Annotated in this window: 49 protein-coding genes and 1 riboswitch (2 of these 50 cut by a window edge); of the genes, 29 read left to right on the plus strand and 20 right to left on the minus strand. The window is 63.2% G+C overall.

Annotated elements, in window-relative coordinates; genetic code table 11:
* Window positions 1-1,682, plus strand: the 3' portion of a protein-coding gene (locus tag NKH19_RS02260) for an ABC transporter permease (protein ID WP_352981641.1). The gene continues 301 nt to the left of window position 1, outside the view; the window shows 1,682 of its 1,983 coding nt (coding positions 302-1,983); its start codon lies beyond the left edge, outside the window; the stop codon is at window positions 1,680-1,682.
* 15 nt (window positions 1,683-1,697) lie between these two features.
* Here the strand turns inward: NKH19_RS02260 and NKH19_RS02265 are convergent, their stop codons facing one another.
* Window positions 1,698-3,056, minus strand: coding sequence for a trimethylamine monooxygenase (locus tag NKH19_RS02265; protein WP_352867117.1), 1,359 nt, complete (start codon window positions 3,054-3,056; stop codon window positions 1,698-1,700).
* A gap of 339 nt (window positions 3,057-3,395) precedes the next feature.
* On the opposite strand from NKH19_RS02265, the gene NKH19_RS02270 reads away from it, so the two are divergent.
* Window positions 3,396-4,112, plus strand: a complete 717-nt coding sequence (locus NKH19_RS02270) for a helix-turn-helix domain-containing protein (RefSeq protein ID WP_352968183.1) — start codon at window positions 3,396-3,398, stop codon at window positions 4,110-4,112.
* Here the strand turns inward: NKH19_RS02270 and NKH19_RS02275 are convergent.
* From NKH19_RS02275 to NKH19_RS02290, 4 genes are read right to left on the minus strand one after another with little or no spacing between them, the layout of a single operon-like run.
* Window positions 4,109-5,149: a heme-dependent oxidative N-demethylase family protein gene (locus NKH19_RS02275; RefSeq protein WP_352981642.1), complete on the minus strand. Its 1,041-nt coding sequence runs from the start codon at window positions 5,147-5,149 to the stop codon at window positions 4,109-4,111. The two genes, NKH19_RS02270 and NKH19_RS02275, sit on opposite strands and share 4 nt — an antisense overlap.
* A 9-nt stretch (window positions 5,150-5,158) precedes the next feature.
* Window positions 5,159-6,124, minus strand: coding sequence for a PDR/VanB family oxidoreductase (locus NKH19_RS02280; protein WP_352867124.1), 966 nt, complete (start codon window positions 6,122-6,124; stop codon window positions 5,159-5,161).
* Window positions 6,121-6,717, minus strand: a complete 597-nt coding sequence (locus NKH19_RS02285) for a dimethylamine monooxygenase subunit DmmA family protein (protein ID WP_352867127.1) — start codon at window positions 6,715-6,717, stop codon at window positions 6,121-6,123. Before NKH19_RS02285 ends, NKH19_RS02280 begins: the two co-directional genes overlap by 4 nt.
* Before the next feature lie 41 nt (window positions 6,718-6,758).
* On the minus strand, window positions 6,759-7,892 hold the full coding sequence (locus tag NKH19_RS02290; protein ID WP_352981643.1) for an aminomethyl transferase family protein: 1,134 nt from the start codon (window positions 7,890-7,892) through the stop codon (window positions 6,759-6,761).
* 287 nt (window positions 7,893-8,179) lie between these two features.
* On the opposite strand from NKH19_RS02290, the gene NKH19_RS02295 reads away from it, so the two are divergent.
* From NKH19_RS02295 to NKH19_RS02370, 16 genes are all read left to right on the plus strand, one after another.
* Window positions 8,180-8,467, plus strand: a complete 288-nt coding sequence (locus tag NKH19_RS02295; RefSeq protein WP_352867133.1) for a hypothetical protein — start codon at window positions 8,180-8,182, stop codon at window positions 8,465-8,467.
* A gap of 12 nt (window positions 8,468-8,479) precedes the next feature.
* On the plus strand, window positions 8,480-8,857 hold the full coding sequence (locus tag NKH19_RS02300) for a hypothetical protein (RefSeq protein ID WP_352981644.1): 378 nt from the start codon (window positions 8,480-8,482) through the stop codon (window positions 8,855-8,857).
* A 32-nt stretch (window positions 8,858-8,889) separates the two neighbouring features.
* Window positions 8,890-9,051: a hypothetical protein gene (locus NKH19_RS02305; protein WP_352981645.1), complete on the plus strand. Its 162-nt coding sequence runs from the start codon at window positions 8,890-8,892 to the stop codon at window positions 9,049-9,051.
* Between the two features lie 14 nt (window positions 9,052-9,065).
* Window positions 9,066-10,460, plus strand: a complete 1,395-nt coding sequence (locus tag NKH19_RS02310; protein WP_352968181.1) for an APC family permease — start codon at window positions 9,066-9,068, stop codon at window positions 10,458-10,460.
* A gap of 45 nt (window positions 10,461-10,505) precedes the next feature.
* Window positions 10,506-11,195 (plus strand): hypothetical protein, encoded by a 690-nt coding sequence (locus NKH19_RS02315; protein WP_352981648.1) that lies wholly within the window; start codon window positions 10,506-10,508, stop codon window positions 11,193-11,195.
* Complete coding sequence (locus NKH19_RS02320) at window positions 11,192-11,515, plus strand: hypothetical protein (protein WP_352981649.1); 324 nt, start codon at window positions 11,192-11,194, stop codon at window positions 11,513-11,515. Before NKH19_RS02315 ends, NKH19_RS02320 begins: the two co-directional genes overlap by 4 nt.
* An 85-nt stretch (window positions 11,516-11,600) precedes the next feature.
* Window positions 11,601-12,497, plus strand: a complete 897-nt coding sequence (locus NKH19_RS02325) for a class II glutamine amidotransferase (protein WP_352867143.1) — start codon at window positions 11,601-11,603, stop codon at window positions 12,495-12,497.
* A gap of 4 nt (window positions 12,498-12,501) precedes the next feature.
* Window positions 12,502-13,227, plus strand: coding sequence for a GltB/FmdC/FwdC-like GXGXG domain-containing protein (locus tag NKH19_RS02330; protein ID WP_352867145.1), 726 nt, complete (start codon window positions 12,502-12,504; stop codon window positions 13,225-13,227).
* 6 nt (window positions 13,228-13,233) lie between these two features.
* Window positions 13,234-14,562 carry an FMN-binding glutamate synthase family protein gene (locus NKH19_RS02335; protein ID WP_352875503.1) on the plus strand — a complete coding sequence of 443 codons (1,329 nt, stop codon included), beginning with the start codon at window positions 13,234-13,236 and terminating at the stop codon, window positions 14,560-14,562.
* 63 nt (window positions 14,563-14,625) lie between these two features.
* The gene (gene glnT, locus NKH19_RS02340; protein ID WP_352867149.1) at window positions 14,626-15,933 is read left to right on the plus strand and encodes a type III glutamate--ammonia ligase; all 1,308 of its coding nucleotides are present in this window, start codon (window positions 14,626-14,628) and stop codon (window positions 15,931-15,933) included.
* 36 nt (window positions 15,934-15,969) lie between these two features.
* Window positions 15,970-17,223 (plus strand): sarcosine oxidase subunit beta family protein, encoded by a 1,254-nt coding sequence (locus NKH19_RS02345; RefSeq protein ID WP_352867150.1) that lies wholly within the window; start codon window positions 15,970-15,972, stop codon window positions 17,221-17,223.
* Window positions 17,224-17,239: 16 nt separating this feature from the next.
* On the plus strand, window positions 17,240-17,515 hold the full coding sequence (locus NKH19_RS02350; protein WP_352867152.1) for a sarcosine oxidase subunit delta: 276 nt from the start codon (window positions 17,240-17,242) through the stop codon (window positions 17,513-17,515).
* A 196-nt stretch (window positions 17,516-17,711) separates the two neighbouring features.
* Entirely contained in the window at window positions 17,712-20,693 is a 2,982-nt protein-coding gene (locus NKH19_RS02355) for a sarcosine oxidase subunit alpha (protein ID WP_352981650.1), read from the plus strand.
* Window positions 20,686-21,312, plus strand: coding sequence for a sarcosine oxidase subunit gamma (locus tag NKH19_RS02360; RefSeq protein WP_352981651.1), 627 nt, complete (start codon window positions 20,686-20,688; stop codon window positions 21,310-21,312). The genes NKH19_RS02355 and NKH19_RS02360 overlap by 8 nt, the downstream gene beginning before the upstream one ends.
* A 339-nt stretch (window positions 21,313-21,651) precedes the next feature.
* Window positions 21,652-24,021 carry a trimethylamine N-oxide demethylase gene (locus tag NKH19_RS02365; protein ID WP_352981652.1) on the plus strand — a complete coding sequence of 790 codons (2,370 nt, stop codon included), beginning with the start codon at window positions 21,652-21,654 and terminating at the stop codon, window positions 24,019-24,021.
* A 255-nt stretch (window positions 24,022-24,276) separates the two neighbouring features.
* Window positions 24,277-25,986 carry a trimethylamine N-oxide permease gene (locus NKH19_RS02370; RefSeq protein WP_352981653.1) on the plus strand — a complete coding sequence of 570 codons (1,710 nt, stop codon included), beginning with the start codon at window positions 24,277-24,279 and terminating at the stop codon, window positions 25,984-25,986.
* An 80-nt stretch (window positions 25,987-26,066) separates the two neighbouring features.
* Here the strand turns inward: NKH19_RS02370 and NKH19_RS02375 are convergent, their stop codons facing one another.
* The 4 genes from NKH19_RS02375 to NKH19_RS02390 all read right to left on the minus strand — a co-directional run bounded on the left by NKH19_RS02375 (window position 26,067) and on the right by NKH19_RS02390 (window position 33,035).
* On the minus strand, window positions 26,067-29,207 hold the full coding sequence (locus tag NKH19_RS02375) for an efflux RND transporter permease subunit (RefSeq protein WP_352875514.1): 3,141 nt from the start codon (window positions 29,205-29,207) through the stop codon (window positions 26,067-26,069).
* Window positions 29,208-29,400: 193 nt separating this feature from the next.
* On the minus strand, window positions 29,401-30,549 hold the full coding sequence (locus NKH19_RS02380; protein WP_352875516.1) for an efflux RND transporter periplasmic adaptor subunit: 1,149 nt from the start codon (window positions 30,547-30,549) through the stop codon (window positions 29,401-29,403).
* 51 nt (window positions 30,550-30,600) lie between these two features.
* Window positions 30,601-31,206 carry a TetR/AcrR family transcriptional regulator gene (locus NKH19_RS02385; RefSeq protein ID WP_352981654.1) on the minus strand — a complete coding sequence of 202 codons (606 nt, stop codon included), beginning with the start codon at window positions 31,204-31,206 and terminating at the stop codon, window positions 30,601-30,603.
* Between the two features lie 188 nt (window positions 31,207-31,394).
* Window positions 31,395-33,035 carry an acyl-CoA synthetase gene (locus tag NKH19_RS02390; RefSeq protein WP_352981655.1) on the minus strand — a complete coding sequence of 547 codons (1,641 nt, stop codon included), beginning with the start codon at window positions 33,033-33,035 and terminating at the stop codon, window positions 31,395-31,397.
* 190 nt (window positions 33,036-33,225) lie between these two features.
* On the opposite strand from NKH19_RS02390, the gene NKH19_RS02395 reads away from it, so the two are divergent.
* From NKH19_RS02395 to NKH19_RS02410, 4 genes are all read left to right on the plus strand, one after another.
* On the plus strand, window positions 33,226-34,191 hold the full coding sequence (locus NKH19_RS02395; protein ID WP_352981656.1) for a sugar-binding transcriptional regulator: 966 nt from the start codon (window positions 33,226-33,228) through the stop codon (window positions 34,189-34,191).
* Window positions 34,192-34,281: 90 nt separating this feature from the next.
* Window positions 34,282-36,336, plus strand: coding sequence for a bifunctional aldolase/short-chain dehydrogenase (locus tag NKH19_RS02400; protein WP_352981657.1), 2,055 nt, complete (start codon window positions 34,282-34,284; stop codon window positions 36,334-36,336).
* Window positions 36,337-36,459: 123 nt separating this feature from the next.
* Window positions 36,460-36,720, plus strand: coding sequence for a type II toxin-antitoxin system ParD family antitoxin (locus tag NKH19_RS02405; RefSeq protein ID WP_502910873.1), 261 nt, complete (start codon window positions 36,460-36,462; stop codon window positions 36,718-36,720).
* Window positions 36,713-37,000: a type II toxin-antitoxin system RelE/ParE family toxin gene (locus NKH19_RS02410; protein WP_352867175.1), complete on the plus strand. Its 288-nt coding sequence runs from the start codon at window positions 36,713-36,715 to the stop codon at window positions 36,998-37,000. Before NKH19_RS02405 ends, NKH19_RS02410 begins: the two co-directional genes overlap by 8 nt.
* A 70-nt stretch (window positions 37,001-37,070) precedes the next feature.
* Here NKH19_RS02410 and NKH19_RS02415 read toward each other — a convergent pair whose 3' ends face one another.
* The 3 genes from NKH19_RS02415 to NKH19_RS02425 form a co-directional block, all read right to left on the minus strand.
* The gene (locus tag NKH19_RS02415) at window positions 37,071-38,123 is read right to left on the minus strand and encodes a substrate-binding domain-containing protein (protein WP_352867177.1); all 1,053 of its coding nucleotides are present in this window, start codon (window positions 38,121-38,123) and stop codon (window positions 37,071-37,073) included.
* Window positions 38,124-38,173: 50 nt separating this feature from the next.
* Window positions 38,174-39,169, minus strand: a complete 996-nt coding sequence (locus NKH19_RS02420; protein WP_352867179.1) for an ABC transporter permease — start codon at window positions 39,167-39,169, stop codon at window positions 38,174-38,176.
* Between the two features lie 80 nt (window positions 39,170-39,249).
* A complete protein-coding gene (locus NKH19_RS02425) occupies window positions 39,250-40,761 on the minus strand; it encodes a sugar ABC transporter ATP-binding protein (RefSeq protein ID WP_352867181.1) in 1,512 nt (503 codons plus the stop codon).
* A 135-nt stretch (window positions 40,762-40,896) separates the two neighbouring features.
* Here NKH19_RS02425 and mtnK point away from each other — a divergent pair, with 135 nt between their 5' ends.
* Window positions 40,897-42,171, plus strand: a complete 1,275-nt coding sequence (gene mtnK / locus NKH19_RS02430; protein ID WP_352867183.1) for an S-methyl-5-thioribose kinase — start codon at window positions 40,897-40,899, stop codon at window positions 42,169-42,171.
* Window positions 42,168-43,262, plus strand: coding sequence for an S-methyl-5-thioribose-1-phosphate isomerase (gene mtnA / locus NKH19_RS02435; protein ID WP_352867184.1), 1,095 nt, complete (start codon window positions 42,168-42,170; stop codon window positions 43,260-43,262). Before mtnK ends, mtnA begins: the two co-directional genes overlap by 4 nt.
* Before the next feature lie 18 nt (window positions 43,263-43,280).
* Here mtnA and NKH19_RS02440 read toward each other — a convergent pair whose 3' ends face one another.
* A complete protein-coding gene (locus NKH19_RS02440) occupies window positions 43,281-43,820 on the minus strand; it encodes an Lrp/AsnC family transcriptional regulator (protein WP_352981658.1) in 540 nt (179 codons plus the stop codon).
* A 48-nt stretch (window positions 43,821-43,868) separates the two neighbouring features.
* On the opposite strand from NKH19_RS02440, the gene NKH19_RS02445 reads away from it, so the two are divergent.
* The 3 genes from NKH19_RS02445 to fba all read left to right on the plus strand — a co-directional run bounded on the left by NKH19_RS02445 (window position 43,869) and on the right by fba (window position 47,088).
* Window positions 43,869-45,044, plus strand: coding sequence for an MFS transporter (locus NKH19_RS02445; protein WP_352981659.1), 1,176 nt, complete (start codon window positions 43,869-43,871; stop codon window positions 45,042-45,044).
* A 66-nt stretch (window positions 45,045-45,110) separates the two neighbouring features.
* Window positions 45,111-45,310, plus strand: a riboswitch (FMN riboswitch).
* 76 nt (window positions 45,311-45,386) lie between these two features.
* Entirely contained in the window at window positions 45,387-45,860 is a 474-nt protein-coding gene (locus NKH19_RS02450; protein WP_352981660.1) for a 6,7-dimethyl-8-ribityllumazine synthase, read from the plus strand.
* Window positions 45,861-46,023: 163 nt separating this feature from the next.
* The gene (fba, locus tag NKH19_RS02455; protein ID WP_352631487.1) at window positions 46,024-47,088 is read left to right on the plus strand and encodes a class II fructose-bisphosphate aldolase; all 1,065 of its coding nucleotides are present in this window, start codon (window positions 46,024-46,026) and stop codon (window positions 47,086-47,088) included.
* Between the two features lie 124 nt (window positions 47,089-47,212).
* On the opposite strand, the gene NKH19_RS02460 is transcribed toward fba, so the two are convergent.
* The 7 genes from NKH19_RS02460 to ftsZ form a co-directional block, all read right to left on the minus strand.
* On the minus strand, window positions 47,213-48,535 hold the full coding sequence (locus NKH19_RS02460; RefSeq protein ID WP_352981661.1) for an amylo-alpha-1,6-glucosidase: 1,323 nt from the start codon (window positions 48,533-48,535) through the stop codon (window positions 47,213-47,215).
* A gap of 21 nt (window positions 48,536-48,556) precedes the next feature.
* Window positions 48,557-49,597, minus strand: a complete 1,041-nt coding sequence (locus tag NKH19_RS02465) for an ABC transporter ATP-binding protein (protein WP_352981662.1) — start codon at window positions 49,595-49,597, stop codon at window positions 48,557-48,559.
* Window positions 49,598-49,618: 21 nt separating this feature from the next.
* The gene (locus tag NKH19_RS02470) at window positions 49,619-50,464 is read right to left on the minus strand and encodes a carbohydrate ABC transporter permease (RefSeq protein ID WP_352875543.1); all 846 of its coding nucleotides are present in this window, start codon (window positions 50,462-50,464) and stop codon (window positions 49,619-49,621) included.
* On the minus strand, window positions 50,461-51,306 hold the full coding sequence (locus tag NKH19_RS02475; RefSeq protein WP_352981663.1) for a carbohydrate ABC transporter permease: 846 nt from the start codon (window positions 51,304-51,306) through the stop codon (window positions 50,461-50,463). Before NKH19_RS02475 ends, NKH19_RS02470 begins: the two co-directional genes overlap by 4 nt.
* Before the next feature lie 108 nt (window positions 51,307-51,414).
* Entirely contained in the window at window positions 51,415-52,683 is a 1,269-nt protein-coding gene (locus NKH19_RS02480; RefSeq protein WP_352981664.1) for an ABC transporter substrate-binding protein, read from the minus strand.
* A 39-nt stretch (window positions 52,684-52,722) separates the two neighbouring features.
* The gene (locus NKH19_RS02485; RefSeq protein ID WP_352981665.1) at window positions 52,723-53,766 is read right to left on the minus strand and encodes a LacI family DNA-binding transcriptional regulator; all 1,044 of its coding nucleotides are present in this window, start codon (window positions 53,764-53,766) and stop codon (window positions 52,723-52,725) included.
* 310 nt (window positions 53,767-54,076) lie between these two features.
* The gene (gene ftsZ, locus NKH19_RS02490; RefSeq protein ID WP_352981666.1) at window positions 54,077-55,114 is read right to left on the minus strand and encodes a cell division protein FtsZ; all 1,038 of its coding nucleotides are present in this window, start codon (window positions 55,112-55,114) and stop codon (window positions 54,077-54,079) included.
* Between the two features lie 463 nt (window positions 55,115-55,577).
* On the opposite strand from ftsZ, the gene NKH19_RS02495 reads away from it, so the two are divergent.
* Together NKH19_RS02495 and NKH19_RS02500 are read left to right on the plus strand one after the other, a co-directional pair.
* A complete protein-coding gene (locus tag NKH19_RS02495) occupies window positions 55,578-56,276 on the plus strand; it encodes a GntR family transcriptional regulator (protein ID WP_352981667.1) in 699 nt (232 codons plus the stop codon).
* A gap of 220 nt (window positions 56,277-56,496) precedes the next feature.
* A protein-coding gene (locus tag NKH19_RS02500) for a glutamine synthetase family protein (protein WP_352981668.1) crosses the window boundary here: on the plus strand, window positions 56,497-57,671 show its 5' portion. 181 nt of this gene lie beyond the right edge of the window; 1,175 of the gene's 1,356 nt are visible here — the first part of the coding sequence; its start codon is at window positions 56,497-56,499; the stop codon falls past the right edge of the window.

Genomic DNA, 57,671 nt, shown 5'->3' on the forward strand with positions numbered 1-57,671 from the left:
ATGCCTATGTCCTGCCGCGCCTGTCCTGGGTCGGGGTCTGCGCTGCCGCTTTCCTCGCTGGACATGCCGTTGGCGGCCGGAAACTCAGCCTGCTGGTTGGTGGCTGCTTCCTCTACATCGCGCTGTTCGGCCAATGGACCAGCGCCATGCTGACGCTGGCGCTGATCTCCATCGCCGTGCCGTTCTGCATCGTCACCGGGCTGTTCGCCGGCATCTGGGCGTGGCGCAAGCCATGGGCGGAAAGGCTCATCGTCTCCCCGGCGCTCGACCTGATGCAGACGATCCCGACCTTCGCCTACCTGATCCCAATGCTGCTGCTGTTCGGCAACAGCCCGGTCTCGGCGATGATCGCCACCGCAATCTTCGCAACGCCGCCGATGGTGCGGGCGACGATGCTGGGCCTGTCGCGGGTGCCGTCGGAGATCGACGATTTCAGCGAAATGGCCGGCTGCACGGCGCGGCAGAAACTGTGGCGGGTGCTGCTGCCGTCGGCGCGACCGACACTGATGGTCGGCGTCAACCAGGTGATCATGCTGGCGCTGAATATGGTGATCATCGCCTCGATGATCGGCGCCGGTGGCCTCGGCTACGACGTGCTTCTGGCACTGCGCGCGCTGAAGGTCGGCGAAGCGATGGAAGCCGGTCTCGCCATCGTCGCGCTCGCCGTCGCGCTCGACCGGCTGAGTCAGGCCATCGCGCACAAGCAGGCCAAGGGTCATGTCCATCAGGAGATGGGCCCGAGCCTCTGGCGGCGCTACCCCAATCTGACGCTGGCCATCGCCATCCTTGTCGTGACAACGCTGCTCGGCCTGTTCGTGCCGGCCTTCGCGGCGGTGCCGAAGGCGATCACCTTCACCACCGCGCCGCTGTGGAAGGCGGCCGTGAACTGGATAACGATCAATTTCTTCGATGCGATCGAGGCGTTTCGCGTGGCACTGATCCTCAACGTGCTGAACCCGCTGCGCGCCTTTTGCGAAGGCTTTCCGTGGCTGGGTGCCGTCTTCCTGCTCGGCCTCGCCGGCTACCAGCTCTCCGGCCTGCGTCTAGCCGCCCTGGTCGCCGCGCTGACCGCCTTCTGCGCCATCACCGGCCTTTGGGAAAAAACCATGGCGACCGTCTATCTCTGCGGCATCTCAGCCTTCATCGCTTGCCTGATCGGCATCCCCATCGGGCTGATGGCCTCGCGTAGCGACCGCTTCGAAAAGATCGTCACCCCGGTCATCGACACGCTGCAGGTGCTGCCGTCCTTCTGCTTCATCATTCCGGTGGTGATGCTGTTCCGGGTCGGCGACGTCACGGCGATGATCGCAACGATAGCCTTCGCCGTGGTGCCGGCGATCCGCTACACCAATCACGGCATCAGGCAGGTGCCGCCGGCGCTGATCGAGGCCGCCAAGGTTTCCGGCTGCACGCCGCGCCAGACCTTCTTTCGCGTGCAACTGCCGCTCGCGCTTCCGGAAATCATGCTCGGCGTCAACCAGACGATCCTGATGGCGCTGGCGATGATCATCATCTGCGCGATGGTCGGCACGCGCGATCTCGGCCAGGAGGTGTTCATCGCGCTGTCCAAGGCCGATTCCGGCCGTGGCATCGTCGCCGGCCTGGCGATCGCGTTCATCGGCATCGTCGCCGACCGGCTGTTCAGCGCCTGGACGGCAAAGGCACGGGCAAGGCTGGGGTAGCTTGAGGCGCGACGGCTATTCCGCCGCCACGCCTTTGACTTCCAGATAGCTCTCCATCGAATCGTCCAGCGCCTGCAGCCACGGCGTATGGTGCAGCGGCGCCATGGTGCCGGTCATCAACGAACGGTAGGCGTGGTCGCGGAAGCTCATAATGTCTTCCACCTTGTGGTGTTCCCACTCCATGAAGGTCTGGTTGACCGCCTCGACATCGAAACCGGGATAGTCGGTCTGGTCCATCAATTCCTTGGTGTAGTCGCCCTGGAACCAGATCATCTGCTCGGCGTCTTCCAGCGTTTCCTCGCGCGCGCGCCACTTCGCGCCGTGCTCGGCCATCGCCTCGGCGGACGGCAGCTTGATGCGGCCCAGGATGACGTCTCGCGCGAACCATGCCTGCGCGTCGAACATATTGAAGGTGTAGAACTGGTCCTGCATGCCGATATAAGAAAGCTGCGGGTTCTTCTCCCAGACGACGCCTTCATAGAGATCGAGCGGCCACATGCGGTTGGCGGTCTTGAGCTTCAAATCGTCGGTCAGGAACGGGAAGGAATGCAGGTAGCCGGTGCACAGGATGATGGCGTCGACGTCCTTGGTGGTGCCATCCTTGAAATGCGCCGTCTTGCCGACGACCTTCTGCAGCAGCGGCACCTCTTTCCAATTCTCCGGCCATTTGAAGCCCATCGGCTTCGAGCGGTAGCTGGAGGTGATCGATTTGGCACCGTATTTGTAGCATTGCGAGCCGATGTCCTCGGCCGAATAGGAGCGGCCGATGATCAGGATGTCCTTGCCCTTGAACTCCATAGCGTCGCGGAAGTCGTGGCTGTGCAGGATGCGGCCGTTGAAGGTCGAGAAACCCTCGAAGTATGGCACGTTGGGCACCGAGAAATGCCCGGAGGCGACGACGACGTTGTCGAACTCTTCCGAGTAGGTGACGTCGTTGGTGCGGTCATGCGCGGTGACCGTGAATTTTTTCGTCGTGTCAGAAAAGGTGACCATGCGCACCGGGCTGTTGAAGCGCACCCATTTGCGCACACCTGATTTTTCGACGCGGCCCTTGATATAGTCCCACAGCACGGCGCGCGGCGGATAGGAGCCGATCGGCCGGCCGAAATGCTCCTCGAAAGTGTAGTCGGCGAATTCCAGGCATTCCTTCGGGCCGTTCGACCAGAGGTAGCGGTACATCGAGCCGTGCACCGGATCGCCATGCTCGTCGAGACCGGTGCGCCAGGTGTAGTTCCACAGGCCGCCCCAGTCCGACTGCTTTTCGAAGCAGACGATCTCGGGAATGTCGGCGCCCTTGTCGGCCGCCGACTTGAAGGCCCTGAGCTGTGCCAGGCCGGATGGCCCGGCTCCGATGACGGCAACGCGACTTTTCATTGCAGGCCTCCCGATCTGATTTCGGCTTTTGTCTTGACGCAATCCCCAAGGGAAAGCGCTATGGGCTTTTCCCGGGAAAACCGTTTTACGCTTTTCCTAGAATTGCTCTTACGAAACAAATTTCACTCACAGGGACAGTAAATGGCCGTTTCGTGCTGTCAACAGGCCGGTGCTGAAACAAGGTTGCACCGTGGTGGATTTTCGCAAAAAACTGGCGCGGCCAAACGCGGGATCACGCGCATGCGCCTTCAGGCAACTTGCCGTCGCAGTTGCGCTGCTGTATCGGCAGCTTACATGTTCACCTAGAGTGAAATAAATCCGCAGAGTGCCGGGGCCGACATGGCGAAGACAGTTTCCGATTCCAAGGCTGGTTCCGCCGGTGCAACGGCCAAGCCGCTGCCAAAGGTCTCGGCCGACGGGAAGACCATCCGCGCGCCGCTGACGCAGAACCCGCACGCCATTCGCGACACGCGCGAAAAAGTGCTGGAGGTCGCGATCGGCCGCGAGGTGCGGGCTTTCCGCAAGAAGCTCGGTATCACCGTCGCCGACCTGGCGGTCGCCACCGACATTTCGCTGGGCATGCTGTCCAAGATCGAGAACGGCATCACCTCGCCGTCGCTGACCACCTTGCAGGCACTGTCGCGGGCGCTCGGGGTTCCCGTGACCGCCTTCTTCCGCCGCTTCGAGGAAGAGCGCAGCGCCGTCTTCGTCAAGGCCGGCCAAGGTCTCGATGTCGAGCGCCGCGGCACCCGCGCCGGCCACCAGTACAATTTGCTCGGCCATATCGGCTCCAACACCAGCGGCGTCGTCGTCGAACCCTATCTGATCACGCTGACCGAGGATTCGGATGTGTTCCCGACCTTCCAGCATGAGGGCATGGAGTTCCTCTATATGCTCGAGGGCGAGGTCGTTTACCGGCACGGCAGCAACCTCTACCCGATGAAGCCCGGCGACAGCCTGTTTTTCGACGCCGATGCACCGCACGGGCCCGAACAGCTGACCAAACTGCCGATGCGCTATCTCTCGATCATCTGCTATCCGCAGAGTGCGAGTTAGTCCGGCCCAAACCCCGGGCTCGTCGGACTGCCATCATCGAGCTTCGACAGCCATTCGACCAACGCCGGGCGATAGCGTGTCAGGCCCTTGTAGTTGGCGAGTTCGTCGGGCAGGTCGCGGATGACGCGGTGCAGGCGCCGCGCCCATTTCGGCTGGGTCACCAGTTCGTCCATCTTGATCAGGTAGCAGCGGATCGGAAAGACGATGCCGTTCGAGCGCGGCAGGCGCCAGAAGCTCTGCAGTTCGACCCGCAGATGCACCTTGTCGCCGACATTTTCGGGCGTCACCGTCGCCCGGTCCGGACCCCATTTGTGATAGTTCTCAGGGCTCGTATCGAGGCGTGGATTGATGGTCATCGTCCAGTTCAGGCGCCGCGCCGGCTTGCCTTGCTGGATGTTGGTGAGGAATTTCAGCGCCCTGACGAAAATCCCCTTCTCATGCGCCAGCGGCACCGGCGCGTGCCATTCGAAGAAGTTCATGCCGATGTCGAAATCGAGTGACCAGTCGGCCTGGGTGGTGACCATGCCGGCATCCATCCACAGATTGCCGTCGCGCTGGTCGAGGATGCAGAAATCGCCCTGGCTCTGGCGAGTGATGTACTCCATCGGTCCGTAAGGCAGTGTCGAGGTGTCGCCGAAGGTGAAGGTGTCATCGATGCCGAGCGGCCGGTTGATCCAGCGCCAGCGGTCGCCATCGCGCGTCAGCGTGAAGTGCTCGGGATAGCCTAATGCCTGCTGCTCCATCAGGAGTTCGAGCAGGTCCCAGCCGGCCAGCGTCATGTGCGGCAGCGACTGGCAGCGCAGCGGATCCTCGGCCAACACCAAGGCACGGTCCTGCATCTCGGCGACATAGTGCTCGTCGACGTCGATCAGGTTTTCCAGCACGCTGCCCTTCGGCCCGACGACATGCGGCTCGATGTTCACCGCGTACATGTAGGCATCTTCGTGGAACGGGAACGGAAACCGCCTTATGTGTTCCGGGCTGTTCTTGAAGGTGAAATCGTCGCGGAACGTTTCCTTGCGAAAGGTGATGCCCATGATTTCCTCCTAGCGCTCCAGGACCAGCGACCGGCCCTCGAAGCGCGACACGCACGGCATGATCTTTTTGCCTGAACGGTGCTCTTCCTCGCTCAGCCAGTGGTCGTTGTGGATGAACCTGCCGTCCGAAGAGATGACGTTGGTTTCGCATTGGCCGCAGACGCCGCCGCGGCAGAGATAGGGTGGATCGACGCCGGCCGCCTCGATCGCCTCCAGAAGGCTCTGCTGTTCATCGACACGGATCGTCTTGGCGCTGACGGCAAGCGTCACGTCGAACGGCAACCCGGGCTGAGGTGCCGCGAAATGCTCGAAATGCACGGTCTCCCGCGGCCAGCCAAGGGCTGCTGCGCGATCCCGCGCCCAATTGATCATGCCGGCCGGGCCGCAGACATAGAGATGCGTGCCGAGCGGCTGCGTCGACAGCAAGCGGTCGAGCTCGATGCGTTCCTCGCGGTCGTCGTGATAGAGCCTGATGCGGCTGCCGTAGCGCTCGCGCAGCACATCGGCATAAGTGCCGAGCGATGCGGTGCGGCAGGTGTAGTGCAGCTCGAAATTGCCGCCTTCGGCCGCCAGCTGCGCGGTCTGCGCCATGAACGGCGTGATGCCGATGCCGCCGGCCAGCATCAGGTGCTTCCTGGCGCGCAGGTCGAGCGAGAACAGGTTGACCGGATAGCTGACCACCATCTCCAGTCCAGGCCGGACATTACGGTGCATGAACAGCGAGCCACCGCGGCCGACATCGTCGCGGCGCACCGAGATCGTGTATTCACGTGTGTCGAGCGGCGAGCCCATCAGCGAATACGGATTGAGCCTGGTGCGCTCGCCGTCGCGCATCTCGACCACGACATGGGCGCCGCCGGAAAAGGTCGGCAAAAGCTCGCCGTCGCGGCGGCGGAAATGGAAGCGGGTGACCAGGTCGTTGACCGGGACGACATCGCTGACGACGACGTCGAGTTTTGTTGTTCCGGTGCTCATCGAAAAATCTCCTCCATCGGAGGAATCTCCGAGCGATCTTCCGCATTGATGCAGACGCCCTGGAAGGCGGCGATGCGCCGGGAATAATGATCGCGCACCAGGAGCAGCAGCCCGCAATGCGCGCAGGGCGCCGGCTGCGTCGTCACATTGTCGGTGATGCCCTTGCAGTGCACGCACTGCATGCGCCGCGCCAGCGAGCCGCGGTGCTCGGTCTGGATCGAGGTGTGGTCGATGCCGGCTTCAAGCGCCACCTGCATCGCCTGGCCGATCAGGCCTTCAGTGCCCGAGAGATAGAGGCGCAGGCCCATATGCGCGTTGGCGAGCGTCTGCCTGAGCCGTGGCAGCAGGCTGGCGAAGGATGGCGCCTGGTGAAACCGCGCCGGCTTCAGCGCTTCGAGCGCGGCGATGTGCTTGCCGTCCGACCCTGGAATGAAGATGATTTCGGCATCGTCGAAGAACCCGGCGGGCGCGCTCCCCGCCATGTCCTTTATCGCCAGCGCCCCTTCCGCATCCGCGATAAAAAGATGATGCTTGCCAGGCTGCGGAGACAGGGTTCCGTAAACGGGCCGGCTGATGATACTTTTGACTGCCATCTAACTCTTCGTGCCTCGAACCTCTCGCCGTTGACTATGCCTCAACCTTTCGCCGTGCGCTTGGTCTTCTTGGGATCATCGAAGGGAAGCGGCTGCGCCGTCGCTTTGATGACACTGCTCTTGTTGCGGATTTCGAGTTTGGTGTCCTTGACCGCGCAATCGACGTCGAGCCGGGCGATGCCCATCGATTTCTCGACCAGCGGCGAATACATGGCGCAGGTCACCACGCCGACCTTTTTGCCGTCGCGATAGACCGGCGCGCCCTCATCGGCCGGCTCCTTGCCGTCGAGCAGAACCCCATAGATCTTGAAGCGCTCCTTGCCCTTCAGGCGGTAGTGTTCCTCGGCGCCACGAAAGCCCGTCTTGCCAGGACTGACGGTGAAGTCGAGGCCGAGTTCCCACAGCGTATCGCCGGGGCCTTCATTGTCGAACGGATACTTTTGGGAGTTGTCGTAGGGATAAAAGAGCAGATAGCTTTCGACGCGCAGCATGTCGAGCGTGGTGAAGCGGCACGGAATGATGCCGTCGCCCTTGCCCTCGTCGAGGATCCTGTCCCAGATCGTTCCGGCATCCTGGCCGCGGCAGAAGATCTCATAGCCGCGCTCGCCGGTGTAACCGGTGCGCGAGATCATGACGGGCAAGCCGAAAAGCTGCGTCTGCATGTGATGGAAATAGTTGAGATCGCGAATGCCCGGCACGTGCTTGGCCAGGTAGTCGACCGATGTCGGCCCCTGCAGCGACAAATCGTGGAGATTGTCGTCGAAGCGGAGTGATACGTCGCGGCCCATGGCCGCGCGCTGCAATTCCTCATGGCCGGTGCCCGAGCCATGCACGACCATCCAGGCATTGGGGCCGGTGCGGTAGAGGATGCAGTCGTCGGTGAATTTTCCCGCCTCGTTCAGCATGCAGGCATAGGCCGACTTGCCGGGATAGATCTTCTCGACATCGCGCGTCGTCGCCAGATCGATCAGGTGCGAGGCATGCGGTCCGGTGATGTGGACCTTCTTGAGGCCGGAGACATCCATCAGACCGGCCTGGGTGCGGATGGCGATGTATTCCTCGTCGGCATCCTTGTCGTAGGTCCAGGCGGTTCCCATGCCGCTCCAGTCTTCGAGCTTCGAACCGAGCGCGCGATGGCGATCCGCCAGGGTCGAAAATCTCCAGGATGCCGTCATCCGCTCGTCCTCCGTTTCGAAAATTCTTTAGCTGTTCCCTGCCCCCTGCGCAGCGGCGGGAGCTTTGACCGAATATTGACCGCAAACGTCGAGGCGCCGCAATACCCATAAGCAATTAATTTCATTGTCAGGCAAAATCCGCCACGCGAAGCAAACGGTTAACCCCACGTAAATCGCGCTTGACAATCGCGGAATTCGGACGGAATTTATGAAAAAAATTTCACTCTCTTGAAAGATGGCAGCGGGCGGCCAATTCGGGGTCGAGCGTTGGAAAAGGGGAAAAACCGATGTCAGACATGCAGCAGCGCATCGAAACGCTGTACCGCTCCGACGTGCGCGGGTCCGCGCTCCTGATCGTGTGCCTGTGGGCGACGATCCTCTTCGTCCTCTTCATGACGTGGCCGTACGTCCCGAACGCGGGGATCAAGGCGGTCGTCGCCGCCGCCGCCGCTGCCGTGCTGATCTTCAACACGGCCGCCATCCTGGCGATGGTCAAGCACTACAAGGAAGACAAGGAATTCATCTACGGGCTCGATATCAAGAACGCCGACGCGTTCCGCAACCGCAAGTCCTGAGGGGTAGAAGAGATGCCGCGCTACACGCCACCGGAGCAGAGCAAGGCCGGGCAGGTTTTCGACATCGCCGTCGTCGTGGTCGCCATTTTCGTGGCGCTGTGGCTGCCGCTCAAGCTGGGTCTTGCCGGTGCGGCGAAATCAATCGACGCGCTCGACGCCAAGACGTGGGAAGCGCTTGGCCAGAACCCGACAATGGCCTCGATCTGGGAAAAGCTCGGCTACACGCCCGAGACCGCGCATGACATCATCCAGAACCGCTTCCACTATGTCATCGACTGGCCGACGCTGATCGTCATGGCCGCGGTGCTGATCGGCTATTTCGTCTTCCTGTTTCGCGCGTCCGACCGCGAATATCGCGACGTCATCAACGAAAAATTCGACGACAAGTAAAAGATTCGACGACAAAAATTGGGGGACGCACCATGTGGACCGCACTCTCTTACGCATGCTGGGGCATCTCGATCGTGCTTGCCCTGTGGATGCTCTATGACTGGTTCAGGGTCGATACGACCTTCTCCGAAGAGGTGCTGACCTCATCGCGCGAAGGTGAGCTGGAAGCCGTTTCCGAAAAACACCGGATCTGAGTGGGGATTGAACAATGACGGTTACACTTGAACCGGCAATCCACGGAGACAGGGTTTCACTGCTCCGCGTGCTTGGCCCGGCCCATGTCTGGGCGCTTGGCGTCGGCATCGTTCTCGTCGGCGAATTCACAGGCTGGAATTTTGCCGCCGACAAGGGCGGCGCGCTGGCCGCGCTGATCGTCTGCTGGGTCGTCGGGCTGCTCTACACCTCGGTCGCGATGATCGATTCCGAGGTCACATCGACCGTCGCCGCCGCCGGCGGCCAATATGCGCAGGCCAAGCACATCGTCGGACCGCTGATGGCGTTCAATGTCGCGCTGTTCCTGGTCTTTGCCTACACCATGCTCGAAGTCTCCGACGCCATCCTGCTCGGCGACACGATCGTCGCCAAGGCGGGGGTCGAAGGGCTGACCCACAATTCCTTCATCGCCGCGACCATCGTCGTGCTGGCGTGGCTGAACTATCGCGGCGTGCTGATGACGCTCAACGTCAACTTCGTCATCACCGCGATCGCCTATGTCTCGATCGTCATCCTGTTCTTCTCGGTCAGCCCGTGGACGCAAGGCGCCGTGCTGAAGCTCAACGAACTGGTCACCCCCGGCAACGCCCTGCCCTATGGCTGGATCGGCGTCATCGCCGCCTTCCAGTTCGGCATCTGGTATTATCTCGGCATCGAGGGCACCACGCAGGCCGCCGAGGAAGTGCGCTCACCGGCCCGCTCGCTGCCTTACGGCACCATGGCCGGCATGATCACGCTTTTGATCGCCGCCGCCATGACCTGGTATGTCTGCGCCTCGATGATGCCGTGGGAATATCTGGGCATCACCTATTATCCGCTGTGGGACGCGGGCAAGCTGACCGGCAGTCCGTTGCTTGAGAACCTGCTATTCGTCGCCACGCTGCTTGCCGCGCTGGCCTCGGCCAATGGCTGCATCAACGACGCGGCGCGCGCCTGGTTTTCGCTCGGCCGTGACCGCTATCTGCCGACCTGGTTCTCGGCCGTGCATCCGAGATATCGCACGCCCTACCGCTCGATCCTGTTCCTGCTGCCGATCGCGCTGGCATTCGCCTTCATCGCCGACCTCAACCAGGCGATCACCTTCTCGATCCTGTCGGGCGTGCTGCAATACACGTTCATGAGCATCAACATCATCATGTTCCGCAAGAAGTGGCCGCTGGGCTCGATCCGCCGCGGCTACACGCACCCCTTCCACCCGGTCCCGGCCATCGTACTGTTCTGCCTTTGCGTGGTGACCTTCTTCGCCATCTTCCTCGGCTTCGGTTCGCAGCTGATCGCGATGGTCGCCTTCTATTTCCTGATCTCGCTGTGGTTCCATTTCTACCGCTACAGATTCGTGCGGCGCGGCGACCAGTTCACCATGCCGTGGCCGAAGCCGCAGGGTTATTGATGGGGGTTGGCCCGTCCGGATCCCGGGCGGGCCTGGCATGAGAACATGTCCGAGGTGACATCAGCACTGCTTGCCGGGGCCATTGTCCTGGCTCTCGTCCTCCACCTTGCCTGGCAGGCGCGTACCAGCCGCAACAGGGCATCGACGGCGCTCGCCGTCGAGCAGGGCCAGATCCGCACGGTCATCGCCGACGCAGCCGATGTTTCGGACGGCACCGCCGGTGTCACCACCTGGCAAGGGTCATGGAACAGTCAACGCGTCCAGGTGCGCACCATCGTCGATACGCTGGCGACCAGGAAACTGCCGGCGCGCTGGCTCAGCGTTTCGGTCACCGAAGAGGTGGCGGTGCCAGCTACCTTCGACATGATGATGCGGCCGGGTTCGCCGACGACCTTCTCCAATTTCGATCACCTTGAGCATACGCTGCCCAAGGCCCCGGGTTTTCCTGCCGAAGCGGTGCTGCGCACCGACCGCAGGGCGGCGCGCTTTCCCCAGGGCCTCATCGCCAGCCATATCGAGATCTTTGCCGAGGGGCGCGCCAAGGAACTGCTGATCACCCCGAACGGAGTGCGTATCGTCTGGCTGCTGGCCGAGGCCGAGCGGGCGCGCTATGGCGTCTTCCGGCAAGCCGAATTTGGCGGCGCCACTCTCGATCCGGCGCTGATCGAAAGGCTGCTGGTTTCGGCGTCGGCGCTGCGCGACGCCATCAACAAGAACGAACGACAGGCCGCATGACCAGTTCCATCCCTGCACCCACCAATCCCTATCTGATTCTCGGCGCCGCAATCGTGCTGCCGGCAAGCGGACATGTCATTCTCGGCGTGCCGGTGCGCGGCTTGCAGTTCCTCTTCTTCATGGTGATCCTGGCATGGGTCACGGCCAAGATCGCGCCGCCTGACGCCAGCTTCGTCGGCCGGCATGCCGGCGGCTTCCTGATCTATGCCTTGTCGATCCTCGACGCCTACAAGACCGCCCGCATCCGCACCGCCAAATGGGTTCACAATGCCCGGCGGGACGGCGACAATGCACAGAGCGGCATTGGGCCGCACACGTAACTAGAGGAAAATTTTTTTCATATGATTGAATTTATGAGACTCATTCGATACATCATCTCTTAGCTGCAAACGTTGGGAGGCTGACATGTGTGGAATTGTCGGACTGTTCTTGAAGGACAAGGCGCTGGAACCCCAGCTTGGGGCGATGCTGTCGCAGATGCTGATCTCGCTCAGCGATCGCGGCCCGGACAGCGCCGGCATCGCCATCTATGGCGCGCCTTCCAAAAATGAGGCCAAGATCACCATCCAGTCAGCCAAGCCAGAGCGCGATTTCCGAGATCTCGAGGCGGAACTCGCCAAGGCCATCGGCACGCCGGTGACGATCGCGGTGAAATCCACTCATGCGGTCGTCAGGATCACGCCCGCCAAGATCGACGAGGCACGCGAGACCATCCAGGCGCTGCGCCCCGACATCCGCATCATGGGCGCCGGCGACGTTGTCGAGATCTACAAGGAAGTTGGCCTGCCCGAGGCTGTCGTCGATCGCTTCGATGTCCGCAAGATGACCGGCACGCATGGCATCGGCCATACCCGCATGGCGACGGAATCGGCGGTGACGACTATGGGTGCGCATCCGTTCTCGACTGGGGCCGACCAGTGCCTGGTTCACAATGGTTCGCTGTCCAACCACAACAATGTCCGCCGCGAGCTGATCCGCGAAGGCATGACCTTCGAGACCGAGAACGACACCGAGGTCGCCGCCGCCTATCTCTCCTCGCAGATGGCGCATGGCAAGAATCTCGGCGAAGCGCTGGAAGGTACGCTCTCCGATCTCGACGGCTTCTTCACCTTCGTCGTCGGCACCAAGAACGGCTTCGGCGTGGTGCGCGACCCGATCGCCTGCAAGCCCGCCGTGATGGCCGAGACCGACCAGTATGTCGCCTTCGGCTCGGAATATCGCGCACTGACCAAACTGCCCGGCATAGACAATGCGAGGGTCTGGGAACCCGAGCCCGCAACCGTCTATTTCTGGGAGCACTAAGTTCATGTCGGCAATCACCCTTTCAAAGACGGCGGCGCACGACCCTCGGGTCTTCGATCTCGACCAGCTGTCGCTGCGCGAACTCAACCAGGCGCTTCACAATCTGGCTCCCGGCTCGAATGAAACAGCCTGGGAGGTGCTCCATCCGAAAGGCAGTCATTCGGTCGCCGTTGGCGTCGACCAGCCTGTCGCCATCGATGTGCGCGGCAGCGTCGGCTATTACTGCGGCGGTATGAATTCAGGCGGCACCATTACCGTGCATGGCTCGGCGGGGCCCGGTGTCGGCGAGAACATGATGTCGGGGTCGATCACCATCAAGGGCGACGCCAGCCAGTATGCCGGCGCCACCGGCAGGGGCGGCCTGCTGGTCATCGAGGGCAACGCGTCGTCGCGCTGCGGCATTTCGATGAAGGGGATCGACATCGTCGTGCATGGCAATATCGGTCACATGTCGGCATTCATGGCGCAGTCGGGCAATCTGGTGGTGCTGGGAGACGCGGGCGACGCGCTGGGCGATTCCATCTACGAGGCGCGGCTGTTCGTGCGCGGCAAGGTCGACAGCCTAGGGGCAGACTGCATCGCCAAGGAGATGCGAGCCGAACATCTGGAGTTGCTGCAGGGTCTGCTCGACCGCGCCGGCGTCACCGGCGTCAAGCCGTCGGAATTCAAGCGCTATGGCTCGGCGCGCACGCTCTACAATTTCAATATCGACAACGCCGACGCGTATTGAGGCAGCATGACCTACAGGAACCCGCCGACGACGCCGCGCAAATCCGCGACCTTCGACGACTATACGCTTTCCGAAATTCGCCGTGCCGCGGCGACCGGAATCTATGACATCCGAGGCGGCGGCGCCAAACGCAAGCTGCCGCATTTCGACGACCTCTTGTTCCTCGGCGCCTCGATCTCGCGTTACCCGCTCGAAGGCTATCGCGAACGCTGCGACACCAGCGTGGTGCTGGGTTCGCGCCATGCCAAGAAGCCGATCGAGCTGAAGATCCCGATCACCATAGCCGGCATGAGCTTTGGTTCGCTGTCGGGGCCCGCCAAGGAAGCACTTGGGCGCGGCGCGACGCTGGCCGGCACCTCGACCACCACGGGCGATGGCGGCATGACCGAGGAAGAGCGCGGCCATTCCAAGCAGCTGGTCTATCAATACCTGCCCTCCCGCTATGGCATGAACCCGCGCGATTTGCGCCGTGCGGATGCAATCGAGGTGGTCGTCGGCCAGGGCGCCAAGCCCGGCGGCGGCGGCATGCTGCTTGGCCAGAAGATCTCCGACCGCGTCGCCGAAATGCGCACGCTGCCGAAAGGCATCGACCAGCGCTCGGCCTCGCGCCACCCGGACTGGACCGGACCCGACGATCTCGAGATCAAGATCCTCGAACTGCGTGAAATCACCGACTGGGAAAAACCGATCTACGTCAAGGTTGGCGGCGCGCGGCCCTATTATGACACCGCGCTTGCCGTGAAGGCCGGCGCCGATGTCGTCGTCGTCGACGGCATGCAGGGCGGCACCGCCGCGACCCAGGAAGTGTTCATCGAGAATGTCGGCATGCCGACGCTTGCCTGCATCAGGCCTGCGGTGCAGGCGCTGCAGGATCTCGGCATGCACCGCAAGGTGCAGCTGATCGTCTCCGGCGGTATCCGCAACGGCGCCGATGTCGCCAAGGCGCTGGCGCTCGGCGTCGACGCGGTCTCGATCGGCACGGCTGCCCTTGTCGCGCTCGGCGACAACGATCCCCATTGGGAGGCGGAGTATAACGAACTCGGCACCACGGCCGGCGCCTATGACGACTGGCACGAGGGGCGCGATCCGGCCGGCATCACCACGCAGGACCCAGAACTGATGAAGCGGGTCGATCCTATCGCCGCCGGACGCCGGCTGGCGAACTACCTCAAGGTGATGACGCTCGAGGCGCAGACCATTGCGCGTGCGTGCGGCAAGAACAGTCTGCACAATCTCGAACCCGAGGACCTCGTCGCGCTGACGATCGAGGCAGCCGCCATGGCTGGCGTGCCGCTGGCCGGCACCAACTGGATACCGGGGAAGAACGGCTTCTGATCAACGAAGGGCCGAAGCCCACATGCTCTGGGGCCAACAATCGACAAAAAATGGGGAACTACGGTGACAATTGATCTTGCTGAATTCGCAAGGGCGAAAAACGTCAAATACTTCATGATTTCCTACACCGACCTGTTCAGTGGCCAGCGTGCCAAGCTGGTGCCGGCGCAAGCGATCGCCGACATGCAGAAGGACGGCGCCGGCTTTGCCGGTTTCGCCACCTGGCTCGACCTGACGCCGGCGCATCCCGACATGCTGGCGGTGCCGGATCCGGATTCGGTCATCCAGCTGCCGTGGAAGCCGGAGGTCGCCTGGGTCGCAGCCAACTGCATCATGGACGACAAGGAGGTCGATCAGGCGCCGCGCAACACGCTGAAGCGGCTGATCGCGGAAGCCGCCAGTGATGGCATGCATGTCAAGACCGGCGTCGAAGCCGAGTTCTTCCTGATCTCACCCGACGGCAAGACGATTTCCGACGAATACGACACGGCGTCGAAGCCGTGCTACGACCAGCAGGCGGTGATGCGCCGCTACGATGTCATCGCGGAAATCTGCGATCATATGCTGGCGCTCGGCTGGGGCGCCTACCAGAACGACCACGAGGACGCCAACGGCCAGTTCGAGATGAACTGGGCCTTCGACGACGCGCTGGCGACCGCCGACAAGCACTCGTTCTTCAAGTTCATGGTCAAGTCGATCGCGGAAAAGCATGGCCTGCGCGCCACCTTCATGCCCAAACCCTTCCAGGGGCTGACCGGCAATGGCTGCCATGCCCATATCTCGGTGTGGGACAAGGCCGGCAAGACCAATGTCTTCGCCGACAATGCGATGGAACTCGGCCTGTCGGCCAAGGGCAGGAATTTCCTCGGCGGCATCATGAAGCATGCTTCGGCCCTGGCTGCGATCACCAACCCGACGGTGAACTCCTACAAGCGCATCAACGCGCCGCGCACCATTTCGGGTGCGACCTGGGCGCCGAACACGGTGACCTGGACCGGCAACAACCGCACCCACATGGTGCGCGTGCCCGGCCCCGGCCGCTTCGAACTGCGCCTGCCGGATGGTGCCGCCAACCCCTATCTCCTGCAGGCCGTCATCATCGCGGCCGGCCTAGACGGCGTCCGTTCGAAGGCCGATCCCGGCAAGCGCTACGACATCGACATGTACCAGAATGGACATACTGTGAAGGGCGCGCCGAAGCTGCCGCTCAACCTGCTCGACGCGCTGCGCGAGTTCGACAAGGACAAATCGCTGAAGGCGGCGCTGGGTGAGGAATTTTCGTCGGCCTACCTAAAGCTGAAGCACCAGGAATGGAATTCCTATGCTTCGCACTTCACGCAATGGGAGCGCGACCACACGCTGGACATCTGACCACCAGCGCGATGCGAGCGACCTCGGAATGAACGCATGAAATACTCGATCTTCTCGCTCGCCCGCGCCGCCCTGTCCGGCCACAAGAACTGGCAACGCACCTGGCGCGACGCCACGCCGAAGGACCGTTACGACGTGGTGATCATCGGCGGCGGCGGCCACGGGCTGGCAACCGCCTGGTTCTTGGCCAGCGAGTACGGCATCAAGAACGTCGCTGTGCTCGAAAAAGGCTGGATCGGCTCCGGCAATGCCGGCCGCAACACCACCATCATCCGCTCCAATTACGGCCTGCCCGGCAACACCGGCTTCTACGAGCTATCGATGAAGCTGTGGGAAAGGATGGAGCAGGACCTCAACTACAACACGATGGTCAGCCAACGCGGCGTCATCAACCTCTACCACTCCGACGCGCAGCGCGACGCCTATGCGCGGCGCGGCAACACGATGCGCATCAACGGCATCGACGCCGAACTGCTCGACCTTGCCGCTGTCAGGAAGATGATACCGTTCCTGAACTTCGATAATGCGCGCTTTCCCGTGCAGGGCGGCCTCTTGCAGCGGCGCGGCGGCACGGCACGGCATGACGCCGTTGTCTGGGGCTACGCGCACGCGGCGAGTGAACTCGGCGTCGACATCATCCAGAACTGCGAGGTCACCGGTTTTACCCGCGACGCCAATGGCAAGGTGACCGGCGTCGAGACATCGCGCGGCAGGATCGGCGCCGGCAAGGTCGGCATGGCTGTTGCCGGCAGTTCGTCGCGCGTGGCGGCGATGGCCGGCCTGCGCCTGCCGATCGAAAGCCATGTGCTGCAGGCCTTCGTCTCCGAGGCGATCAAGCCACTCATTCCCGGTGTCATGACCTTCGGCGCCGGCCATTTCTATGTCAGCCAGTCCGACAAGGGCGGGCTGGTCTTCGGCGGCGACATAGACGGCTACAATTCCTACGCCCAGCGCGGCAACATGCCTGTGATGGAGGACGTCTGCGAGGGCGGCATGGCGCTGATGCCGATGATCGGCCGCGTGCGGTTGCTGCGCCAATGGGGCGGCATCATGGACATGTCGATGGACGGTTCGCCGATCATCGACAAGACGCCGGTCGACGGGCTCTATCTCAACGCCGGCTGGTGCTATGGCGGCTTCAAGGCGACGCCGGGCTCGGGCTTTGTGTTCGCCCACCTTCTGGCCCGCGATGCGCCGCACGAAGAGGCGGCGCGGTTCCGCCTCGACCGCTTCCGGCGCGGCGCGATGATCGACGAGAAGGGCCAGGGCGCCCAACCGAACCTGCATTGAAGGCGGTTAGAAGCAAATGCGCATTGTCTGTCCCTTCTGCGGTGAACGCGAACTCGGCGAGTTCACCTATCTCGGCGACGCCAAGCCGGTGCGGCCAGTGGCCGGCGCCTCGGAAGACGAAGTCTTCGACTATGTCTATCTGCGCGACAATGTCGCCGGGCAGACCAGCGAATACTGGTACCATGGCGGCGGCTGCAGGGCCTGGCTGAAGGTTGCACGCAACACGCTGACGCATGAGATTTCGGCCGTGGAGCCGGCTGCGGGTGCTGGGGCGAGGCAGGTCGCGAAATGAGTTTTCCTGTCCAAGTCAGCGCTGCCCCTCATCGCCCTGCCGGGTACTTCTCCCCGTATAGTGACGGGGAGAAGGGAGCTGGCCGCAACGAGAGCGCCCCTCTCCCCGTCACTATATGGGGAGAGGATGCCGGCAGGCAGGTGAGGGGCAGCGCGACGCTCCCGCATGACATCGAATCGATGAGAGGCCGGCAATCGTGACGTCCAGCCAATCCCATCGTCTCCCTTCCGGCGGTCTGATCGACCGCTCGGCGCCGCTGAACTTCCGCTTCGACGGCAAGGCTTTCTCCGGCTTTCAGGGCGACACGCTCGCCTCGGCGCTTATCGCCAACGGCGTCAAGCTGGTCGGCCGCTCGTTCAAATACCATCGCCCGCGCGGCATCCTCACCGCCGGTTCGGAAGAACCCAACGCGCTGGTCGAATTGCGCACGGGCGCCCGGCGCGAGCCGAACACCAAGGCGACGACGGCGGAGCTCTATGACGGGCTGGAAGCCGCCAGCCAGAACCGCTGGCCGTCGCTGCGCCATGATGTGATGTCGGTGAACCAGCTATTCGCGCCGATCTTCGTCGCCGGCTTCTACTACAAGACCTTCATGTGGCCGGCGAAATTCTGGGAAGCCATCTACGAGCCGGCGATCCGCCGCGCCGCCGGTCTCGGCCGCGCTGCCGGCGTTGCCGATCCCGACCACTACGACAAGGCATGGGCGCATTGCGATGTGCTGATCGCAGGCTCCGGCCCGGCCGGTTTGGCCGCGGCATTGGCAGCCGGCCGCGCCGGCGCCCGCGTCATCCTGTGCGAAGAGGATTTCACGCTCGGCGGCCGCTTGCTGTCGGACGGCGGCACAATCGATGGCCTGCCGGCAGCCGAGTGGCTGTCGCGGTCACTGGCAGAACTGGCTGATATGCCCGACGTCCGCATCACGACCCGCACGACTTTGTTCGGTGTCTACGATGGCGGCACCTATGGCGCGATCGAGCGGGTCAACGACCATTTGCCCCAGCCGCCCGAGCATCAGGTGCGCCAGCGCTTGTGGCGGATCGTGGCCAAGCGCTGTGTCGTCGCGGCCGGCGCCATCGAACGGCCGATCGTCTTTGCCGGCAACGACACGTCCGGCGTGATGATGGCCTCCGCCATGCGGACCTATGTCGCGCGCTACGCGGCAACGCCGGCCAAACGCATCGCGCTGTTCACCAACAATGAGGATGGCTGGCGCACGGTCGAGACGGCCCTCGGTGCCGGACTGCGGATTGCCGCGGTCATCGATGCGCGGCCTGATGTATCTCCAGCCCACCGATCGCTCGCCTCCAAGGGTGGCTTCGCGGTGCTGCACGGCTCCGTCAGTGGTGTCGAGGGCGGCAAGGACGGCGTCAGGAAAATCGCGGTGTCGCTCACCGGCGGTGCGCGCGCCGAGGTCGAAGCCGACGGGCTCGCTGTCTCCGGCGGCTGGAACCCGGCGGTCGGACTGACATCCTACCATCGCGGCCGGCCGACATGGCGTGACGACATATCAGCCTTCGTGCCAGATGGCGCCCCTCCGGGCATGGTTGCCGCCGGTGCCGCGAACGGCGACTTCGGCCTCGGCGCCTGCCTGAGCCGAGGATTTGCCGCCGGCGCGGCAGCGGCGCGTGACGCGGGGCACAATGGTACGGCGGGCGCTGGTCCTGTCGCCGACGACGAGGCGTTTTCACTGACGCCGCTCTGGCATGTCGCCGGAAAGGGCAAGGCCTTTGTCGATTACCAGCACGATGTGACCGCTTCCGACATCGAACTGGCGCAGCGCGAGGGCTTTGAATCCGTCGAGCACCTGAAGCGCTACACGACGCTCGGCATGGCCACCGACCAGGGCAAGACCTCGAATGTTGCCGGTCTCGCCATCATGGCGGCGGTCAGCGGCCGTTCCATTCCAGAGACCGGCACGACGATCTACCGGCCGCCCTATGTGCCGGTCGCCATCGGCGCCTTCGCCGGTCATCACCGCGATGAGACTTTCCATGCGACGCGGCTGACGCCGTCGCATCACTGGGCGGCCGAACAAGGCGCCGTCTTCGTCGACACCGGCTTGTGGAAGCGTGCACAATGGTATCCGCGCGCCGGCGAGAAGGACTGGCTGGAATCGGTCACCCGCGAGGTCAAGGCGGTGCGCGGCGGCGTCGGCTTCTGCGATGTCTCGACGCTCGGCAAGATCGATGTGCACGGGCCGGATGCCGGCGCCTTCCTCGACCGCGTCTACATCAACACCTTCTCCAGTCTTGCGGTGGGAAAAGCGCGCTACGGGCTGATGCTGCGCGAAGACGGCATCGTCTACGACGACGGCACGACGTCGCGGCTGGCCGAGGACCACTATTTCCTGACCACCACCACGGCCAAGGCCGGACTGGTGATGCAGCATCTCGAATTCTGCCGCCAGGTGCTGTTCCCGGAACTCGACGTGCAGTTGACCTCGGTTTCGGATCAGTGGGCACAATTCTCGATCGCCGGACCCAAGACTCGTGACCTGCTCCAGGAGATAGTCGATCCGTCGGAAGACCTGTCGAACGAAGGCTTTCCGTTCATGGGCGCGCGCGAGGTCAGCTTACGCGGCGGCCTCAAGGCACGGCTGTTCCGCATCTCATTCTCCGGCGAAATGGCCTTCGAGATTTCAGTGCCGGCACGCTTTGGCGACGCCATGGCGCGCAATCTGATGCTGGCCGGCGCGCCATTCGGCGTCACACCCTACGGCACCGAGGCACTCGGCGTCATGCGTATCGAAAAGGGCCACATCGCCGGACCGGAACTGAGCGGAACGACGACGGCGGCGGATCTTGGCCTGGGCCAGATGATGTCGACCAAGAAGGATTTTATCGGCCGCGTCATGGCCGGGCGCGAGGCGCTGGTCGCACCGGACCGGCAGGTCGTTGTCGGCATCAAGCCGACCGACAAGGCCCGGCGCTTGCGCTCCGGCGCGCATATCATTCCGAAAGGTCAGACACCTGGCCCTGATAACGACCAGGGCTACGTCACCTCGGTGTGTTTCTCGCCGACGTCAGATCAATGGATCGGGCTGGCCTTGGTCGAGCGCGGCCGCGAGCGCATCGGCGAGATCGTACACGCGCATGACCCATTGCGCGGCGAGGACTATGACGTCGAACTGTGCAATCCCGTCTTCTACGATCCGGATGGAGGGCGCCAGCGTGGCTGATTTTTCCTGGGCTCTCCGCAGTCCCCTCGAGCATGCGCTGGTCGCCGGTGGGCATGGTGCAGGCAGCATCGAGGCCGGCGTTTCGTTGACCGAGATCCGCAATTTCGACCTGATCCAGGTAATGGCGCGGCGCGGCCAAGCGGCCGAGCTGGCAAAGGCGGCCATAGCCCGTTTTGGCGTGGCGGCTCCCGATGCGCCCAAGGCGATACAGGCTCAGGACGCCACGCTGATCTGGTCCGGACCGGATCAGTTCTTCGTCCTGTCGAAGGGCGGCAAGCACACAATGCAAACGCTGGGGCCGGCATTGTCCGGACCTGCCTCGCTGTCCGACCAATCGCATGCGCGAATGGTGGTCAGCATTTCCGGAGCCAAGGCGCGGATGATGCTGGCGAAGCTGTCGTCGATCGATCTGCATGCGGGAGCATTTCCGATTGGCGCTGCCGCCGCAACCTCGATGGACCATACCAGCGTGACGCTCTGGCGCGGGAATGACAGGGCGGATGGGGTGGCGGTGTTCAGGTTACTGGTGTTTGCGACGTTTGCCGAAAGCCTTTGGCATACGATGCTCGACTCGGCTGCGGAATATGGAGTTGCTGTCAGCCATTCCGAGGGACTTTAATTCGATAATTGTAGATCTCGGCGCTGCCCCCCTGCCGGGCATTTCTCCCCGTAAACGGGGCGAAAGACACTGGCCGCAATGCCGCGCCATCTCTTTAGCGTCGGCACTTGGCGAAATCGGCGACGAGCGTCCTTCGCCCCGTTTACGGGGAGAAGATGGCGGCAGCCAGATGAGGGGCGGCGCCGACGTTCGGAGACAAGCCTGATCGGCGAAATTCAACCTGAGCCGACTGCGCCCGAAATGCCACCTCCGCCTTGCCAAACGCAACCGCACTGCTATTCTTGCTGCTAAAATAATTTTACACACAGGCAAACTTGTTTCTCGAACCGCAAGGCTGAGATGAGCCAGTCGCCCTACCCCGCAATTGCAGCCGGACCGCCTCGGCCGAGCCTCATCCTGAGGCCCGGCCAGATCGTCCTGCCGCCGGGCATGGAGCGTTATACGATACAGGGCAACGGCGCGGTGCTGATCGACATCGAGGCCGGCGACACAATCAGCGTGCGCAATGTCGAAGGCGGACAGGCCTGCGAGTTGCTGGCCTGGGACAGGACCGGCGCGACCGATGCCGGCATTTTTGGGGAAACATCGAACAGCAATGCAGCCGGCATCAAGGCGCAGCTGGCCGAGGGCGACTATAGTCTCGCATCGCTACGGGGCGGGCTCGCGCGCCGGCAGGTGCAGCTTGATCAGGCGAAGGCCGTGCGCGTATTCGGCGGCACCACGCCAGCCGGCACCGAGCAGGGTTTCACGGTCATACGCGACGGCGCGATGGTCATCGCCGCTCCCGGCGGGCCGATGCTGGTCGACGGCCACGACACGGCAACGCCACTTACCATCATCGTCCGGCGCGCCACCATCCGCCCAGTGGCGAAATCGCAATTGGCCGACCCGCTCACCGACCCGGTGCTCGACCTGCGTGTCCACTCGGCGACGGCGGAATCCTACTTCGTCAAGGCCGGCGACTATCTGCAGATCATCGATGTCGACGGGCGCCAGTGCACCGACTTCCAGTGCTTCTCGGCCCGCAAGCTGGACAAGGGCTTCGACCATCCACTCGATGTGACGACGACCCGCACGCTGATGGGTGCAAGTTATCCGATGCCCGGCCTGTATTCGAAATATTACGACCAGGACATGGAGCCGCTGGTCGAAGTGGTGCAGGATACATGCGGCCGGCACGATGCGTTCGCGCTCGCTTGCGCGGCGAAATATTACGACGACATCGGCTATCCCGGCCACATCAACTGCTCGGAGAATTTCAACCGCGCGCTGGCCGACAAAGGCGTCAATCCTCGTGCCGGCTGGATGGCGATCAACTTCTTCTTCAACACCGCGATCGACGCGCATGGTGTCATGGTGTCCGACGAGCCGTGGTCGCGGCCCGGCGACTATGTGCTGCTGCGCGCGCTCACCGACATTGTCTGCGTTTCCTCCGCCTGCCCCGACGACACGACGCCGGCCAATGGCTGGAACCCGACCGACATCCATGTGCGCACCTATTCCGGCCAGCACAAATTCTCGCGAGCGATCGCCAGACGCATGACGCCTGATTCGGAACCGAAAATGACCCGCGAGACATCCTTTCATTCGAGCTTTGCCAAGCACACCCGCAACTTCATCGAGTACAGGGGCTACTGGCTGGCCAATTCCTTCGCCAAGGACGGACCGATCGCCGAATACTGGGCCTGCCGGCAGGACGCGGTGATCATGGACCTGTCGCCGCTGCGCAAGTTCGAGGTCACCGGCCCGGATTCGGAAGCGCTGCTGCAGTACACGCTGACCCGCGACGTGAAAAAGCTCGGTGTCGGCCAAGTGGTCTATTCGGCCATGTGCTACGAGCATGGCGGCATGATCGACGACGGCACGCTGCTGCGCCTCGGCAAGGATAATTTCCGCTGGGTCGGCGGCGACGATCTGTCCGGCGAATGGCTGCGCGAAACAGCGGCGAAACTCGGCCTCAAGGTGCTGGTGCGCTCGTCGACCGACCAGATGCACAATGTCGCCGTGCAAGGGCCGAAGAGCCGCGACATCCTCCGAGAAGTCATCTGGACCTCGCCGCTGCAGCCGTCGATCGACGAGCTCGAATGGTTCCGCTTTGCGGTGGCGCGAATCGGTGGCGGCAACGGCATTCCGGTCGTCGTCTCCCGCACCGGCTATACCGGCGAACTCGGCTACGAGATCTGGTGCCATCCGCGCGACGCCGAAAAAGTGTTCGACGCCATCTGGGAGGCCGGCCGGCCGCACGGACTGAAGCCGATGGGGCTGCAGGCACTCGACATGGTGCGGATCGAGGCCGGGCTGATCTTCGCCGGTTACGAATTCTCCGACCAGACCGACCCGTTCGAGGCCGGCATCGGCTTCACCGTCCCGCTGAAGACCAAGACCGACGATTTCATCGGCCGCGAGGCGCTGATCCGCCGCAAGGAGCACCCGCGGACGAAGCTGGTCGGCCTCGATATCGATGCCAATGTCGCCGTCGGCCATGGCGACTGCGTGCATGTCGGCCGCGCCCAGATCGGCGTGGTCACGTCAGCCATGCGCTCGCCGGTGCTGAACAAGAACATCGCGCTGGCCAGGCTCGATGTCACCCATGCCGCCGTCGGTACCGAGGTCGAGATCGGCAAGCTCGACGGCCATGCCAAGCGGCTGCCGGCGCGCGTCGTCGCCTTCGCGCATTACGATCCGCAAAAGACCAAGCCGCGTTCCTGACCGCCGCCTTCGCGATGGTTTGGCCGGCTGACCGGCGATGTCGCCGGCCGTGTGAGTCCGTGCGCTCACAAGCGTGATGTGCACGACTTCACAAAACGCTTGACCTGAAAGCGCGCCGGATCAATCTTCACTGTTAAGAAAAAAATGCGACTGAGTGGAAACACCGGCAGTCGCTCAATGCACGCGTCGATGATGAAGCCTCGCAAAGTCGCGGCCGTCACGAACGGGGAACATCAAAAAGGGGAACAAAGACACATGAGCACGATTACGACTGCCCTGGAGCCGCTTGCGGAAGGCAAGCTGCATCGGAACATAGATTGGCGCGGCGCCTTCTGGGTGGCGAGTGGCGTCCCTGCCCTCGTCCTGTTCTCGATCGGCGGCATCGCCGGCACGACCGGCACGCTGGCCTTCGCGATCTGGATCGCCTCCATGATCATGGGCTTCCTGCAATCCTTCACCTATGCCGAGATCGCCGGCCTGTTCCCGAACAAATCCGGCGGCGCCTCGATCTACGGAGCCACGGCCTGGCTGCGCTATTCCAAATTCATCGCGCCGCTGTCGGTCTGGTGCAACTGGTTCGCCTGGTCGCCGGTGCTGTCGCTCGGCTGCTCGATCGCCGCCGCCTATATCCTCAACGCGCTGGCGCCGGTGCCGCTGTTCACCGAAACCTCGCCCGATGTCGTCGCCTATATCGCCGCGCATGCCGGAACGAGCGCCGCCGACGCCATCACGGCGGCGACCGCCGCCGCGACGCCGGCGATCCGCAGCTGGACGCTTTACAGCCACACGCTGGGACCGGTCTCGTTCACGTTCAACGCGACCTTCTTCATCGGCGCGGTGCTGATGCTGATCATCTTCGCCATCCAGCATCGCGGCATCCTCGGCACGGCCAACGTGCAGAAATATATCGGCCTGCTGGTGATCATCCCGATGCTGATCGTCGGCATCGTGCCGATCATCACCGGCCAGATCAACTGGGCGAATTTTTCGCCATTTGTGCCGCTGGCTGCTGCCTACGCGCCCGAGCCCGGCTCGTGGAACATTGCCGGCTGGACGCTGGTGCTCGGCGGCATGTTCATCGCCGCGTGGTCGACCTACGGATTCGAGACCGCCGTCTGCTACACTTCGGAGTTCAAGAACCCGGGCACCGACACGTTCAAGGCCATCTTCTATTCCGGTCTGCTCTGCATGCTGCTGTTCATCCTGGTGCCGTTCACCTTCCAGGGCGTGCTTGGCTTGAACGGTATGCTGGCCACCCCGATCGTCGATGGCTCGGGCGTTGCCGACGCTCTGGCCGGCATGGTCGGCGGCGGCGCGCTCATCCACAGCCTCTTGGTGATGCTGATGATCCTGGCGCTGGTGCTGTGCATCATGACCGCCATGGCCGGCTCTTCGCGCACGCTCTACCAAGGCTCGGTCGACGGCTGGCTGCCGCGCTATCTGAGCCACGTCAACGAGCACGGCGCACCGACCCGCGCCATGTGGACCGATCTCGTCTTCAACCTGATCGTGCTGGCCATCGCCTCGGCCGACGCGACGAGCTTCTTCTTCATCCTCGCCGTGTCGAACTGCGGCTACATCATCTTCAACTTCCTCAACCTCAACGCCGGCTGGATCCACCGCATCGACAACGGCCATATCGCGCGGCCTTGGAAGGCGCCGAGCTGGCTGCTCGGGATCGGGGCGATCTTCGCCTATGTCAACGCCATCTTCATGGGCGCCGGCGCCAAGGTGTGGAACCCGATGGCACTGTGGGCCGGACTGATCACAGCGGCGCTGATCATCCCGGTGTTCTGCTTCCGCCACTACGTCCAGGACAAGGGCAAGTTCCCCGACCACATGCTGGCCGACCTCGGCATGACGGGAGCCGACCTCTCGGTCAAAAAGGCAGGCATGCTACCCTATCTGACGCTGGTCGCCGGCGTGGTGGTGATGCTGCTCGCCAACTGGTTCTTCGTCATCTGACGACTTCCGGAAAAGTCGGCAGCGGAAAGCCGTAACAGGATGGACAATCGGCCGGTCGAAACTCGACCGGCCGATATCGTTTATTCAGCCGCCAGGGCCAGTTGAGGCCTTTCGGCTTCTTCGCTGGGTGCCAAATCGTCTTCCTTCTCGGCAACCCTCTTGGGCTCGCGGCCGAAGAACAGGGCATAGCCCGCCGGCAGGACCAGGATGGTCAGCACGGTGGCAACGAGGATGCCGCCCATCATGGCGTAGGCGAGCGGCCCCCAGAACACGCCGCGCGAGATCGGGATCAGTGCCAGCACCGCCGTCATCGCCGTCAGCACGATCGGCCTGAAGCGGCGCACGGCCGAGCCGATGATCGCTTCGGAGCGATCCATGCCTCTCGCAATGTCCTGGTCGATCTGGTCGACCAGGATGATCGAGTTGCGCATGATGATGCCAAGCAGAGCGATGACGCCGAGGATGGCGACGAAGCCGAACGGCGCGCCGCTGATCAAAAGGGCCGCCGCAGCACCGATGATGCCGAGAGGACCGGTCGCCAGAACCAGCATCGCCTTGCCGAAATGCTGCAGCTGGATCATCAACAGCACGACGATGACGGCCAGCATGATCGGCGCCTTGGCGGCGATCGAAGCCTGGCTTTCCGCCGAATCCTCCGCACCGCCCTGAATCTCGATCTTGTAGCCGGGCGCCAGCCCGTCACGCAGGCCCTGCATGTCCTTGTACATCTTGGTGATGACGTCGTTGGACTGCACGCCATCCGGCAGCGTCGCCCGCACGCTGATGGTCGGCAAGCGGTCGCGGCGCCATTCGATGCCTTGCTCCAGCACCGGCACAACCTTGGCTACCTGCGATAGCGGCACGAAGCCGCCGAAATCGGTCGGAATATAGACGGAGTCGACCGAGGACAGCAGGCTGCGGCTGGCATCCGGCTCGCGGGCGACGATCGACACCGTCTCCTCGCCGTCGCGGAAGTCGTCGAGCGGCACGCCGGACATGGCCGCCTGCAGCATCTGGCGGATGCGCTGCGAGGTGACGCCGAGCGCACGGGCGCGATCCTGGTCGATGACCAGCTTCATTGCCGGCACCGGTTCGAGCCAGTCGTCATGGACTGCGCCAAGCAGCGGATCCTCGCGGAACTTCGCCTTCACCTGGTCGGCGATGCGGCGCACCTCCTGGCGATCCGGTCCCATGACGCGCATCTGCACCGGCCAGCCGGTCGGCGGCCCAAGGAACAGGCGGTCTACCTTGGCGCGGATCGACGGGAAATCTTGCGCCAGGACGGTGCGCAATTTGACGATCAACCGTTCGCGGGCCGGTTCGTCATTGGCCATGACGAGCAGCTGGGCGAAGTTCGGATTGCGCAATTGCTGGTCGAGCGGCAGGAAGAAGCGCGGCGCACCCTCGCCGATATAGGTTGCGATGAAGCGCTTGTCCTTGTCGTCCATCATCTTGGCTTCGAGCGCCTTGGCCTGTGCCTCGACCTCCTTGATGCTGGTGCCTTCCGGCAGCCAGAGATCGACGAGGATTTCCGGCCGCGAAGACTGCGGAAAGAAGTTCTGCGGGATGAACTGGAACGCCCACAGGCTGGTGCCGAAGGTCACCAGCGTCATCGTCAGGACGATGATGCGATGGCGCACCGCCCAGCCGACGGTTCCGCGCAGCCGGCGATAGAAGCGCGTGTCGAAGGCATCGTGGTGGCTGCCGGCATGCTTGCGCTGCTTCAGGATCATGTTGCCTAGCCACGGCGTGAAATACACCGCGACGAACCAGGAGACGACCAGCGCGATGCCGACGACATAGAACAGGGTGCGGACATATTCGCCGGCCGTCGACGCGGCGAAGCCGACCGGGATGAAGCCGGCCGTGGTGATCAGCGTGCCGGTCAGCATCGGGAAGGCGGTCGAGGAATAGGCGAAACTTGCCGCCTCGATCTTGACCAGCCCCTCTTCCAGCTTGCGCTCCATCATTTCGACGACGATCATGGCGTCGTCGACGAGCAGGCCGAGCGCGATGATCAGCGCGCCGAGCGAGATGCGCTGCAGGTCGATGCCGAGTTCGTACATGATGGCGAAGGTGGCGGCGAGCACCAGCGGGATGGTGATGGCGATGATGAGGCCCGAGCGCCAGCCGATCGACAGGAACGAGACGACGAGCACGATCAGCAGCGCTTCGCCGAGCGCATGCATGAACTCGGCCACCGCGTCCGTGACGACGCCCGGCTGATCGGAAATCTGGTCGACCGAAACACCATAGGGCAGCGCCTCCTCGAAGCGCTTGTAGGTGGCCTCGACGTCCTTGCCGACATCGGTGACCTTAAAGCCCTTGGCCATGACGACGCCAAGCTGCACGCTGTCATGACCGTTGAAGCGGTATTTGCGCTGGAACGGATCTTCCAGCCCCGAGGTCACCGTGGCGATGTCGCCCAGCCTTGTGACCTGACCGCCGGCGCGCAGGCGCAGGTTCCTGATGTCCTCGACCTTGCCGACATCGCCTTCGACGGAGATGCGGACCGAATTGGTGCCGGTTTCGACGGAGCCGGCCGGGTCGACATTGTTCTGTCCCTTGATCGCGTTCTGCAGATCGGTCAGGGTCAGACCACGTTCGGCGAGCGCCTTGGACGAGACGTCGATGTAGAGTTTTTCCGGCTGGTCGCCGATGATGACGGCTTTCTCGACGCCGGGCGTCGTCAAAAGCATGTCGCGTGCCTGGATGGCAAACTTCTTCAACTCGGGGTAGCTGAAGCCATCGCCGCTGATCGAATGCAGCGTGATGAAGGTGTCGCCGAACTCGTCGTTGAAATAGGGGCCGAGCAGACCCTGCGGCAGGTCGCCTGATATATCGCCGACCTTCTTGCGCACCTGATAAAAGGCGTCGGTCACTTCCGCCGTGTTGGTGTCGCCCTTGATCTGCACCGTGATGATGGCACTTCCCGCGCGGGTGAAGGAGCGCACGAAGTCGAGATGCGGCGTCTCCTGCAGCTTGCGCTCGATCTTGTTGACGACCTGGTCTTCCATCTCCTTGATCGAGGAGCCCGGCCAGATCGCCTGGACCACCATGACCCGGAAGGTGAAATCGGGATCTTCCTTCTGGCCCATGCGCATCAGGCCGAGCGCGCCGGAAATGATGATCAAGCCGAACAGGAACCGCGCAATGGACGGATGGCCGATTGCCCAGCGCGACAGGTTGAAAGGCCGCTTTTCTTCCGTGGAATTGGTCATGGATGCAGATCCATCTGTTCAACAATCGAGTTCGGATCGGCTTCCGGGCGGCAAGGCTCTCCGAGCGGAGAAACACTCATCGCGGTGGGACGCGAGCATCGATGTGGGGGTTACATCAATCGAGCGTCTCAGGTCGGGCGCTTGCCGCCCGGAAACCAGCGGCTGCGGGAACGCGCAGCCGGTTGTCTGTCGTTCAGCGCACCTGCTTGGCGTCGCCGTCGTCACCCGCCGCGGAGGCCGATTGCAGCACCGTATCGCCGGCGAGTTTCACCTTGAGGTTCTCGGTCATGAACTGTGTGCCGGCGGCGACCACGATGTCGCCAGGCTTCAAACCCTCCGCGACACGCACACCATCGGCGGCGAACTTGGCTATCTTGACCGGACGGGCATGAACGGTGTCGGCGTCCCGATCGACGGTCCAGACGATCGACTGGCTGTCTTTCTCAGCCAGTGCGCTCAGCGGGATCGAAACGAGTTGCCGCTCATTGGCCGCCGACGCTTCGATGCTGGCGGTCATGCCGAGAAGCACACGCGGATCCTTGGGCAGGCTGACGCGGACGGCAAAGGTGCGCGACTGCGGATCGGCGCTGCCGGCGACTTCACGGACCTTGCCGTCCAGCGCCAGCGCGTCGTCGGACCAGAAGCCCGCCTTGACGATCTTGCCTGGCTTGAATTCGGCGATCTCCATCTCAGGGACAGCGATCAGCACTTCCTTTTCGCCGTCAACGGCGACGGTGACCACCGGCGATCCGGAGCCGACCACCTGGCCGACATCGGCGCTGACCGCGGTAACGATGCCATCCCTGTCGGCCTTGAGGTCGGTATAGCCAACCTGGTTCCTGGCCTGGGCAAGCGTCGAGCGAGCGGAATCGCGAGTGGCGACGGCTTGGTCGTAGGCCAGGGTCGCCTGCTCCAGCTGCGATTTCGGCGCGAATTTCTTGTCGAACAGCTGTTCGGCGCGCTTGCGGGCAAGCTCTGATGTCTCGACCTGCCGATCGGCGGCATCAAGGGCTGCCTGCGCGCTCTTGACCGATAGGTCGTAATCGATGGGATCGATGCGGGCGAGGACATCGCCCGAGGCCACGTGCTGGCCGATGTCGACGAGGCGCTCTGTGATCTTGCCGTTGACCCGGAAAGCCAGCGCACTTTCGGTGCGAGCCCGCACCGAGCCGGAATAGGAGAGCGTGCGGGTATCATGCGCCTGGGCGATCTCGACGACCTTGACCGGCCGGATGATGTCCTTGACTTCGGCTTTTTCTTGGCTGCAGCCGGCGAGCCCGAGGGCCGCGACCATCAGGCCGGCAACTGGTAGTTTGCGGAGGATGGAACTGGACAAAGACATCTTGTTACTCCCGACTGGAGATGAACGGTCGACACCGGCCTTCGGTGGTTATTATTTCAGAGCCCTGATCGCATAGTCGATCAGGTCGTCGGGCATCGCCCGGTTGGTCTTGGCAAGGCATTGCGCCACCATCTGCGGATGGCACAGGATGACGGTCGTGGCGCCGAAACACCGCGACGCGATCACCGGATCCTGCTCCCTGAACTCACCGGCCTCGATGCCGTCGCGGATCACTTCCGCAAACAGGTCGTGAATGCTGTCGACATGCTTGTCGATGACGGCCCAGTCCCGTTCGAGTGCGACGACGACCATCTCGTGGACCTTCTGCTCGTCGAGCATGACCTCCATGGTCATCTTGTATTGGGCGTGCACGTAGCGCCGAAGGCGCTCCTCGGCGCTGATCGGCAGGTGGGCACTCTCGTAGGCCATCTTGTAGCTCGCGCCGAGCATCCGGCCGCAGACTGCCTGGTGGATTTCCACCTTGGAGGCGAAGAAGCGGTAGATGTTGGCCGGCGACATGCCGAGTTCGCGGGCGATGTCGGCGACATTGGTCTTGCCGTAGCCATAGTGGCGGAACAGGCGCTCGGCGCAATCGAGAATGCGCGTCACATTTTCCTGTCGGGCGGCGTCGGCGACGATGGTGGCGGCTTCGGACATGATCCTCTATCGATTTACGAGTGACGAATTTCAATTTTCATCACTCGTAAATCGAAATGGGCGGCCTGTCAATGCGATTTCAACGTACTTGTACGATTGGTGACAGATGGTGACATTCGATAGACGTCACGAAGGCACCCGAGGATGCGGACTGCTGAAAATATTTTCCGCGAGAGGCCGTCGGCGTTTCAGGCGACCTTTGCCATTTCGCGCAGCCGGAACTTCTGGATCTTGCCGGTCGAGGTCTTCGGGATTTCGGCGAAGATCACCGCCTTCGGCACCTTGAAGCGGGCAAGCAGCGCGCGGCAATGCTCGATGATTTCGGCTTCGGTCGCGGCCCTGCCGGGTTTCAGCTCGACATAGGCGACCGGCACCTCGCCCCATTTGTCATCGGGCCTGGCGACAACACCGCAAGAGGCAACGGCAGGGTGTTTGTAGAGCGCATCCTCGACCTCGATCGAGGAGATATTCTCGCCGCCCGAGATGATGATGTCCTTGGAGCGATCCTTGAGCTGGATGTAGCCATCGGGATGCATGACGCCGAGATCGCCGGAATGGAACCAGCCGCCGGCAAAGGCTTCGTCGCTGGCCTTGCGGTTCTTCAGGTAGCCCTTCATGACGATGTTGCCGCGGAACATAACCTCGCCGATGGTCTCGCCGTCCGCCGGGGTCGTCCGCATCGTCTCGGGATCCATGATGGTCAGGCCTTCGAGTGCCGCGTAGCGTACGCCCTGCCGTGCCTTTTTGGCACTGCGCTCGCCCTTTTCGAGATCGTCCCAGGCGCCGTGCCATTCGTTGACGACCGCCGGGCCATAGGTCTCGGTCAGGCCGTAGAGGTGGGTGACGGCAAAGCCGGCATCGGCCATCCCCGACAGCACGGCTTCCGGCGGTGGTGCGGCGGCCGTGTTGAAGGTGACCGTCTGCGGGAATTCCCGCTTGTCCTCGTCCTTCGCATTGATCAGCACCGACATGACCACGGGCGCGCCGCATAGATGGGTGACGCCGTGATCGGCAATCGCATCGTAGATCGGCTTCGGCCGCACCCAGCGCAGGCAGACATGGGTGCCGGCCTGGACGGCGAGCGTCCAGGGAAAGCACCAGCCATTGCAGTGGAACATCGGCAGCGTCCATAAATAGACCGCATGCTTGGCCATGCCTGCATGGATGGTGTTGGTGTAGGCCATGAGGGCAGCGCCGCGATGGTGGTACACCACGCCCTTCGGATTGCCTGTCGTTCCGGAGGTGTAGTTGAGCGAGATGGCGTCCCATTCGTCGTCGGGCATCGACCAGGCGAAATCCGCGTCGCCGCCGGCGACAAAGGCCTCATAGTCGAGCGAGCCGATCAGGTCGCCTTTCGGATAGGGCGCGTCGGCGGCGTAGTCGGGATCGTCATAATCGATGACCAGCGGCTTGACCTTGGCCAGTTCCAGGGCCTGCTTGACGACGCTGGAGAACTCGCGGTCGACGATCAGCAACTTGGTCTCGGCATGATCGAGCTGGAAGGCGATGACCGCGGCATCGAGGCGTGTGTTGAGCGAATGCAGCACCGCCTTGGTCATCGGCACGCCGAAATGCGCCTCCAGCATCGGCGGCGTGTTGGACAGCATGACCGTGACCGTGTCGCTCTTGCCGATGCCGCGCTTCTGAAGCGCCGAGGCGAGCTTCAGCGACCGCCGCCAGAAATTGCGATAGTCGATGCGCTGGCGGCCATGGATGATGGCGATATGGTCGGGATAGGTCCTGGCCGCGCGCTCCAGATAGGTGAGCGGCGTCAGCGGCTGATGGTTGGCCGCGTTCTTGTCGAGATCCTGTTCGTAAGGATTGCCCATCACATGCTCCCCGCGCTTTTCTCTAGGACCTTCTAATCTCAGGCTCGGGCCGCGTCACCATCAACGATGCCCCGTTGGAGCGCATTTGGCGCAATGATGATCCAGATTCGCAGGGCGGAAGGGCATTGCATACCCTTGCCGAGTTTGACTTTTGTCGAGAGCCATGAATAATGTCAGCCGAGGAGACGGCATGGCGATCCGACCGGCAGAACAGCTCATCCATAAGGCCGCCTGGCTCTACTACGCCCATGGCCTGCGGCAGGACCAGGTGGCGAGCCAGCTTAACATTTCCCGCGCTTCGGTCGCCATGTATCTGCGCAAGGCGCGCGAGACCGGCATCGTCAACATCTCGACCTCGACCCAACTTTTCACCGACGATGTGCTGGCGCGCAAGCTCGAGGATGCGCTGGGCCTCGACGCCGTCTGGATCGCGCCGGAAAACGCCCATATCGCCGACCCGTCGACGGAAATCGCCGTGCTGGCGGCAAGCGTCTTTCTCGAACTGGTCAAGAAGGGCGACCGCATCGGCGTCGCCTGGGGCCGCACCGTCTACATGATCGCCGACATCATGTCCTATGCCGACCTGCAGGCTGTCACGGTGGTGCAACTCTGCGGCAATCTCGGTGCGCCCTATTCCTATCGGCCCGACCAATGCACGATGGAGATCGCGCGGCGGCTCAACGCCAAGGGCCTCAATTTCTACGCGCCGCTGGTGCTGTCGACGGAAGAGCTGGCACGCGCGCTGCGGGCCGAACCGGTGATCCGCGAACAATTGTCGGGCGTCGGTGAATGCGATCTGGCGCTGTACTCGGTCGGCGCGGTCGACGCCGACAGCCACCTGGTCAAATGCGGCGCGCTGACACCAAGTGAAATGGCGGAGCTGCGCGGCCGAGGCGCCGCCGGCGTCATTGCCGGGCAGATCATCGACGCCGACGGCAAGGTGCTCGACTGCAGCTACAACCGACGTGTGATATCAGCCGAGCTTGCCTCGCTACGCGCCATCGCCAGGCGGCTAATGGTGGTGCAGGAGGACAGCAAGTTCGAACCGCTGCTCGCGGCGATCACGGGCGGCCTTTGCACGCATCTGGTGGTCGGCGCGCGCATGGCGCAGCGGCTCTTGGATCACGCGGCCGCCGCGACAGAAAAGGCCTCCTAGGAAACACCATCTCCGCCGCCGGCGCATTGTCATCAAAGCGTCGCGGCATTCCTGTTTCACCATCAAAGACAGCAACCGGACGAAGCGAACATGAAGAACCTGTGGAATGACGAAGCCGCCGAAAAGCTCGTTGCCGACTATGCAAAGAAGGGTGTCGGCCGCGACCTGGCCTTGCGCGTCTACACGACCCGGCTGCTGGGCGGCGAACCAAGGCTGGTCCTGCATGGCGGCGGCAACACCTCCTGCAAGACGACGGCCACCGATCTTGTCGGCGACAAGTGGGACGTGCTGTGCGTCAAGGGCAGCGGCTGGGACATGGGGGTCATCGAACCGCAGGGCCTGCCGGCGGTCAAGCTCAAGCCGCTGCTCAAGGCGCGCGCGCTGAACAGATTGGCCGACGAGGACATGGTTGCCCTGCAACGCGTGAACCTGATCGATCCGTCATCGCCCAACCCTTCGGTCGAGACGCTGCTGCATGCCTTCCTTCCGCACAAATTCGTCGACCACACGCACTCGACCGCCATCTTGGCCATCGTCGACCAGGAAGACTCGAAGCCGCTGGTGAAGACGGTGTTCGGCAGCAAGATGGGCTATGTGCCCTACATCATGCCCGGCTTCGACCTCGCCAAGGCGGCGGCCGACATCTTCGACGCCGACCCCACGGTCGAGGGCCTGATCCTCGACAAGCACGGCATCTTCACCTTCGGCGACGATGCCAAACAAGCCTACGACCGGATGATCCATTATGTGAACGTCGCCGAGGACTTCATTGCCGCAAGCGGCAAGCCCAAGGCAGCAAAGGCAGCCTTGCCGGCAAGGCTCGCGACACCGGCGTCCATCGCGCCGACGCTTCGCGGCGCCGTCGCCGTGGCACGCGGCGAAGGCCGCTTCGACCGCATGATCAGCGACTTCCGCACTTCGGACGCAATCGTCGATTTCATCAATTCGGCCGAGATTGCCGACTATGCCGGACGCGGCGTGTCGACGCCCGATCTGTCGATCCGCATCAAGACCGGACCGATGGCGCTGCCGGCGCCCGATGCCGACAAGGCCGACGACTACAAGGCCGTGATCAAGGACCACGTCGAAGCCTTCGCCAAGGATTACCGCGCCTATTTCGAAACCAATGACGCGCTCGACGACGTCAAGCGCACCATGCTCGACCAGATGCCACGGCTGACGCTGGTGCCGGGCCTCGGCATGTTCGGCCATGGCCGCACGCTGAAGGACGCGAAGATCGCATCCGATGTCGGCGAAATGTGGATCGAGGCGGTGCGCGGCGCCGAGGCGGTCGGCCGGTTCCATCCGCTCTCCAAGGCCGATCTGTTCCCGCTGGAATACTGGTCGCTGGAACAGGCCAAGCTCGCCTCCAACAAGCCGAAGCCGCTGACCGGCCAGGTGGTGCTGATTACCGGCGGCGCCGGCGCGATCGGTGCGGCGACAGCAAAACTGTTCGCCGACAATGGCGCCCATGCCGTCGTCGTCGATCTCGACGCCGAAAAGGCCACCGAGGCCGCCAAGAAAGCCGGCAACAATTCGATCGGCGTCGCCGCCGACATCACCGATCCGGCACAGGTGCGCGCCGCCTTCGACAGAGCGGTCGCCGTGTTCGGCGGTGTCGACATCCTGGTGTCAAATGCCGGTGCCGCTTGGGAAGGCCGCATCGGCGAGCTCGACGACGCGCTTTTGCGCAAAAGTTTCGAACTCAACTTCTTCGCCCATCAGTCGGTGGCGCAGAATGCCGTGCGCATCATGCTCGAACAGGGCACAGGCGGCGTGCTTCTGTTCAACACCTCCAAGCAGGCGGTCAATCCGGGGCCGAAGTTCGGCGCCTATGGCGTGCCGAAAGCGGCGACGCTGTTCCTGTCCAGGCAATACGCGCTAGACTATGGCGCGCACGGCATCCGCTCCAACGCCGTCAATGCCGACCGCATCCGCTCAGGGCTTTTGACCGACGCCATGATCGCCAGCCGTTCGGGCGCGCGCGGCGTGTCGGAGAAGGACTACATGTCCGGCAATCTGCTCGGCCAGGAAGTGACGGCGCAGGACGTGGCGCAGGCGTTCCTGCATCACGCGCTGGCCGATCGCACCACCGCCGATGTGACGACGGTCGACGGCGGTAATATCGCGGCGGCACTGCGGTAGGGAAGCCTTGCCTTGATCACCCTGCTGCCTCGAGGCAGCGGGGCAAGGCGCGAGCGTAAAACCCTAACAACAATTGTTAGTTCTTGTTAGGTGTGGTACAGGTTGGGCATGAAAACCGAACCGATGCGTACCCTTACCATATCCCTCACCCCTCAGCAGGTTGCTCGCCTGCAAAGCGCCGTCGAAGGCGGAGGTTATGCCTCCAACAGCGAGATTGTTCGTGACGCCCTTCGTCTGTGGGAGCAGCGCGAAGAATTGCGAGCCTTGGAACTTGAACATTTGAAACGGGCCTATGCCGACGGCATGGCCAGCGGCAGGCCGGTGGAAGTCGAACCCGCTGAGTTTATACGCGGCCTGAAGGCAGAACGCCGCGCTCGTGGCTAGATATCGGCTCACACCACGCGCCTCGCAGGATTTGCGAGATATCTGGCACACCATAGCAATCGACAATGAAAAAGCGGCGGACAAGCTGCTTATGCGCATTTTCGACAAGCTGGAACTGGCGGCTCAACATTCCAAGATGGGCACCGCCCGGCCCGAATTGAGCGCAACTGCCCGTGTGCTCATAGAAGGCCGTTATGTCGTCATTTACGAACCGCAATCGGATGGCGTCCTGGTCGTGGCGATTGTCCACGGGATGCGCGATCCGGAACACTGGCTGTAACCCGGAGCGGCTGAGCATTCACATGGAAAGAGCGGCGCAACCGCCGCCCTTTCTTTGTCAAAGGTCCAAATTACTTCGCGTTCGGGTTCGGCATCCAGGCCGGCATCGCGACATCGGCATGGGCGAACTGCGGCAGCTTGGCCGACAGGTCTTCCATGTTCTTGATGTCCTTGTCGATGAGGTCCTTCTGCGTGATCAGCGTCGGCGGCACGACGACGTTGTGGCCGGGGTCTTCACCGGCCAGCAACTGTGCCAGCGCACGCACCGAGACCTGGCCAACGACGGCCGGGTTGGTGGCGGCCGTGGCAGCCCAGGCGCTGTCGGGCTCGCGCATCGCTGATATATCCGACGTCGAAATGTCCGCCGAATAGATCTTGATGCCCTTGTTCAAGCCCGCTTCGTCGACAGCGATCTTCACGCCCTTGGCGAATTCGTCATAGGGCGCGAACATCACCTTGATGTCGGAGTGAGCCGACAGCACCGAGCGCGCCTGGTTGGCGACCGAATTGGCGATCGGGTTGTCGAGCGTGCCGAACATCGCGACTTCGTCGATGCCGGCATACTTCTTCTTGACGTCGACCCAGGTCTCGTTGCGACGGTCGAGCGGCGCGATGCCGGCGACATAGACATAGCCGGCCTTCCAGCTCTCGCCATTGTCCTTGACGGCCTGTTCGAGGGCGAGGCGCGCCAAGTCGCGGTCGGACTGTTCGACCTGCGGGATCTTGGGGTTTTCGACGTTGACGTCGAAAGCCACCACCTTGATGCCTGCGTCGACCGCACGCTGCGCGGCGTCCTTCATCGATTCCGTCAGACCGTGCTGGATGATGATGCCCTGCACGCCGAGCGCGATGGCCTGATCGACCATATCGGATTGAAGGGCAGCATCCTGGCGGCTGTCGAGCACGCGCAGGTCGATGCCGAGCGCCTTCGACTGTGCTTCGACGCCCGAGAGATAGGCCTGGAAGAAGTCGCCGGTCGAGAGGTAGCGGACCAGCGCGATCTTGACGCCGGGCTTGTCGAAAGGCGCCGGCTTGTCCGCGGCCAGCGCCGGGAATTGCATCAGCATGGTCGCGCCGGCCAATCCGAGCGCCACCTTCCCCAGAAGTCTTCTTGTAATGCTCACTTTGTTTTCCTCCACTCTTGTTGAACCCAAAATCCTGTTCCGGTCGAAAGCTACCTCCTGCCCTTGCCCGAAAGCGCAAAGGTGAAGACAAGGGCGACGACCAGAACCACGCCCTTGACGAAATCCTGCGTGTAGTAAGGCGCGTTCATCATGGTCAGGCCTTGCAGCAAGATGCCGACGAACAGCGCGCCGATGGCAGTGCCGAAGGCGTTCGGCTTGGCGGCGCCAAGCACCGCGTAGCCGATCAGCGCCGCGGCAACCGCATCGAGCAGCAGATTATTACCCGAGGCGATGTCGCCGCGTCCAAGCCGGGCGGCGAGCAAAATGCCGCCGATCGAGGCAAAAACTCCTGAAATAACGTAGGCCCAGATCTTGTATGCCTTGACAGGCGCACCGGCGAGTTCAGCGGCGCGCTCGTTGCTGCCGACGGCGTACATCATGCGGCCGAAGCGGGTGTATTCGAGGAAGAACCAGATCAGCACGGCGAGCACGAGCAGCACCACGACCGACACCGGAATGAGATTGGGGATGAAGAAATCGAAGCGGTGGCGGCCAAGCGCCAGGAAGGCGTCAGAGAATTTGCCGTTGGCGACCGAACCGTCCGGCATGGTCATGCCGGTTGCGATCGAGCGGCCTTCGGTCGGGATGCGCTGCAGGCCGACGAGCAGGAACATCATGCCGAGCGTCGCCAGGAGATCGGGCACGCGCATGTAGACGATCAACCAGCCGTTGATCAGGCCGACAATGGCGCCGATCAGCAGGCAGACGACGACCGCGACAAAAGCGTTCTGCTCCAGCACCACCATCACATAGGCCGCCGCCATCATGGCTGATGTGGCGACCGAGCCGATCGACAGGTCGAAGCCGCCGACGACGAGCGTCGCGGTGACGCCGAGCGCCAACACGCCGGTGATGGCAACCGACTGGAAGATGAAGACGGCACTTTGCGGCGAGACGAAACCGTCGGCGGCGATCGCGAAATAGGCGACGAGCCCGAACAAGAGCACGATGAAGCCGTAGCGGATGGCGTGGTCGCGCAACGTCATTCAGCGCTCCCGCGCGCTGCTGCCGTCTTTACCCAACTCGAACCCATGGTCTCTCCGTTCCAATTCATATTACGCGCTCTTCAGGCGGCGCTGTGCAGCGGTCCGCCGGCGACCTCGGCCAGCAGGCGATCGAGATCAACGTCGGCATTGCGGTGCTCGCCGACGATGGTGTGCTCCGACATCACCAGGATGCGGTCGGCGGTCTCCAGCGCCTCGTCGAGTTCGGTGACGAACAGCAGCGTGGCGCGGCCGTTTGCACTGGCCCTGAGCTTGGCGGCAATGTCGCGCCGGGCGGAAATGTCGACGCCCTGAAACGGCTCGTCCAGAATGAACAGTCTGGCATCCTGGGCCATCCAGCGGGCGACCATCACCTTCTGCTGGTTGCCGCCGGACAGCTCCGACATTTCGTCCTTCTCGGAGCGGCAGACGATGCCCAGTTCCTGGATTTGCCGGCGCGCGGTAGCGCGTTCCAGACGGCGCCTGAAAACAGCGAAACGTGACATGCGCTTGTGAAACGGCAGGCTGATATTTTCCTGGATGTTGAAGCCGCCGACGATGCCGTTCTCGCCGCGGTCCTTGGCGACGAGGAACACGCCTGCGGCGATCGCCTCGCCGGCCGATCGCGGCGCATAAGGCTTGCCGTTCATCATCATGGTGCCGGCGAGCGGCTCGCGCACGCCAAACAGTGTCTCGGCGAGCGCCGTCTTGCCAACGCCGACGAGGCCGGTGATCGCAACGACCTCGCCGTCGCCGAGCGTCAGCGAGATCGGCTTGGCACCCTGCGCGATGCGCAGGCCCTCGATGTTCAGGATTGCCTTGGCCGAATTCCTGACAACGATCTGGTCGAGATGGATCTTACGGCCGAGCATGGCGTTGACCGCGCCTTCATAATCGAGCGGCTTCTTGTCGAAGATGCCTGAGATGATCCCGTCGCGCATGGATATGATGCGGTCGGCAAGCCGCCTGATATCCGACATGCGATGCGAGATGTAGAGGATCGCCACGCCTTGCTCGCGCAGCCTGTCGATCAGCGCAAATAGCCGATCGGCCTCGGTGCTCGAGAGCGATGAGGTCGGCTCGTCGAGGATCAGCACTTTCGGCTGGTGCGCCAGCGCGCGGGCAATCGCGACCATCTGGCGATCGGCCAGCGAAAGATCGCTCACCCGCGCCTTTAAATCGATGGCCAGCCCCATGCGGTCGGCGACCGCCTTGGCTTCCCGACGCACGCGGACCGGATTGAACAGGGTCGGCGCGCCTTTGCCGCTCAGCCTGTCGAGGGTCAAATTGGTGGCGACGTCGAGATCGGCGACGACACCGTCGTTGATGTTCTGGTGAACGGTGACGACGCCGGCGCGGATCGCCTCAGCCGGGGTTTTCGGTGCAAAATCCTGGTCGGCGAGCGCCATCGTGCCGCCGCCGCGCTCGTAGACGCCGCTGATGATCTTGACGAGGGTGGACTTGCCGGCGCCGTTGGCGCCCATCAGGACGGTCGCTTCGCCCGCATGCAATTCGAGCGAGACGCCGCCAAGCACCTCGTTATGGCCAAAGGATTTCCTCAGTCCCTCTACGCGGAACACGGCATTGCCGACCATGCGTTCCTCCCTGACATGACGCTATGGGCTACATCGGCAATTGTCAACACGATTGACAATTGCCAGATCGCTTCCTAGCTTGGCCCGGCCGCCATGCCTCAATTATATTCGGAGGGCATATGCGGGAGGATCACGATGACTGAAGAATTGCCGTTCGAAGCGCTGTCGGTGGAGACCTTGGCGGCCCGCCTTCGCACAAACGATGCGCTGTGCGCGAAGATCGGCAAGGACACGACACGCTGGAAGGTCCGCGAAGTCGGTGACGGCAATCTCAACCTGGTGTTCATCGTCGAAGGCGCCAGCGGTGCCGCGGTGGTCAAGCAGGCCCTGCCCTATGTCCGCCTGGTCGGCGACAGCTGGCCGCTGCCGCTGAAGCGCTCCTTCTTCGAATATCATGCGCTGACAAGGCAAGAAGCACGCGCGCCCGGATCGGTGCCGGCCATCCATCATTTCGATGAAGGCCAGGCGCTGATCATCATGGAATATCTTGCGCCGCCGCACGTCATCCTGCGGCGGGCGCTGATCGAAGGCCGGCAGCTGCCGAACATTGCCCGAGATATCGGCCTGTTCATGGCTCGCACGCTGTTTCGCGGCTCCGACCTGCACATGGCGGCCAAGGACCGCAAGGCGGACCTGGCGCTGTTCGCCGACAATGTCGAACTCTGCGATATCACCGAGAACCTGGTGTTTTCCGACCCCTATTTCGACGCCAAGATGAACCGGCATACCTCGCCGCAGCTCGACGGCCTCGTCGCAGAACTGCGCGCTGACCGCGACCTCAAGGTCGAGGCGCAGCGGCTGAAGCACATCTTCGCCGCCAATGCCGAAACGCTGCTGCATGGCGACCTGCATTCCGGCTCGATCATGGTCACCGATACAGAAACCCGGATGATCGATCCGGAATTCGCCTTCTACGGTCCGATGGCCTTCGATGTCGGCATGCTGCTCGCCAATTTCTGGATGTCATTCTTCTCGCAGCGCGGCCACGAGCAGGAGGGCAAGCGCGATGCCATGCGCGCCTATCTGCTCGAGGTGACAGTCGAGACCTGGTCGGTGTTCCGCGCCGAGTTCTCGCATCTGTGGCGCACCGAGCGCACCGGTATGCTCTACCAGAAGAGCCTGTTCGAGGATCGGGGCGACAGGCTCGGTGCCGAGCAGGCGCTCGACCATGTACTGCACCAGATCTGGACCGACCTGCTCGGCTTTGCCGGCATCGAGGTGCACCGGCGTATCCTCGGCCTCGCCCACAATGCCGATTTCGAGACCATTGCCGATGAGGATCTGCGCGCCATTTGTGAAGCAAAGGCGCTGAAATTCGGCCGCCACATCGCCGTCAACCGACGCCAGATTCACAGCATCGACGAGGTCAACCAACTGGCCGCGCTGATCGAACAGGAGAGCAGCATTTGAACGTCGGCGACCGCCACTATCGCACCATCTGGTTGAGCGACGACGGGCGTTCGGTGGAGATCATCGACCAGCGCTGGCTGCCGCATGATTTCCGCATCGAGACGATCGGCACGGTTGCCGGCATCGCCACCGCCATCCGCGACATGTGGGTGCGCGGCGCGCCGTTGATCGGCGTAACCGCAGCCTATGGTGTCGCCATGCAGATGGCGGCGGACCCATCCGATGCTGCGCTGGATGCCGCGTGGGAGACGTTGCACGAGACGCGTCCGACAGCGATCAATCTGCGCTGGGCGCTGGACGAGATGCGGCGCTTCCTCAAGCCGCTGCCAACGGAACAACGCGCCGAAGCCGCCTATCGCCGCGCCAAAGAAATCGCCGACGAAGATGTCGGGCTCAACCGCGCGATCGGCGAGAACGGTCTCGCCATCATCAAAGCGATCGCGGCGCGCAAGCAGCAGGGCGAGCCGGTCAACATCCTGACCCATTGCAATGCCGGCTGGCTGGCCACCGTCGACTACGGCACCGCCACCGCGCCGATCTACCTGGCCACGGAGGCCGGCATTCCGGTCCACGTCTATGTCGATGAAACACGGCCACGCAACCAGGGCGCCCAGCTGACCGCCTGGGAGATGGCCGGCCACGGCGTGCCGCACACGCTGATCGTCGACAATGCCGGCGGCCATCTGATGCAGCGCGGCGAGATCGACATGGTCATCGTCGGCACCGACCGCACCACCGCCGACGGCGATGTCTGCAACAAGATCGGCACCTATCTCAAGGCACTCGCCGCCGCCGACAATGATGTGCCGTTCTATGTCGCGCTGCCGTCGCCGACCATCGACTGGACGGTGCATGACGGTCTGGCCGAAATCCCGATCGAGCAGCGCTCGGCCGACGAAGTGTCGCTGGTCTGGGGCAAGACCGCTGCCGGCGAGATCGCTCAGGTCCGCATTTCGCCGGAGACGACGCCGGCGGCGAACCCGGCTTTCGACGTGACGCCGGCGCGGCTGGTGACCGGGCTGATTACCGAACGCGGCGTCGCCAAGGCGTCGCGCGAGGGCCTGAAGGCGATGTTTCCTGAGCGCGGGTAAGAGCCGACCGTCGAACCCCTAGTAGAGCGGCTTGGCCATATGCCTTGGCGTTGGCCACTCAGTGGTGGTGCCGGGCTGCACCGGCCGCTCGAGATAGGTCGACAGCACCACATAACTGCGTGTCGAGGTGACGCCAGGCGTTTCGTAAAGGCGCGACAGCAATCCTTCGAGCGCCCTGGTGTCCTCGGTGCGAACCTTGAGCAGCATGCAGCTGTCGCCGGCAACCGAATGGATCTCCTCGACTTCCGGATACTGTGAAACCGCCATCAGTTCCGGGGTCTTTCCCCAGCCCTTGGTGTCGATATGGACAAAGGCAAGCAAAGGCTTTTTCACCGCCCTGGGATCGATGATTGCCGCGGTGTTGCGGATGGCGCCGCTGCGCCGAAGGCGTTTGACCCGCTCATGCGCTGCCGGTGGCGACAAGCCCACGCGGTCGCCCAGTTCGGCGTAGCTGATCGTGGCGTCATCGACCAGGACGCCTAATATTCTTCGGTCGATCGCGTCGAGGTCGCGGACCGCTGCCTTGTTCCGCGGAATACCATCTGTTTCTTCATCCATAGCGAATTTCCCAATTGCAGCTGAATAAAATACGGCGATTATGACAATATGTCGAACGCGGATCAAGTTGCATCACTGGCGCCAAGCGTCCGAGCGCCTATCCCGGCGCTTGCTTACCTGCTGACCGGATGCATCGCCGTCATCGGCTCGAACTCGCTTGTGCTGGGCCCGATAGCCCCAGCCGTGGCCGCGTCGTTCGGTACCAGCGTGCCGGCCGTGATGATCGCGGCGGCCGCGTTCGGCCTCGGCACCTCCGCAAGCGCCCTGTTCCTTGCCCGCTACATCGACCGGCTCGGCGCACGCCGGATGCTGCAGGGCGCACTGTTGCTGTTGGCACTGGCGCTTGTCGCAAGTGCCGTGGCGCCAACAGTGATGATGCTGGTCGCGGCACAGTTGCTTGCCGGCATCGCTGCCGGTATCGCCATGCCGGCGATCTATGCCAGCGCCGCCGCCATCGCACCGCCGGGCAGAGAGAGCGGCACGATCGGCGTCGTGTTGACCGGATGGACGCTCAGCATGGTGGCCGGCGTCTCGCTGTCGGCCGTGCTTGCCGATCTGGTGCATTGGCGTGCCGTTTTCGCCGCAGTCGCGTTGCTGGCAATGCTTGCATGGGCGGGGCTTACAATGACGTCGCTCAGCGACATCAGGAAGGCCGGGCCGGCGCCCGCCCCGCTGGAAGCGCTCGGCATTCCCGGCATCGTGCCGCTTCTGATCGCTTGCGCCGCCTTCATGACCGCCTTCTACGGTGTCTATGGCTATCTCGGCGACCATCTTCATGTCGGGCTGGGAGAGCCGGTCAGCGCCAATGGCCTGGCGGCACTTGCCTATGGCATAGGCTTCGGCACGGCTGCTCTCCTCGATGGTGTCATCGACCGGCTGGGCGCGCGGCGCGTCATGCCATTCGCCTATCTTCTGGTCGCCGTCGTCTATGTCGCCATGGCCGCGACGAGCGACAGTTTCGGGCTAACCTTGACCATGGTGGCGGTCTGGGGACTGGCCAATCATTTCGGATTGAATGTCCTGGTGACGCGCCTGTCGGCGCTCGATCCGTCGCGGCGCGGCACGATCATGGGTTTGAACAGCGCGGTGACCTACCTAGCGGTCTTCGTCGGCACCACCAGCTTCGGGCCCCTTTATTCCAACTTCGGCTTTGCTATCTGCGCGATGGTCGCGGCACTGCTCATGCTGATCGCTGCATCGGCGGCGGCGTGGCGCACGAGGTAGTCGAACGGGCTTGGCCCAACCTTCTCACGGTTGACAGCAGCGCCCCGCCCTTTCATACAAAGCCGTTAATGTTCTCAGGGCGGGGTGAAAGTCCCCACCGGCGGTAAGGACTCTTAGTTGCGCATGATTCCTTTCCGAAAGCCGTTCCGGTTTTCGGGGTCATGCGCGGGACCCAAGCCCGCGAGCGCTTTCCGGTTTCGGAAAGGTCAGCAGATCCGGTGTGATTCCGGAGCCGACGGTTAGAGTCCGGATGGAAGAGAACGAACGGAAGATGGACCGCCTCGGCGGGCCGGATTGCGTATCGTGCGTCCTGATTCTGGTTCGAAACGGAAGGATGGACCCATGAATCAGCATTCCCATAAAGACTACGGAACTGTTCGCATCGCCGTCATTCGCGCGCGCTGGCATGCCGACATCGTCGACCAGTGCGTACAGGCCTTCGAGGCGGAACTGGCTGACATCGGAGGCGACCGCTTCGCCGTCGATGTCTTCGACGTGCCGGGCGCTTATGAAATTCCCCTGCATGCCAAGACCCTGGCCGGGACCGGCCGCTATGCCGCGATCCTCGGCACCGCCTTTGTCGTCAATGGCGGCATCTACCGGCATGAGTTTGTCGCCAGCGCGGTGATCGACGGCATGATGAACGTGCAGCTGTCGACCGGCGTGCCGGTGCTGTCGGCGGTGCTCACCCCGCACAACTACCACGACAGCGCCGAGCATCACCGCTTCTTCTTCGAGCACTTCACCGTCAAGGGCAAGGAAGCGGCCAATGCCTGCGTGCAGCTCCTGGCGGCGCGGGAGTTGATCACGGCCTAGGATCGCCAAACAGGCCGGATTTCAGCCCTGCAACAAGAATTGCGATCGACAAGACTTCTGAAGGTTGCGGTTGGCCCGAAATCCGGCCAGAAGCATCAGGGGCCGGCCGGCGACCGGCTGGCCCGCGACGTTGCGCTTGAAACCAGATACGGGAGACTATTGGGTGGCTCGCATAACACTGAGACAATTGCTCGACCACGCCGCCGAATACGGCTACGGCGTGCCCGCTTTCAACATGAACAATATGGAACAGGGCCTCGCCATCATGGAGGCCGCCGAGGAGACCAAGTCGCCGGTCATCCTGCAGGCAAGCCGCGGCGCCCGCGCCTATGCCAATGACGTGGTGCTGGCCAAGCTGATCGACGCGCTGGTCGAAATCCACCCCGACATTCCGGTCTGCATGCACCTCGACCATGGCAACAACGAAGCCACCTGCGTCACCGCCATCCAGTACGGCTTCACCTCGGTCATGATGGACGGGTCGTTGAAGGAAGACGGCAAGACGCCGGCCGACTACGCCTACAATTCGGGCATCACCAAGCGCGTCGTCGACATGGCGCATTGGGGCGGCGTGTCCGTCGAAGGCGAGATCGGCGTGCTCGGCTCGCTGGAGAGCGGCGGCGGAGAGCAGGAAGACGGCCACGGCGTCGAAGGCGCCATCAGCCACGACCAGTTGCTGACCGATCCCGAACAGGCGGTGGAATTCGCCAGGGATACCCATGTCGATGCGCTGGCGGTGGCCATGGGCACCAGCCATGGCGCCTACAAATTCTCGCGCAAGCCCGACGGCGCGGTGCTGGCCATGAACGTCATCGAGGAAATCCACCGCCGCCTGCCGAACATGCATCTGGTCATGCACGGCTCGTCCTCGGTGCCGGAGGATCTGCAGGAGATCATCAACAAATATGGCGGCCAGATGAAGCCGACCTGGGGCGTTCCGGTCGAGGAGATCCAGCGCGGCATCAAGCACGGCGTGCGCAAGATCAACATCGACACCGACAACCGCATGGCGCTGACCGGCGCGATCCGCAAGGTGCTGACCGAGAACCCGAGCGAGTTCGATCCGCGCAAATATCTGACACCCGCCATGGCCGCCATGCGCAAGCTGTGCAAGGAGCGCTTCGAACAGTTCGGCACCGCCGGCAACGCGCAGAAGATCAAGCCGCTGCCCGTCGCCGAAATGGCCAAGCGCTACAAGTCGGGCAGTCTCGATCCGAAGTTCGGGTGAGTGGCTGACGCGGCCTTCCCTTCTCCCCTTGTGGGAGAAGGTGTCGCCGCAGGCGACGGATGAGGGGTGTTCCAGGGAACATTAACGCCTCACTCCGCTGGAAGACTCCTCATCCGTCTCGGCGCTATCGCGCCGATCCACCTTCTCCCACAAGGGGAGAAGGCAAGAGAGGTGCCCCCCTCAAAAACTCGATCACCATCGCCGCCGTCCAGGTGAAGCGGCCGCCGCCGAGGGGCTCGCCGGTGAGCGGATCGTAATATTCGGCAAAGCCACTTTCCTGGATCAGATCCAGGCTGGATTGCGTGATGCGCCGCGCCGCGTCATCGTGACCAGCGACGGCAAGGCCGTCCGCGATCATGTAATTGACGACCAGCCAGACCGGGCCGCGCCAGTAGCGCTTGGCGTCGAAGCGTGGATCGTCTGGATCATGCGACGGCACGACGTAACGCGCCTTGGCGGCTAGGCGTTCGACGGTTGCGGCCAGCGCTACGGTGCGAGCCCCGGGAATGGCCGCGAAGGCCGGCAGGATGCCGCCGACGGAGGCGCTGTCGACCAGTCTGCCGGTGACGCGGTCGAGGCAGAGATACTGGCCTCGCGCATCGCTCCACAGCCGCTCCATCGCCGCCAGGCCCTTTTCAGCACGGGCACGATTGGCGCGAGCAATCCCGGTTTCGCCCAGCGCCTCCGCAAGATCGGCAAGATCGGTCGAGGCGCGGATCAAAATGGCGTTGAAGCCGGGATCGACGACCTGGAATGGCGAGGCGTCATGCAGCCTGGCATTGTCCCAGCCAAGCCCGCGAAAAAGCTGCAGCAGCCAGATGTAGCGGTCGTACTGCCCTTGTGTCGGACGGTGCGCAGGGTCGGCATGCAGGATGTCGCGGCGCGTGTAGGGCTCGACACCTTCGGTCGGCACACGCTCGAAGGCATCGTCCCAGTCGATGGAATTGTCGCGCCCGGACTCCCAGGGATGGATGATGGCGACCAGCCCCTCACCTTTTGGGTCGCGGTTTTCGTAAAACCAGCGGTGCCAGGCATCGATCTTCGGCAGCAGCGCGCGGGCCCGCTCCGCAGCCAATTTCTTGTCCTTTGCCCGGTCGAACAGGCGGCGTATGGCAAAGCCTGCAACAGCCGGCTGGGTGATGCCGGAGGTGGCCGTCGGGCGGCCGGTCCGCCAGACCTCCGGCCCGGGAAAATAGCCGTCGCTCCAGACGTGGAAGACGATGTGCGGCACCATGCCGTCCGGCCACTGATGCGCGAACAAGGTCTCGATCTCGGTCCAGGCGCGGGCCTCGTCGTAATGAGCGAGGCCGAGCGCGGTCAGGCAGGAATCCCAGTTCCACTGGAACGGATAAAGACCTTTCGTCGGGATGGTGTAGGCGCCCTGGTCGTTTTCTTTCAGCACCTCGATGGCACGGGCAATGATGTCACTAGTGGCGGAAGCGGTCATGGCAGTTCAGGGCTTTCGGTATCAAAGGGCATTGGTCGTTTCGGGATCGAACCAGCGGATGCGGTCGGGTTTGGGCGCGAGCCGCAGGTGATCGCCGACCTGGACGCCGGCATTCGAGTCCAGGATGGCGCGGAACAGGCCGCCCTCGACATCGCAGGTGACCAGCGTGTGCGGGCCGAGCGGCTCGATGACGCGCACGGTGGCGTGCAGACCCTCGCCGCCGGCATCGACGTCCTCGGGGCGGATGGCGAATTCTATTGTCTGCTTGTCGAACTTCGGCCCGGGCAGCGTCAGTCCGGCAACGGTCCAGTCGCCATTCGCGGCCTTGGTCGCCGGGATGAAATTCATCGGAGGATTGCCGATGAAGGAGCCGACGAAACGTGCGGCCGGATTGCGGTAGACCTCGACCGGCGACGCGGCCTGGACGATGCGGCCCTGATGCATGACGGCGATGCGGTCGGCGAGACTCATCGCCTCGACCTGATCGTGGGTGACATAGATGGTGGTCGTCTTGGAGGCGGCAAGCACGCCCTTGAGCTCGGCACGCATCTCCAACCGCAGCAGCGCGTCGAGGTTCGACAGCGGCTCGTCCATCAGGATGACGTCGGGCTCCATGGCGAGCGCACGGGCGACGGCAACGCGCTGGCGCTGGCCGCCCGACAGCTGGCCCGAATAGCGTTTCAGCAATTGCTCGATGTGCATGAGTTCGGCGGTGCGGGTGACACGACGCTCGACATCGGCCTGCGGCAATTTCTTCATGCGCAGACCGAAGGCGATGTTCTCGAACACGGTCAGGTGCGGAAAGACGGCGTAGTTCTGGAACACCATGGCAATGCCGCGGTCGCGCGGCGGCAGATGGTCGACGCGGCGGCCGCCGATCCAGACCTCGCCCTGGCTCGGTGTCTCCAGCCCGGCGACGATGCGCAGCAGCGTGGTCTTGCCGCAGCCCGAGGCGCCGAGCAGCACCATGAATTCCTGGTCTGATATGGCGAGATCGACCTGATGCAGGGCGGTGAAGCCGCCGAAGCGCTTGGCCACACCCTTGATCGCGATTTCAGCCATGAGCGTTCTCCGTGCCCTGCGTCATCGGTTGGCAATCCCCCACATGGCGAACAGGTATTTTCGAACGGCGAAGATGAAGATCAGCGCCGGCACGACCAGTGCGGCGCCACCGGCGAATTTGAGATAGAGCGGCGATTCACCGAGGCTTTGCAGCAGGAAGGCGGTCAGCGTGCGGTTCTCGATGGTGAGCACGGCGGCTGCGAACACCTCGTTCCAGGAGATGGTGAAGGCAAACACCGCCGAGGCGGCGATGCCCGGCAGGGCCAACGGCAGGATGACCTTGCGAAAGGCCTGCCATCGTGTGCAGCCGAGCGTCCAGGCGGCCTCCTCCAGCTCGACCGGAATGCCCGAGAACAGCGAGAAAGTGATCAGGACGGCGAACGGCAGCGCCAGCGTGGTATGGACCAGCGCCAGCCCGATGGCGGTGTCGTCGAGGCCCGTGCGGATGAACATCACCGCCAGCGGCAATGCCAGCAGTGGCAACGGGAATGCGCGGGTCATCAGCACCAGGAAGCGGAAGGCCTCCTTGCCCGGAAAGTCGAAACGCGACAGCGCGTAGCCGGCCGGAGCGCCGAAGCCGATGGACAGGATCATCGTCAGGGTGGCGACGAGGACCGAGTTCCACAGTGCCCTGGCGACGCCGGCGAATTCGATGAAGAAGGATAGGCTGCCGAGATCAAAGGACGGCAAGAAACGCTTGGGAAAGGCGGTGACCTCATCCGGTGACGACAGCGCGTTGACGATCAAGAGGTAGATCGGCAGCAGCACCCAGACGCAAAGCAGGATGGCGGTGGCGATCAGCAGCCAGTCGCCGGCCTTGCGCGCATCGGCGGTCGCGGCAGTCGGTGCTTCGGCAAGGGCGCTCATATCCGGGCTTCCTTGGGCACCCGCAGCACCCTAAGGAAAAACAGCGTGAAGCCGATCGAGATGGCGAGGATGAGCAGCGCCGAGGCGGCGGCGACATTGCGATCCTGCAGCGTGAATTGCCAGTTGTAGGTCTCGCCCATCAGCACCGGCAGGTTGGTGCCGCCAAGGGCTGCGACCACGGCGAAGACCTCGAAGGCGAGGATGACGCGCAGGATGATCGCCGTCTGCAGGCTGGGGCGCAGCAATGGCAGCGTGATGCGCAGGAAGCGCTGCCACGGGCTTGCCCCGAACACTTCCGCCGCCTCGTAATATTCCTTGGGGATCAGGCCCATGCCGGCGACGAGGATGACCATCATGATCGCGGTGGCCCGCCAGATCTCGGCCAACGCCACGGCGATGAAGATGGTCAGCTTGCTCTGGTAGCCGAGGAACATGATCGGCTTGTCGACGACGCCAAGGCTGGAAAGCAGCGTGTTGAGGAAACCGGACTGGTCGAAGATGGCGAGCCAGATCAGGCCGGCGGCGAGGTCGGAAATGCCGAGCGGGATGGCAAAGACATAGAGCGCCGCACTTCGGCCTGTTTCCAATCGCGACACCACGCTCGCCATCAGCAGCGCCATGACCAGTTGGATCGGCACGACGATGGCTGCCAGCAGCAGCGTGTTGCGGACCGTGACCGGGAATTTCCAGCTGCCGGCCATGGTGCGGAAATTGTCGAGGGTGAAGGCGCCGTCGCGGGTGATCGCCCCGAAGGCGACCAGCGCGAACGGATAGAGGAAGAAGATGCAGAGGAACACAGTCGCCGGCATCAGCAGCAGGTATGGCAGAGCCTTGCCGTGCATGGCAGTGTCCTTTGCGTGCTGCGGCCAAGTGGTGCGGCCATGTGGGTGAGGGTCTGGGCGCCCGGAGTGCAACAAACTCCGGGCGCCCCCTCGGGAGGATTCTGGTTCCTATTCTACTGGGCAAGCCCCCTCGGATGGCTTGTCGGGCGCCCAGCATGGCGCCTTGGCCTGGTCGATGAGGGCCTTGAGCACTGTTGCTTCTTCGCCGAGCACGCCATGCACGTCCTCGCCGCCGAGCACGATGCGCTCGAAACTGTCGGTATAGACCTGGTTGAATTTGCCGCCGAGGTCGCCGAGCCCCATCGGCAGCAACGCCGGCAGCGCATCGGGCGCACCGGTCATGGTGGCGATCGCCGGGCCGAAGGCCTTCACCGAGGCCGGCATGTCGTCTGGCAGTTTGACGTCGACGACCGGGAAGAAATTGGTTGCCTTGAGCGTCGCGATCTGGGTTTCCGGCTTCAGCATATAGGCGATCAGCGCCTTGGCCTTGTCGATGTCGGGCGAGGTCTTCGGAATGGCGACGCCAGCCACGACAGGCATGAAGCCGCGACCGGCGGGGCCGGCCGGCGCCGGGAAGGCAACGAATTCGTCCGGCTTCTTGTTGAAGGCGTCGGCAAGGCGCGCGACATGGTCGAACGCCACCCAGACCTCACCTGAAAGCAACGGCTCCTGCATGAAGGCGTAGTTGGTCGAATTCGGGTTGGTGTACTGCCAGAGTTCCCTGAACTTGTTCCAGGCGACCTCGGCTTCCGGTGAACGGAACTTGGTCACCATCGAGCCGGTGTAGGACGGATAGAGGAACCCCTCGAAGAAGCGGTGCTTGAGCCCCTTGGGACCGGCGGGAAAGCCGAATTTCGGCGAGCCGGTCTTCTCGGCGATGTTCTTCGACCATTCGATAAGCTGATCGTAGGTGATGGTGTTGAGATCGACGCCTGCCGGCAGATATTGCAAGGCCTGCTTGTTGGCCGCCATCAAATAGGTGGCCTGCATCCAAGGCAGGTATTTCTGCTCGCCGGTGCCGAGCATGCCGAGCTTCTTGTAGGCCTCGTTGACCTTGACGCCGCCGATATCGACGCCGGACAGATCGGCAAGGTTCGCTCCGACCGTCGAGAAATCGCCGTGCAGCCCACCCAGCAGGCCGATGGTGCCGGTGCCGGCCTGCAGTTCAGCCTGAAGGCGGGTGAGCCAGGGACCGTCCTCGGCGACCTGATAGTCGACCGGGCCGTCAAAACCTTTCAGCACCTCGTCGCGCATCTTCTGGGTTTCCTCGACCGGACGCGCCTGCGTCGACCAGAACAAAACCTGCTGGGCCTGCGCGCCGCCCGAGGCGATCGTTAACGCCAGCGCGGCGCCGATCAGTGTCTTCAATGCTTTCATCACGGTCTTCCTCCCTGGATAGGCGCCATCATTTCGGCGTCAGCTTGTTGTCCGCGGTGCGGGTCCATGGCTTGCGCGCGCAACCAGCGTCGGCCGGATCAGCCGCGTCAGCGGCTCGGCGGGCTTCTCGGCGATCACGGTGAGCAGCATGTCGGCGATCTCGCGCGCGCATTGGCGGATCGAGGCATCGAACGTGGTCAGGCCCGGTGGCGCGTAGCCCGAAGCGGCAATGTTGTCGAAACCGATGACGGAGAGGTCGCGCGGCACGCCGAGGCCCGCGCGGGCGGCCTCCTCCATCACGGTCAGAGCCAGTTCGTCGAACAGAGCGACGATGGCGGTCGGCCTGTCAGGCCGCTGCAGCATGCGGTTGACGGCCTGGATGCGGGCCTCATGGTCGAAGCGCGGCGCCGTCACCACGTCGAGCCGCACCGACGGATCGCCCCGACGGGCAATGGCTGCGGCAAGGCCGTCTTGCCGCAGATGCCGGAAGGTCATCAGCTCGGAAATCGTCACCAGGCCGAAATGGCGGTGGCCGAGATCGTAGAGCATGTCGAAAGCCTCGCCGAAGGCGTGCGCGCCGTCGGTATCGAGCCAGTTGTAGCCGAACTCGCTGTCGAGAAGCCGGCCATGGGCAACGAATGGAAAGCCACGCTCGCGCAGATAGGCGAGCCGCTCGTCAACCTCGGCGATACGCGTGACGACAACGCCATCGGCCCGCCCGGATTCGACGACATGGCGCAGCACCGACAGTTCCGAATGGCCGAAGGCCGCGGTGGCCAGGATCAGGTCGGCGCCGTGCGACACCAGCCCTTCGCCGAGCCCGGTGACGAATTCGCCAAGGAAAGAATCGACAAGGTTCGGCCCGCGGATCGGTAGTACGAGGCCGACGAAACCACTGCGGCCGGAGACAAGCGTGCGCGCCGCGGTGTTGGGCACGTAGCCCGCCTGACGCGCCGCTTGCGCGACACGCTCGCGTGTCTTCAGCGCGATCTGTTCATGGCCGGCAAGCGCCCGCGACACCGTCGTGATCGACAGGTCGAGGCTAGCCGCAAGCTCCTTGAGCGTGATGACGCGGGTCGTCATCGCTCCTCCCTCGAACAAGTTTGAAACGTTTGTAATTGTCTTTCGCAAAATTGCAAACGTTTTAAATTTCTGGCGAAAGCAGGCTGACAAGCGATCCAATCAGGTGCGGTGGAGTTCGGGCGTGCTCTGCGATTGACGAAAACACCAGTCGCTTCGTCATTGGGGAGGCTTTGGCCAATCCGAGTGCTGATGGTGGTTCATCGAAACGAACGATGAAACTTGACCGCCAACAGGCCTCCCGCCCGTCAAATCCTCTACGCAGCGCTACAAGGGCTCCGCAAGCAGTCCGACCAACTCGAAGCGGCAGATCCTACTGAAGCGTTCGCGCCGGCGGCTGGCCGGCATGGTCCCGGGCGATGCCGGCAGCGCCATCCTCTGCTCCAGACGCACGGTCGAGGCCTGTCGCCACCACCGAGACCCTGAAGCGGCCTTCCATGCTCTTGTCGAAGATCGCGCCGACGATGATGTCGGCGTCCTCGTAGACCTCTTCGCGGATACGAGTGGCGGCCTCGTCGACCTCGAACAGGGTCATGTCCCTGCCGCCTGATATCGAGACCAGGACGCCCTTGGCGCCCTTCATCGACACTTCGTCGAGCAGGGGGTTGGCGATCGCGGCTTCCGCCGCCTTCATCGCCCGGCCCTCACCGGAGGCCTCGCCGGTGCCCATCATGGCGCGGCCCATGTCGCGCATCACCGATTTGACATCGGCGAAGTCGAGATTGATCAGGCCTTCCTTGACGATGAGATCCGTGATGCAGCTGACGCCGGCATAGAGCACCCGGTCGGCGATGACGAACGCATCGGCGAAGGTGGTCTTGGCATCGGCGATCCTGAACAGGTTCTGGTTCGGGATGACGATCACCGTGTCGGCGCTCTCGCGCAGCCGCTCGATGCCCTCTTCGGCCATCTGCATGCGGCGCCGGCCTTCGAAGGTGAACGGCTTGGTGACGACGCCCACCGTCAGGATGCCGGCCTTGCGCGCCGCCTGGGCGATGATGGGAGCAGCACCGGTTCCGGTGCCGCCGCCCATTCCGGCGGTTACGAAACACATATGCGTGCCGGCCAGATGATCCATGATCTCGTCGAGCGATTCCTCGGCCGCGGCCCGGCCGATCTCGGGAAGCGATCCGGCGCCCAATCCCTCGGTGACATGAGAGCCAAGCTGGATCAGCCGCGTTGCCTTCGACATGGTCAATGCCTGGGCGTCGGTGTTGGCGGCGATGAATTCCGTGCCCTGAAGCTGCTCCGCGATCATGTTGTTGACGGCATTGCCGCCGCCGCCGCCAATGCCGATGACGGTGATCTTGGGTCTCATCTCGGAGATTTCGGGCTTCTTGAACTCGGCCATGCCTGTTTCTCCTTCGCCAATTGCGCGCGCTTCACGACCCACCCTCGGTCGGACTGCCTTGGGAACATTGCAATCGAGCGGCATGACGCGAATCAGTCCGTTCGCATGGGTACCCCAAAAAGCCAGAGAGCGGCCAGAGGTGCAAGTGCGCGCAAGGTCAAGATTTGTGATGACGGTTTTGCACAGCGGAATCGTGGAGGTGCTCGAGAGCCGGCGCGATACGCCAGACCGAATCCCGATGCGGTTGCGATAGCGCCGGAAGAACCGCGACCGTGTCTGGAAAAGTTTGCTGGCTGCAATCGCCGGCAGGGTGACGAGCCGGCTTGCCGCAACGATCGAAGCGTCTATCATGCGTCGATAAATCGCTGACTTGGCGTTCTCGCCGCGATCGGCCAGGCAGGATTGTCCGCGGCTGTTGTCGTCAGGGTAGATTTCAGAACGAGTGAAGCAGCGCCCCCCGCCAATGGCCGACAAAACACAATTCGGGTTGACCGCCGTCGACACCGTTCCCTTGCATGAGAAAGTCTATCTGGAACTCGTGCGGGCGCTGATGTCGGGCCAGTTCACGCCGGGCCAGAAGCTGACTTCACGCAAGCTCGCCAAGGAACTCGGCACCAGCGACATGCCGGTGCGCAGCGCCTTCATGCGACTTCAGGCGTTGCGGGCGCTCAGCCCCATGCCGAACGGCAGCGTCGAAGTGCCGGTCATTTCGGCCGAACGGTTTGCGCAGTTGACCGCCGTGCGCACGATCCTCGAAGGCTCGGCGACCGAGCTTGCGACGAAACGCATCAACGGCAACAATCTGCGGACGATCCGACGCCACTGCACCGACCTGACCCTGGCGGCCCGCAAGGGTGATATCGACGATTACCTGCGCAAGAACCACGACTTCAAATTCTCGATCTATCGCCATTGCGGCAACGAGCAGATGATCTTCCTGATCGAGACCGTCTGGATGCAGGTCGGCCCGTTTCTCAGGAACCTTGCCATGGGCTTCGAGGATGACCTCGCCTCCATTCTCGACATCGACCATCACGAGGAAGTCGTCGCGGCGATCGAGGCCCAGGATGGCGAGCGAGCGCGTGCGGCCATCGTGCGTGACATCGATGAAGGCGCCGCGCACATCCTGCAGCAGGCCAGATTTCCGGAAATCAGAACCTGAAGTCGCCCCTTGGCTTTCCGCCCTCTTAGCTCTATGTTGCGATCGCAGATCGCGCAATTGGTTTTGAAATGCCTCCCGACATCCCAGCTAGTGAATTGAAAAAATAAGGAAAAAGCCCTTGGCGGCAGCCAGGTCTGTTTTCCAAAACTCACAAGCAATCTTTACCAGGGACAGTGCAGCCGATGAGGCTGCGGCACCTTCAAAAACCAGAGGTTATAAATTGAGCGATGCAATTGCGGACGTTTTGAACTGGCTTGAAAGCAGGACCGACATCCAGAGTCTGAGGGCGGCGGTATGCGACCTCAACGGCATCATGCGTGGCAAGCGCATTCCGGTCGAGCAGGCAAGGAAGGCGCTGGAAGGCAAGCTGCGCATGCCTTATTCGCTGATCGGGCTCGACATCTGGGGCGAGGATATCGAAGGCAACACCCTGGTGTTCTCGACCGGCGATGCCGATGGACTGTGCCAATGGACGGGGCGCGGCATTCTGCCGGTCGCTTGGACGGCGCATCCGACGGCGCTCATCCCGCTCTGGCTTGCCGACGAAACCGGCGCGCCCTATCTCGGCGACCCGCGACGGGCGCTGGCCCGAATCCTCGATCGCTACAAGGCTTTGGGCCTGACCCCGGTCGCGGCAACGGAACTCGAATTCTACCTCGTCGATCCGCAATCGCAGCGGCCGGTCGGACCTGTCTCGCCGGTGACCGGGCGCCGTCTCGATTCCGACGCGGCGCTGTCGATCGACGAGATCGACGACTTCGAATCCTTCATCCATGACGTCTACGAGGCTTGCCGGACGCAAGGCATTCCCGTCGACACGGCCATCGCCGAAAACGGCGTCGGTCAGTTCGAGATCAATCTGAACCATGTCGCGGACGCCTTGCGGGCTGCCGACGATGCGGTGCTGTTCAAGCGCACGGTGAAGGGCATTGCCCGCAAGCACGGCTTTGCCGCCTGCTTCATGGCCAAGCCGTATGGCGACCGGGCCGGCAACGGCTTTCACGTCCATTTCAGCCTGATCGACGGCGAAGGACGCAATGTCTTCGACGACGGCACCGACCAGGGCTCGGAGATCATGCGTCATGCGGTCGGTGGCCTGCTTGCGGCGATGGCCGAGAGCACGCTGGTGTTCGCACCACACTTCAATTCATACCGCAGGCTACGCCCACGATCCTATGCGCCGACCGCCGTCGCCTGGGGTTATGAGAACCGCATGGTGGCGATCCGCATTCCCGGCGGACCGACCGGTGCGCGCCGTATCGAGCATCGCGTTTCGGGAGCGGACGCCAATCCCTATTTGGTGCTTGCCGCCATACTGGGCGCCGCACTGACAGGCATTGAAAGACAAATATCGCCAGGCGATCCGATCCGCAGTGACGGCCAGGGACTTCCGCC

The organism is Mesorhizobium sp. M1338 (assembly GCF_040318045.1).
Taxonomy (GTDB): domain Bacteria; phylum Pseudomonadota; class Alphaproteobacteria; order Rhizobiales; family Rhizobiaceae; genus Mesorhizobium.

Bases quoted from the DNA above. Each gene is read 5' to 3' on its own strand.
- NKH19_RS02265 (WP_352867117.1), bottom strand. From the start codon at position 3,056: ATGAAAAGTCGCGTTGCCGTCATCGGAGCCGGGCCATCCGGCCTGGCA.
- NKH19_RS02270 (WP_352968183.1), top strand. From the start codon at position 3,396: ATGGCGAAGACAGTTTCCGATTCCAAGGCTGGTTCCGCCGGTGCAACG.
- NKH19_RS02275 (WP_352981642.1), bottom strand. From the start codon at position 5,149: ATGGGCATCACCTTTCGCAAGGAAACGTTCCGCGACGATTTCACCTTC.
- NKH19_RS02280 (WP_352867124.1), bottom strand. From the start codon at position 6,124: ATGAGCACCGGAACAACAAAACTCGACGTCGTCGTCAGCGATGTCGTC.
- NKH19_RS02285 (WP_352867127.1), bottom strand. From the start codon at position 6,717: ATGGCAGTCAAAAGTATCATCAGCCGGCCCGTTTACGGAACCCTGTCT.
- NKH19_RS02290 (WP_352981643.1), bottom strand. From the start codon at position 7,892: ATGACGGCATCCTGGAGATTTTCGACCCTGGCGGATCGCCATCGCGCG.
- NKH19_RS02295 (WP_352867133.1), top strand. From the start codon at position 8,180: ATGTCAGACATGCAGCAGCGCATCGAAACGCTGTACCGCTCCGACGTG.
- NKH19_RS02300 (WP_352981644.1), top strand. From the start codon at position 8,480: ATGCCGCGCTACACGCCACCGGAGCAGAGCAAGGCCGGGCAGGTTTTC.
- NKH19_RS02305 (WP_352981645.1), top strand. From the start codon at position 8,890: ATGTGGACCGCACTCTCTTACGCATGCTGGGGCATCTCGATCGTGCTT.
- NKH19_RS02310 (WP_352968181.1), top strand. From the start codon at position 9,066: ATGACGGTTACACTTGAACCGGCAATCCACGGAGACAGGGTTTCACTG.
- NKH19_RS02315 (WP_352981648.1), top strand. From the start codon at position 10,506: ATGTCCGAGGTGACATCAGCACTGCTTGCCGGGGCCATTGTCCTGGCT.
- NKH19_RS02320 (WP_352981649.1), top strand. From the start codon at position 11,192: ATGACCAGTTCCATCCCTGCACCCACCAATCCCTATCTGATTCTCGGC.
- NKH19_RS02325 (WP_352867143.1), top strand. From the start codon at position 11,601: ATGTGTGGAATTGTCGGACTGTTCTTGAAGGACAAGGCGCTGGAACCC.
- NKH19_RS02330 (WP_352867145.1), top strand. From the start codon at position 12,502: ATGTCGGCAATCACCCTTTCAAAGACGGCGGCGCACGACCCTCGGGTC.
- NKH19_RS02335 (WP_352875503.1), top strand. From the start codon at position 13,234: ATGACCTACAGGAACCCGCCGACGACGCCGCGCAAATCCGCGACCTTC.
- NKH19_RS02345 (WP_352867150.1), top strand. From the start codon at position 15,970: ATGAAATACTCGATCTTCTCGCTCGCCCGCGCCGCCCTGTCCGGCCAC.
- NKH19_RS02350 (WP_352867152.1), top strand. From the start codon at position 17,240: ATGCGCATTGTCTGTCCCTTCTGCGGTGAACGCGAACTCGGCGAGTTC.
- NKH19_RS02365 (WP_352981652.1), top strand. From the start codon at position 21,652: ATGAGCCAGTCGCCCTACCCCGCAATTGCAGCCGGACCGCCTCGGCCG.
- NKH19_RS02370 (WP_352981653.1), top strand. From the start codon at position 24,277: ATGAGCACGATTACGACTGCCCTGGAGCCGCTTGCGGAAGGCAAGCTG.
- NKH19_RS02375 (WP_352875514.1), bottom strand. From the start codon at position 29,207: ATGACCAATTCCACGGAAGAAAAGCGGCCTTTCAACCTGTCGCGCTGG.
- NKH19_RS02380 (WP_352875516.1), bottom strand. From the start codon at position 30,549: ATGTCTTTGTCCAGTTCCATCCTCCGCAAACTACCAGTTGCCGGCCTG.
- NKH19_RS02385 (WP_352981654.1), bottom strand. From the start codon at position 31,206: ATGTCCGAAGCCGCCACCATCGTCGCCGACGCCGCCCGACAGGAAAAT.
- NKH19_RS02390 (WP_352981655.1), bottom strand. From the start codon at position 33,035: ATGGGCAATCCTTACGAACAGGATCTCGACAAGAACGCGGCCAACCAT.
- NKH19_RS02395 (WP_352981656.1), top strand. From the start codon at position 33,226: ATGGCGATCCGACCGGCAGAACAGCTCATCCATAAGGCCGCCTGGCTC.
- NKH19_RS02400 (WP_352981657.1), top strand. From the start codon at position 34,282: ATGAAGAACCTGTGGAATGACGAAGCCGCCGAAAAGCTCGTTGCCGAC.
- NKH19_RS02405 (WP_502910873.1), top strand. From the start codon at position 36,460: ATGCGTACCCTTACCATATCCCTCACCCCTCAGCAGGTTGCTCGCCTG.
- NKH19_RS02420 (WP_352867179.1), bottom strand. From the start codon at position 39,169: ATGACGTTGCGCGACCACGCCATCCGCTACGGCTTCATCGTGCTCTTG.
- NKH19_RS02425 (WP_352867181.1), bottom strand. From the start codon at position 40,761: ATGGTCGGCAATGCCGTGTTCCGCGTAGAGGGACTGAGGAAATCCTTT.
- mtnK (WP_352867183.1), top strand. From the start codon at position 40,897: ATGACTGAAGAATTGCCGTTCGAAGCGCTGTCGGTGGAGACCTTGGCG.
- NKH19_RS02440 (WP_352981658.1), bottom strand. From the start codon at position 43,820: ATGGATGAAGAAACAGATGGTATTCCGCGGAACAAGGCAGCGGTCCGC.
- NKH19_RS02445 (WP_352981659.1), top strand. From the start codon at position 43,869: ATGTCGAACGCGGATCAAGTTGCATCACTGGCGCCAAGCGTCCGAGCG.
- NKH19_RS02450 (WP_352981660.1), top strand. From the start codon at position 45,387: ATGAATCAGCATTCCCATAAAGACTACGGAACTGTTCGCATCGCCGTC.
- NKH19_RS02460 (WP_352981661.1), bottom strand. From the start codon at position 48,535: ATGACCGCTTCCGCCACTAGTGACATCATTGCCCGTGCCATCGAGGTG.
- NKH19_RS02465 (WP_352981662.1), bottom strand. From the start codon at position 49,597: ATGGCTGAAATCGCGATCAAGGGTGTGGCCAAGCGCTTCGGCGGCTTC.
- NKH19_RS02470 (WP_352875543.1), bottom strand. From the start codon at position 50,464: ATGAGCGCCCTTGCCGAAGCACCGACTGCCGCGACCGCCGATGCGCGC.
- NKH19_RS02475 (WP_352981663.1), bottom strand. From the start codon at position 51,306: ATGCACGGCAAGGCTCTGCCATACCTGCTGCTGATGCCGGCGACTGTG.
- NKH19_RS02480 (WP_352981664.1), bottom strand. From the start codon at position 52,683: ATGAAAGCATTGAAGACACTGATCGGCGCCGCGCTGGCGTTAACGATC.
- NKH19_RS02485 (WP_352981665.1), bottom strand. From the start codon at position 53,766: ATGACGACCCGCGTCATCACGCTCAAGGAGCTTGCGGCTAGCCTCGAC.
- ftsZ (WP_352981666.1), bottom strand. From the start codon at position 55,114: ATGGCCGAGTTCAAGAAGCCCGAAATCTCCGAGATGAGACCCAAGATC.
- NKH19_RS02495 (WP_352981667.1), top strand. From the start codon at position 55,578: ATGGCCGACAAAACACAATTCGGGTTGACCGCCGTCGACACCGTTCCC.